This is a genomic window from Bacteroides sp. D55t1_190419_B8 (assembly GCF_015558905.1).
In the GTDB taxonomy this organism is placed as follows: domain Bacteria; phylum Bacteroidota; class Bacteroidia; order Bacteroidales; family Bacteroidaceae; genus Bacteroides; species Bacteroides vicugnae.
The window spans coordinates 346,029-401,125 of sequence record NZ_JADMOU010000002.1 but is presented as its reverse complement, the minus strand read 5'-3'; the positions used below and the strand labels follow the sequence as shown (position 1 = coordinate 401,125).

30 protein-coding genes are annotated in these 55,097 nt (G+C 44.1%); 19 read left to right on the top strand and 11 right to left on the bottom strand.

Going from position 1 to position 55,097, the window contains the following annotated elements; all coding sequences use genetic code 11:
• The first annotated feature begins 99 nt into the window (after nt 1–99).
• Together I2I13_RS03670 and I2I13_RS03665 are read left to right on the top strand one after the other, a co-directional pair.
• Nucleotides 100–753: a hypothetical protein gene (locus I2I13_RS03670; protein WP_195648806.1), complete on the top strand. Its 654-nt coding sequence runs from the start codon at nt 100–102 to the stop codon at nt 751–753.
• A 20-nt stretch (nt 754–773) separates the two neighbouring features.
• The gene (locus I2I13_RS03665) at nt 774–1,238 is read left to right on the top strand and encodes a hypothetical protein (protein ID WP_195648805.1); all 465 of its coding nucleotides are present in this window, start codon (nt 774–776) and stop codon (nt 1,236–1,238) included.
• 18 nt (nt 1,239–1,256) lie between these two features.
• Here the strand turns inward: I2I13_RS03665 and I2I13_RS03660 are convergent, their stop codons facing one another.
• A complete protein-coding gene (locus tag I2I13_RS03660) occupies nt 1,257–3,107 on the bottom strand; it encodes a mechanosensitive ion channel family protein (RefSeq protein WP_195648804.1) in 1,851 nt (616 codons plus the stop codon).
• A gap of 126 nt (nt 3,108–3,233) precedes the next feature.
• Between I2I13_RS03660 and I2I13_RS03655 the strand changes: the two genes are divergently transcribed.
• Entirely contained in the window at nt 3,234–4,214 is a 981-nt protein-coding gene (locus tag I2I13_RS03655) for a calcium/sodium antiporter (protein WP_195648803.1), read from the top strand.
• A 70-nt stretch (nt 4,215–4,284) separates the two neighbouring features.
• Here I2I13_RS03655 and I2I13_RS03650 read toward each other — a convergent pair whose 3' ends face one another.
• Complete coding sequence (locus I2I13_RS03650) at nt 4,285–5,853, bottom strand: DUF4832 domain-containing protein (protein WP_195648802.1); 1,569 nt, start codon at nt 5,851–5,853, stop codon at nt 4,285–4,287.
• 188 nt (nt 5,854–6,041) lie between these two features.
• Between I2I13_RS03650 and I2I13_RS03645 the strand changes: the two genes are divergently transcribed.
• The 16 genes from I2I13_RS03645 to I2I13_RS03570 all read left to right on the top strand — a co-directional run bounded on the left by I2I13_RS03645 (nt 6,042) and on the right by I2I13_RS03570 (nt 32,470).
• On the top strand, nt 6,042–7,289 hold the full coding sequence (locus I2I13_RS03645) for a DUF2264 domain-containing protein (RefSeq protein ID WP_195648801.1): 1,248 nt from the start codon (nt 6,042–6,044) through the stop codon (nt 7,287–7,289).
• A gap of 795 nt (nt 7,290–8,084) precedes the next feature.
• Entirely contained in the window at nt 8,085–9,002 is a 918-nt protein-coding gene (locus I2I13_RS03640; RefSeq protein WP_148366817.1) for an alkaline phosphatase, read from the top strand.
• Nucleotides 9,003–9,532: 530 nt separating this feature from the next.
• The gene (locus I2I13_RS03635; RefSeq protein ID WP_195648800.1) at nt 9,533–12,598 is read left to right on the top strand and encodes a TonB-dependent receptor; all 3,066 of its coding nucleotides are present in this window, start codon (nt 9,533–9,535) and stop codon (nt 12,596–12,598) included.
• A gap of 38 nt (nt 12,599–12,636) precedes the next feature.
• A complete protein-coding gene (locus tag I2I13_RS03630) occupies nt 12,637–14,262 on the top strand; it encodes a RagB/SusD family nutrient uptake outer membrane protein (protein WP_195648799.1) in 1,626 nt (541 codons plus the stop codon).
• 34 nt (nt 14,263–14,296) lie between these two features.
• Entirely contained in the window at nt 14,297–15,859 is a 1,563-nt protein-coding gene (locus I2I13_RS03625; protein ID WP_148366820.1) for a glycoside hydrolase, read from the top strand.
• Nucleotides 15,860–15,884: 25 nt separating this feature from the next.
• The gene (locus tag I2I13_RS03620) at nt 15,885–17,063 is read left to right on the top strand and encodes a hypothetical protein (RefSeq protein WP_229128557.1); all 1,179 of its coding nucleotides are present in this window, start codon (nt 15,885–15,887) and stop codon (nt 17,061–17,063) included.
• A 144-nt stretch (nt 17,064–17,207) separates the two neighbouring features.
• Nucleotides 17,208–18,395 (top strand): glycosidase, encoded by a 1,188-nt coding sequence (locus I2I13_RS03615; protein ID WP_148366822.1) that lies wholly within the window; start codon nt 17,208–17,210, stop codon nt 18,393–18,395.
• A gap of 251 nt (nt 18,396–18,646) precedes the next feature.
• Nucleotides 18,647–20,524, top strand: coding sequence for a sodium:solute symporter family protein (locus I2I13_RS03610; protein ID WP_195648797.1), 1,878 nt, complete (start codon nt 18,647–18,649; stop codon nt 20,522–20,524).
• Nucleotides 20,525–20,571: 47 nt separating this feature from the next.
• On the top strand, nt 20,572–23,064 hold the full coding sequence (locus I2I13_RS03605) for a PQQ-binding-like beta-propeller repeat protein (RefSeq protein ID WP_195648796.1): 2,493 nt from the start codon (nt 20,572–20,574) through the stop codon (nt 23,062–23,064).
• Between the two features lie 49 nt (nt 23,065–23,113).
• The gene (locus I2I13_RS03600) at nt 23,114–24,250 is read left to right on the top strand and encodes a GNAT family N-acetyltransferase (protein WP_148366825.1); all 1,137 of its coding nucleotides are present in this window, start codon (nt 23,114–23,116) and stop codon (nt 24,248–24,250) included.
• An 8-nt stretch (nt 24,251–24,258) separates the two neighbouring features.
• Nucleotides 24,259–26,136, top strand: coding sequence for a DNA topoisomerase IV subunit B (locus I2I13_RS03595; RefSeq protein ID WP_148366826.1), 1,878 nt, complete (start codon nt 24,259–24,261; stop codon nt 26,134–26,136).
• A complete protein-coding gene (gene coaD / locus I2I13_RS03590; protein ID WP_148366827.1) occupies nt 26,133–26,591 on the top strand; it encodes a pantetheine-phosphate adenylyltransferase in 459 nt (152 codons plus the stop codon). The genes I2I13_RS03595 and coaD overlap by 4 nt, the downstream gene beginning before the upstream one ends.
• Before the next feature lie 37 nt (nt 26,592–26,628).
• Entirely contained in the window at nt 26,629–28,206 is a 1,578-nt protein-coding gene (locus I2I13_RS03585) for a S41 family peptidase (RefSeq protein ID WP_148366897.1), read from the top strand.
• Nucleotides 28,207–28,288: 82 nt separating this feature from the next.
• Nucleotides 28,289–30,868 carry an outer membrane beta-barrel family protein gene (locus tag I2I13_RS03580; RefSeq protein WP_195648795.1) on the top strand — a complete coding sequence of 860 codons (2,580 nt, stop codon included), beginning with the start codon at nt 28,289–28,291 and terminating at the stop codon, nt 30,866–30,868.
• 55 nt (nt 30,869–30,923) lie between these two features.
• Nucleotides 30,924–31,466 (top strand): RNA polymerase sigma-70 factor, encoded by a 543-nt coding sequence (locus I2I13_RS03575; protein ID WP_195648794.1) that lies wholly within the window; start codon nt 30,924–30,926, stop codon nt 31,464–31,466.
• Entirely contained in the window at nt 31,466–32,470 is a 1,005-nt protein-coding gene (locus tag I2I13_RS03570) for a FecR family protein (protein ID WP_195648793.1), read from the top strand. Before I2I13_RS03575 ends, I2I13_RS03570 begins: the two co-directional genes overlap by 1 nt.
• Nucleotides 32,471–32,766: 296 nt before the next feature.
• Here the strand turns inward: I2I13_RS03570 and I2I13_RS03565 are convergent, their stop codons facing one another.
• The 9 genes from I2I13_RS03565 to I2I13_RS03525 all read right to left on the bottom strand — a co-directional run bounded on the left by I2I13_RS03565 (nt 32,767) and on the right by I2I13_RS03525 (nt 54,983).
• Nucleotides 32,767–34,998 (bottom strand): glycoside hydrolase family 3 C-terminal domain-containing protein, encoded by a 2,232-nt coding sequence (locus tag I2I13_RS03565; RefSeq protein ID WP_195648814.1) that lies wholly within the window; start codon nt 34,996–34,998, stop codon nt 32,767–32,769.
• A 15-nt stretch (nt 34,999–35,013) separates the two neighbouring features.
• On the bottom strand, nt 35,014–37,539 hold the full coding sequence (locus I2I13_RS03560; RefSeq protein WP_195648792.1) for a glycoside hydrolase family 2 TIM barrel-domain containing protein: 2,526 nt from the start codon (nt 37,537–37,539) through the stop codon (nt 35,014–35,016).
• A gap of 18 nt (nt 37,540–37,557) precedes the next feature.
• Nucleotides 37,558–40,422, bottom strand: a complete 2,865-nt coding sequence (locus tag I2I13_RS03555; protein WP_195648791.1) for an alpha-xylosidase BoGH31A — start codon at nt 40,420–40,422, stop codon at nt 37,558–37,560.
• A 143-nt stretch (nt 40,423–40,565) separates the two neighbouring features.
• Nucleotides 40,566–44,606 carry a hybrid sensor histidine kinase/response regulator transcription factor gene (locus tag I2I13_RS03550; RefSeq protein WP_195648790.1) on the bottom strand — a complete coding sequence of 1,347 codons (4,041 nt, stop codon included), beginning with the start codon at nt 44,604–44,606 and terminating at the stop codon, nt 40,566–40,568.
• 184 nt (nt 44,607–44,790) lie between these two features.
• Entirely contained in the window at nt 44,791–46,500 is a 1,710-nt protein-coding gene (locus I2I13_RS03545; protein ID WP_195648789.1) for a cellulase family glycosylhydrolase, read from the bottom strand.
• A 10-nt stretch (nt 46,501–46,510) separates the two neighbouring features.
• Complete coding sequence (locus tag I2I13_RS03540; protein ID WP_229128556.1) at nt 46,511–48,310, bottom strand: hypothetical protein; 1,800 nt, start codon at nt 48,308–48,310, stop codon at nt 46,511–46,513.
• A gap of 12 nt (nt 48,311–48,322) precedes the next feature.
• Nucleotides 48,323–50,056 carry a RagB/SusD family nutrient uptake outer membrane protein gene (locus I2I13_RS03535; protein WP_195648788.1) on the bottom strand — a complete coding sequence of 578 codons (1,734 nt, stop codon included), beginning with the start codon at nt 50,054–50,056 and terminating at the stop codon, nt 48,323–48,325.
• 27 nt (nt 50,057–50,083) lie between these two features.
• The gene (locus I2I13_RS03530; protein ID WP_370540797.1) at nt 50,084–53,176 is read right to left on the bottom strand and encodes a SusC/RagA family TonB-linked outer membrane protein; all 3,093 of its coding nucleotides are present in this window, start codon (nt 53,174–53,176) and stop codon (nt 50,084–50,086) included.
• Nucleotides 53,177–53,417: 241 nt separating this feature from the next.
• The gene (locus tag I2I13_RS03525; protein ID WP_195648786.1) at nt 53,418–54,983 is read right to left on the bottom strand and encodes a glycoside hydrolase family 43 protein; all 1,566 of its coding nucleotides are present in this window, start codon (nt 54,981–54,983) and stop codon (nt 53,418–53,420) included.
• Nucleotides 54,984–55,097 lie beyond the last annotated feature (114 nt).

The following is a 55,097-nucleotide window of genomic DNA, read 5'->3' as shown; positions in this document are numbered from 1 at the left end:
GGAGCTGTATGCGGTGAAAGTCGCACGTACAGTTCTTAATGGGGAAAGCGGCAGCAATGCCGCCGACCTACATAACAAACACAATCTAAACTAATCCAGATGAATCAAACACCCGTAAAAGCGATTCTATTACTAATCGCACTCACCCTGTCCTGCCACACTCCACTTTTCTCACAGAGAGATTTTGAGCGACACGAGTTCTCTTTTCACGCGGGCTATGGCGTTATGTTCCATCACCCTCCCACACTCACGTTGAGTACCCACAGTTACCAACGTACACTCGCACAAGGCGTAAGCTGGGATGGACAATATAATTTCCGCCCTCTCAAACGTTTTGTCTTTGGAGGAATCTACTCCGGATTTTCTTCCAAAGGAAGTCATCCGGAAGGGAAGGATCATTTATGGGTTCATTTCATCGGCACTCAAATCGGAATGTGTAATGCCAACACCAAGCATTGGCAAATCCGGGTAACAACCGGTCCCGGTGGAGTCATTCTACGAAACAACAGTGAGGTATTCGGCAAAGCACGAAAAGTGAGAGCCTTTACTATTGGTCTCCTGACCAATGCCAATCTTACCTATAAGCTGAATCCCAATCTGGGAGTCAGTTTAGGAGTACAATATATGTATAGCGAACTACTCAGAATGAGAACCCACTATCATGGAGAAAAGGTCATTGTAAAACTCGATGGCAATGCTGATGCTAACCTCACACGAATAAATATCACTTCGGGATTATCCTATTATTTCTAACATTCACTAAAAAAAGCACTATGAAGAAATATATACTTATTCTTTTCTCCATCATCAGCTTTTGGAGCTGTACGGAAGACGAATCGATCGACATCACAGTTTTACCTCCTGCCACCACTACAGGTGCCAACACCTTTGGCTGTCTGATGGACGGATGGATTTATGTGGGAGGACGATACCTGAATTGGGGACACTCGTATGTATGGACGTATGATTCATTCCACTACTATCCGGAGGAGGACAAACTATCCGTCAATGTTTCCGTCAAGCCTGACATCAACATACACTTCACCATTTTATCCCCCAAAGAAGGCAAAGAAGCAACTCTCACCGATATACGGTTCAGAGGAGAAGAACTGGAAGACGGAACAGCTTTTATAAGCCATTTCGACCCAGAATTGAATATTATCAGTGCAACCTTCGGCAACGGCAAACGTCTGACTAACGGACGTTTTGATATTCATTATACAACACAACAGCAATAACGGCGGCGACAGTAATAACTATTCAGGTTTATTTTCTTCCCCCGCTTTATTGGAAGGATTGTTACTTTTCTGATACTCTTTGGGAGTGGTTGTTTCATTTCCATCCCGTACAGCCATATAGTGCGGCGACATAATTTCAATGCCGGCTTCATTAAATTTATCCTGAATATTCTGATGCAAATCCGAATAAATCTGTGCCATTTTATCTGCCTCCCTGATATATGCATTGATCTGATAGACCGGATACCAGTCGCTTAAAGAGGTTTCCAACACAAACGGACGCGGATCATCTACCACTCCGGGAGTGTTCAATGCAGCATCAATCAGAATCTGATTAACCTGTCGCCAAGGAATATCATAACCGATAGATACTTCCGAGTGAATAATCAGTCCATATTCACGTGCCGAGGTACTATAATTTACCGTATGAGACGACATGATAAATGAGTTAGGTACGGTCACCACCTCATTCTTGGGTGTCCGGATACGGGTAACAAGAGGAGTCTTTTCAATAATATCTCCCGTGGTATCATTCAACTTGATCCGGTCGCCCATCTTGAACGGACGCATATAAGTAATCACCAGTCCGGCGATAATATTACCGATCACCGTACTTGATCCCAATGAAACGATCAATCCGACGAATACCGAAATGCCTTGGAACACACCGGAATCGGAGCCCGGCAGATAAGGATAAATCATCGCAATCATAAATGCATAGAGCAGGAAACGGGCGATATGGAAAGTCGGCATCGCCCAGTCCGGGTAGAATCCGTTGATTTTGAGCCGTCCTGCTTCCACTTCACGCGCCAGATACAGAACGAGACGCACCAGATACTTCACGGCATACCAGATAACGATAATGGTGAACAACTTGGGAACATAGTCGATAATCCCCACAAAAATACCGCGAATCGGATTCCATATATACCCTAACAGTTGATATGCCAGTCCTTCTGTCTGCGGGAAGATGATGAAAATTAACGGTACGCTAAACAGTAGCTGCAATCCCATCAGTATATACCGCCCGATACTGGACAGGAATACTAACAGATTCGCCTGTTTCTGCGCATCCAGCAATTCATATCCCTGAATAGATACCGGTTTTATCTTCGTATCTTTCAGACGTAGGATACGCGCTTTCAGTTTACGGAATAACCAGTTGGTCAGGCGGAACAGGAAATACTGTCCCACAATCACCAACACAAAATAGAGCACACGCTTTGCCATTCGCCAAAGTCCGTGCTCCGCTTTCATCTCATGCAGTTTGGTAATGACATTCTGCTGTCTTTCTTTAGCCAGCGAATCACGTGAGATGCCTTCCCACAAAGCATCCTGATCGGTAAGAGAAAGCAGCACTTTGCTGCCGTACATCAAATCGGAAACAATGTCCGAATGATCGATAGAAACAGAATCGGGGCGTAGATTAAAGCGTCTTCCTATTTCTTCAATCGCCGCACCGGTCATTTGAGCACGTTGTTGGGGAGTATATCCTCCGCGTTTGGTAAAAAGGTAAAATAAGGTATCGCCGTCCGCCACTACCGGCACTCCTTTAGTGAACTGGCGTAAAGAGTCGATACGCTGTCTCTGCTGGGCATATTTTACGGAGTCGGCGGAAGCCATCTGTAGCTTCATCTGTTCCATTTCCATCCGCATATTCGCCTCGTTGAGCCGGGCTTCTTCCAATGATTTCCGCATATTCGCCAGATGGATAGAATCCGAATCCCGTCTCAAAGGAACATGTCCGTTCGTTATTGTATCTCCGGCAAATATCTTCTTGACAGCCTGTTCCAGCTGTGCTTGCGCCCCGATTGCCAGGAAAGAAAGGAACAACACCAGTAACGACCGCTTTATTTTATTTTTTTCCATACCTTATATTCCTTGATTATAATTAAGGTTAATCAAACTTTTCATTAAAAACAGAGCAAACATACGGATTGTTTTTGACATTACCATTTCCAAATTGATTATCTTTGCCACTAAAAGAGAAAAACCATGAATATATTGCTACTCATCGGGGGATTAATCCTCATTCTTCTAGGAGCTAACGGATTAACAGACGGTGCCGCCTCGGTAGCCAAACGTTTCCGCATTCCTCCCATCGTGATCGGTCTTACCATTGTCGCATTCGGCACTTCCGCCCCTGAACTGACGGTCAGTGTATCTTCTGCTCTCAAAGGCAGTGCGGATATTGCCATAGGCAACGTAGTGGGAAGCAACATTTTCAATACATTGATGATTGTGGGCTGCACGGCATTATTTGCCCCGATTGTCATCACCCGCAATACACTTAGAAAAGAGATACCACTCTGCGTACTTTCTTCTATTGTCCTGCTGATCTGTGCCAATGACGTCTTTCTGGATAAAGCCTCAGAAAATATCCTGAACAGGGTAGACGGTTTGCTGTTGCTTTGCTTCTTTATCATTTTCATGGGCTACACCTTTGCCATCGCTTCCAAGCCTGCCACAACGGGAGATGCCGGACATCCGGCCATAGAAGAGGAGACAGAAATCAAATCACTCCCTTGGTGGAAATCCATTCTTTATATCATCGGAGGTCTGGCTGCACTTATTTTTGGAGGTCAGTTGTTTGTCGACGGTGCCACGGGCATCGCCCGCAACCTGGGTGTCAGCGAATCGATTATCGGACTGACTTTGGTGGCGGGAGGTACTTCTCTTCCGGAACTGGCTACGTCTATCGTTGCCGCATTAAAGAAAAATCCGGAGATTGCCATCGGAAATGTAATCGGTAGTAACCTCTTCAATATTTTCTTTGTACTAGGGTGTAGCGCGAGCATCACGCCTCTCCGTCTTAGCGGAATCACCAATTTCGACCTGTTTACGTTAGTAGGTTCCGGTATTCTGCTTTGGTTATTCGGGCTGTTCTTTGCAAAAAGGACCATTACGAGAATTGAAGGAGGAATTATGATACTTTGTTATGTGGCATATACGGTGGTATTGATTTATAATACCTGAAAATAATAAAAGGCTTCCGGCAGTAACACCGGAAGCCTTTTATTCCCACTAGCCAATTAAACTCTGATATTTATTTCACCTCGACAGTCGTCAGTATATTTACACCATATTTTCCATCGGCAGATGTCCACCAAGTAGTATTCCCATTTGCACAACGGATAGCATAACGGGGATTATACTTCAACCGATCTGAACCATCAGGTATCCACAGACCTAGTTTATACTCTCCGGCAGCCATTGAACCGGGTAACTGAACAGCTTGTTCTACAGAATGTGTCAATGGTCTACATAATATATCACCCGGTTGGAAAGGTTGCCAATCCAACGGACTGGCTTCAGTCAGGAGCTCTGTCACTTTTCCTTTATCATCAATCAATACAAAATAAACCGGATGTTCTCCGAAGACGGTGGCGAAACCTCTGTTCACCAGGTTCAGAGTCAGTTGGTTCTCTTTTCCTGCTTGCAGATGATCCGGTAATTGAAGGGATTGCAATTCTATACGATAGCCTAGATGGTCGCGTATATAATCGAACATATTGCGTTTCACTTTCGTTCCGTCCTGTTTCCGGAAATAGCTGTCGGACACAGGCATGAGATGCTGGCGAAGAGAATCTTCCGTTATCATTGTCTTCTTCCAGACAATCATGGAATATTCGGGAGGATTATTCTCATCAAATCTGTTATTAGGATGCTGTTCCTTATAATTATGGATAACGCTCAAGGAAGTATAATGCTGGAGGAACAGACGTCTCGCTGCTTGCAGTCCGTCAATAATCCATCCGGCAGACGGGCTGTCGGGATCGGCTCCTACGCTCCAGAATCCCCAGGGGAGTTCTCCGTCTACTACCAGATAAGGAGATTCTGCTACGATTTGATCGAATTTGGCAGTCCCTTCGTGCATGTCGGCATCCCATCTATCAGGTCGTATGACGATAAAATCATCGTGGAATGAAAGCCTTTTATACAGTTCCGGTTTATCTTTCAACAAGTTTTTAAATTCCGGAAGTCTCACCTGCACATTTCTGCCTTCAGGCACTACTGACAGTAATTTTTCCAATACCGCAGCCTTTGTCTCTTCCGAGTTCTCAAGCCCCTGAATAGAGCTATGCCATTCGCCCCATGCTCCAATCATTCCGGCTTGCACCACCAGAATCAAATCTTTATTCTTCTCCAAGAAAGGTTTCAGCTGGTCCAGATGTTCCAGAATCTGTTTGCCGGTGGGGCCAACGGCAGCTCTTCCCATGAAATCTCTTTCATAAGCAAAACGCAATACGGCTTTCTTTCCCTGCTTCTGCAATTCATCAAAATACGCCTGCATGGTCAGGAAGTTTTCCTCCGATAGTTTTTCACCGATTAAATAGGTAAGATAGAAATAGCTTTGAGCCAGCGAAACACTATCCGCCACATATTTTTCCGACAATTCTACCAGCTCTTTTGTAGGGCTATCCTTTTCATGCAGCACATCTACCGCTGTCTCCAGCCGGAATCCTCTTCCGGGATTATAGAGCCCATTCTCACCGTGTAAATCATCGACACAGATTCCGCGAAACTCAACAGTCTGCCGGGAATCACCGCATCCACTTGCCAACAAGGCAAATAAAGCAGCTATTACACTGCCATACATCCAGTTCTTCTTCATAGTAATATGTTGTTTGCCGGCAAATATATAACAAATCGAAACACGACCATCCGTTATCACTCATTTCGCACAGTAAAGTATCAGTTTGGGATAAATAATGCAAAAGTATTGGATAATGCTAAGATTGTATTTGTCCCACGACAGGAATTGCCCTACCTTTGCCTGCATCTCAAAAATTAAGGTAATACATGAAAAAACAAAATTGGCTACTCTTACTTTTCATTCTGCTGCTTCCGGCAGAAAATATAATTGCTAAAAAGAAAACAGAAAAAAGCGATAGAGAAATCTGGTGTGAAATTATGTACCGGATGGCGACCCCTGTATTAAAGAATATGAGTGATGGTCTGTTGAAACAGAATATGCTTGTAGAACTAAGTCCGACATGGGATGGTCGCAATAAAGAGGTCACTTACATGGAATGTTTCGGGCGACTAATGGCAGGGGTGGCCCCCTGGCTATCATTACCGGATGATGATACGGCAGAAGGCATACAGCGCAAGCAGCTACGGGAATGGGCTTTGAATAGCTATAAGCAGGCTGTTGACCCTGCAGCACCGGATTATCTGCTGTGGCGTCAGGAAGGACAGACTTTAGTTGATGCAGCGTATATTGCAGAGAGTTTTTTAAGAGGGTACGATGCTTTATGGATGCCTTTAGACAGTGTTACCAAACAACGATATATCAATGAGTTTACCCAGCTCCGACGAGTGGACCCTTCATACAGCAACTGGTTACTGTTCAGCGCAACTGTCGAATCGTTTCTTCGAAAAGCAGGCGCACCCAGCGACACCTATCGTATCAGTTCTTCTTTACGAAAGATAGAAGAATGGTACGTAGGTGACGGCTGGTATTCGGATGGCCCCAACTTCGCATTCGATTATTATAATAGTTTCGTGATACACCCCATGTATATCGAAGCATTGGAAATTATCACCGAAGCCGGCAAACATAAAAAGATATGGAACATGCCCGGCTGCGATTACCACAAAGCGATCACGCGTGCACAGCGATTCGGAGTGATCCTCGAACGACTCATCTCTCCGGAAGGAACACTGCCCGTTGTCGGACGTTCCATTACTTACCGCACCGGTTCACTGCAAACACTGGCATTACTCGCCTGGCGCAAATGGCTTCCTGAAGAATTGACAAACGGACAAGTACGTGCCGGCATGACGGCCGTCATCAACCGCATGTTTGGAAATAACCGCAATTTCAATGAGAAAGATTTTCTCACGCTAGGTTTCAATGGTTCCCAACCCGGCATTTCAGACTATTACACCAACAATGGCAGTTTATATATGGCTTCCCTTGCTTTTCTACCGTTAGGCCTTCCTGCCGACGATCCCTTTTGGACAGATGCTTCACAGCCCTGGACTTCGAAAAAGGCATGGGATGGAGAAGATTTTCCAAGAGATCATTCTTATCATGAGGAATAATTGATAATCAGCATTATATAATAGTTTCCAGTCGCACTGGAAACTATTATCCATTACGAATGGAAACTGTCATGTAACACAGCTCCTTGTTTTATCTCTTATAAGTAAGAAAATCAATAAATATCACTTTTTTGTGTTGTGAATGAAACAAGTAAAGAAGAGAATAGTTTAATAGCAGCCAAACTCTTGACTTTCCCTGTTTTATTTCGTATCTTTGAGAAAACAAAAAGAAGAAAAGCAAAATGAAATATACAAATATCAAGACATAGCAGCATATTATCAAGCATATATTTCCATATATATAAGAATAGGAATGGGAGAAGATCAGCACTGATTTTCTCCCATTTTGTTTATATAATTCACAAACATTTCTGATATTCATCAAAAATAGTTTCTAATAAACTCAAATACCGTTCTTAATAAACTCTTCAACTATTTATTAAAAACGATACTCTGATTTATTATAGAACTGTAAATATATTATCTCTATAAAAACAACAGGCTTATTCATATTCAAAGAAGAGAGATCACTATATAGTCAATATTACAGACAAATTCCTCATGGTATTTTCTTTACATATATTAATAGTACATCCTTTTTCTCCAGAAAATCAGCTAGCAAATAAGAAAATCAAAAAACAAATCATGTAGTTTCAAAGGAAATAGAAAAAAAGTATTAGTATCTGCTAATATTATATTTGTCTCCCTTTCAAAATAGTCCTACCTTTGCTTATCGTCAGTTACAACATCTCATTAAACAACGAATAAAACATTAACCCTTTAAATAAAAGTATCATGAATAGACAAAACCTTTTCACTTTATTTGCTACATTCGCATTACTCTTCTGTTTCACATATTCTTGTAATGCCAAAGGAAAAGACAAAGCCAAACACGTTGTCTTCATCGGTTTGGACGGCTGGGGTGCATACAGTCTCCCCAAAGCGGATATGCCTAATGTTAAAAAATTAATGGAGGACGGAGCCTATACATTAAAGAAACGCTCCGCACTTCCTTCGTCCAGTGCCATCAACTGGGCTTCCATGTTCATGGGAGCCGGACCGGAACTGCACGGATATACCGAGTGGGGCTCTAAAACTCCGGAACTTCCCTCACGAGTATTAAACCAGCATGGCATTTTCCCAACAGTTTTCCAATTGCTGCGTGATGCTCGTCCTGAAGCAGAAATCGGCTGCTTGTACGAATGGGAGGGGATTAAATATTTGGTAGATACTCTTTCCATGAGCTATCATTATCACGTTGCTGATTGCAACAAAACTCCTAAAGAATTAGGAAATATGGCATCTGCTTATATTAAAGAAAAACAGCCGGCACTGGTTGCTATCTGTTACGATGGTCCCGACCATACCGGTCACACTGAAGGGCATGACACTCCTGCATATTATGAAAAGCTCAAAGAACTGGATACTTATGTCGGCCAAATCGTTCAGGCAGTAAAAGACGCAGGAATCCTGGATGACACCATTTTTATCTTAACTGCTGACCATGGAGGTATTGACAAAGGACACGGAGGAAAAACAATGCAGGAAATGGAAACTCCGTTTATCATTTCCGGAAAGAATATCAAAAAAGGACTTAGATTCGATGACATAAGTATGATGCAATACGATGTAGCTTCTACAATAGCATCTATTTTCAATCTTGAACAACCACAAGTTTGGATTGGCAGACCGATGAAGGCGGTTTTCAAATAATTTTTTGAGATTATAAAAGAGAAGCTAGACACTATTTAGCTTCTCTTTTTACTTTATACAAAATCCAGCAATAGTCGTATATCTCTGATATTATTATATCTGTTTACTACATTCGTTAATAAATCATATTATGCGGCTTTTTCATAAGTCAAAACCTAGTTCTTTTTTACAAGAATAATAAAATAAGATTCTCACTGTTGTTAATTACAAAATAATATTTGTATCAGAATCCATATCCTTTAACCTTCGCCTCTTAATAACATAATAAAAAAGCAATCAAAAGCCACGACATAAGATCCATTAATCGATATACGCTTTCCCATTCTAATAATAACCTATTTATATTCCTCCATTAAAAAAAGGACAAAAGCATATTTTAATACCACATTACAGAAAAGTATTAGAATAGGATAAAATAATACTTGTCTATCACTATATTATCCCATACTTTTGCATCATCCAATTATTGTTTGAGGTTTCCATGGATCAATCAATAATTGAACAGAGTTTATAATCTAATACAATAAATTATGAGAAGAAAAATTCATTTTCTACTATTCCTTTTTCTTTGCATAACTAGCATTCCACTAGCTGCTCAGAATATTGAAATAAAAGGTATAGTTACAGAAGCTGCAACAAATGAACCTCTACCTGGAGTTACAGTCAGTATTAAAGGAAAGGACACCGGCACAGTAACAGACATGGATGGAAAATATTCCATCAAAACAAACCAAGGAGATATTTTACGATTCTCAGCAATAGGTATGAAACAAATAGAGAGAGCAGTTACATCCGGTGCTCCGATCAACGTCTCAATGGAAGAAGATAATATTGCTCTTGAACAAGTAGTAGTTATCGGTTACGGTACAGTGAAAAAAAGCCATCTTTCGGGAGCTGTAAGTTCGGTTAGTGCCAAAGAGCTTAACGGACAGGTTGCTTCCAATGCTGCGACAGCATTACAAGGAAAGATACCCGGAGTATCAGTGGCAAGTTCCAGCGGTGATCCAAATGGAACGATGACAATCAACGTACGCGGTATCAGTTCATTATCCAACAACAATCCACTGTATGTAATTGATGGCGCATTCGGCGACATCAGCATGGTCGATCCGAATGATATCTCTTCTATCGAGGTATTAAAAGACGCTGCTGCAGCAGCCATCTACGGTTCACGTGCAGCAGGTGGCGTGGTATTGATCACTACAAAAAGCGGCCGTAAAGATATGCCAACCAAATTGGATATCAACTTCTTCACAGGCATCAGCCACACCCCTAAAACCCTAAAAGTATTTAATGGAGAAGAATACAGTCGTTTCGCACGTTATTATCGTCTGGCGGGCGACGGTTACGGATCAGAAAACGGGGCAACCCCTTTTATCGGTGAGGGTACAGACTGGCAGGATATAATGTTACGCACCGCCATGACCTACAAAGCCAATGCTACAATCAGCGGCGGTTCGAAAAATGGTTCTTACAGTTCATCCGTAAGTTATCTCAACAAAGAGGGTATATTGCGCAATACAGATCATGAGTCTTATAATATCCGCCTGAAGAGCGATTATTCTTTCCTGAACAATCGATTAACCATAGGTGAATCGATGATTGTAAACATGACAAAAGGAAGCGGCTACATTCATCAGGATACAATGTTCGACATCTTCCAGTTTCCCTCCGTTGTACCCGTATATGACCCGACGAATTCAGGGGGCTGGGGTACTTCCAACGATATCAACTTACCCAACCCATTGGCAGAAATGACAGTCAATGATGAGCGAACTGAAACAACCAGAATTTTCCTCAATGCCTATTTGCAAGCGGAAATCATCAAAGGATTAAAATACAAGCTCAACGTAGGTATCAGAAAAGAACATACTAAATGGCGCAAATATACAGATGCATACGATTTAGGTACATTTGGAAAGAATGACAAACCCGACCTGGAAGAAAAATCATCCACCTGGGAATCGTGGGTTTTAGAGAATACTTTGAACTACGACCGTACATTCGGCAAACACAACCTGTCACTTCTCGCCGGTTACTCTGCGCAGAAAGACAAAAGCCACAGCTTATATGGAAAGAATAGCGATATGGCCCAATTCATAGAAACAATGCCGGGCAATGTGGATCCGTCCAACCTGAAAGCATCCAGCAGCCTGAATGAACTGGCATTAGTATCTCTATTCGGACGTGTCATGTATTCATTCGACGACCGCTATCTGTTTTCTGCCTCCATCCGTCGCGACGGTTCGTCACGTTTCAAGAAAGGGCATCAATATGGTGCATTCCCATCCGCTTCCATCGGATGGAACATTAACCGCGAAAAGTTCTTCAAACCGTTGGAAAATGTATTCGACCAATTGAAGTTACGTTTCAGCTACGGTAAACTCGGTAATCAGGAAATGACCAGCTACTATCCTACGCAAAGTGTAGTATCGGATGGAATGAACTATGTATCGAACAATTCACCATGGTTTGGCTCCATGCCTTATGTACAGGCTATTTCACCAGCCAATCTGACATGGGAAAATACAGAAACATATAACATCGGTCTGGATGTCAGCCTGCTGAACGGAAAATTAACTTTCACTGCCGATGCTTATGTGAAAAACACCAATGACGTACTGCTGCCTATTCCCTCGACCGCATCTACCGGTATCAGCGGAAACTCGATCCAAAATGCAGGACAGGTACGAAATAAGGGATTTGAATTTGCCGTGAATTATCGGGGTTCTATCAAAGATAAGTTCACTTATTATATAGGTGCCAATATCGCTGCCGACAAGAATGAAGTAACGAAAATCACATTGGGCGGCCAGAATCTGATGATTTCCGGTTATAGCGCACACGGTGCCGGTGGTCGTGGTATCAATATGTTTGCCGAAGGACATTCCATGTCCTATTTCAACCTGATTGAAACAGACGGTTTGTTCCGTTCGGCAGAAGAGATTGCCAATTACAAGAACAAAGACGGCGAACTCATTCAACCCGGAGCCCAGGTCGGCGATATCCGCTACAAGGACTGGAACGGTGATGGCAAGATTAATACAGACGACCAGCATGATGTAGGAAGCCCTTTCCCCGATTTCACTTTCGGCGTCAGACTGGGTGGTGAGTGGAACAACTTCGACTTCAACCTTTTCTTTGACGGTATGGTAGGTAACAAAATCTATAATTATCCGCGTTATCGCCTGGAATCAGGAAACTTCAACGGAAATATAAGCACTGTATTGGCAAACTCGTGGAGACCGGACAATCAGAACACCGATATTCCACGCTTCTCTAAAACAGATGGTGCAGACAACAAATGGGCATACTCCGACAGATGGCTTGAGAATGGTTCATATATGCGTCTGAAAACATTGGATATCGGCTATACATTGCCCAAAAACCTGACCAAAAAAGTCAAACTTGAGAATGTAAGAATATACACTTCAATGGAAAATCTATTCACACTGACCAAATATTCGGGTTATACTCCGGATTTGGGTGAAAGTACTGTTGCCGGTGTTGACTACAACGTATTCTCAAGAGGTATCGACCAGGGACGTTATCCATTGCCCCGCACCATCTCATTCGGAATACAAGTTAACCTGTAATGCCTTAAATTAATATTAAACATTAAAAGTCTATAAACATGAAAAGAAATTGGTTATCATATATGTGCATGGCAGCTCTTCTTTCCGGAGCACTGACATCGTGCAACGAATCCAGCTTTTTGAATCTGTCGGACCCTAACCATTTCACTGAAAGCAACTTCTGGAAAGATAAAGCAGATGCGGAAAGTGCTTTGGCAGCCGCCTATTCCCCTATAAAAGGAGCCATGTACGGATACTTCGGCGCATTCGACGGTTGGCTGAACCTCAACGGTCGCGGCGACGATATCTTCACCATCAAAGGAGAAGAAGTTCCCATGTGGAATATTGCAAACTTCCTGAATTCACCGTCCACCGGCAACGATCCTTATGGAGCGCTTTATTCGGGTATCCAACGTGCCAATATCGTATTACGCTATATCGACCAGGTACCGGCTTCGGGCATTACGGAAGAAGATCGTTCGATGATTAAGGGCGAAGCGCTCTTTCTGCGCGGCTATCAATATTTTCTGTTAGTCAACAACTACAAAGAAGTCCCTTTGCGACTGATACCGTCTAACGAAGATGAAACCAACAAAGGGCCTGCCACTGAAGCAGCATTATGGACACAAGTGGAAGAAGATCTGGGTAACGCTATCAAATGCAATCTGCCCGTAGAACGCACCACTGCCAAAGAGCGGGTTACCAAAGGCGCTGCTATCGCAATGTTGGGTAAAGTATATGCCACCCAACATAAATATCCGGAAGCCAAGCAATTATTAGGAACATTATTAAAAGCTCCTTATTCTTATGAGTTAGTTGACAACTTCGGTAAGAACTTCACAAATGAAGATGAGTTCAATAAAGAATCCGTGTATGAAATAGCATACAGTCCCGACGGAGAATACTCATGGAGCAACGAAAGTGGAATCTGTCTGGGTTGCTATATACCACAGTTTATCGGTCCGGTAAAATCCGGCGGATGGGCCAAACTGATGCCGAGCTCTTTCATCGTAGGAGAATTCACCAAAGAAACTCGCCCGAGCGATGCAGATACCAAGTTTGACAAACGTATGTATGCCAGTCTTTTCTTTGATGCAGCCAACTACGGCGACAAAGTACCCAACGAAAAATGGTATGGAAACAATTACTCGATGGACGAGCTTTGGGAAGGTAATGAGGGTAAAATGGCAGGAGGAGCTCCCAGCTTCAATGTCAACGGAACGGCAGGTAAATTCTTAATCAAGAAAAATACCGCATACTATGTGGATGATAAAGCACCGGATAATATGGGTAATAAGGAAGGAAGGTCCAGCAACTTACGTGTGATGCGTTTTGCGGAAGTCTTGCTGCTTTATGCCGAGGCATGTGCCAAAACCAATGATCCGGACGGTGCCAACTATGCTTTAAAACTAATCCGCAACAGAGCAGGACTTCAGGAAAAGACTTTCGCACAAGAGGAACTTATGACTGAAATCGAACATCAATGTTTATTGGAATTCTTCGGAGAAGGTCACCGTTTTTATGATCTCAAGCGTTGGTATTCTGTCAGCGAAATTCAATTGATTTTCAAGGCCAACGGGAAGCAGGGTGCAGAAAATTTTCAGGAAAAGCACCTTTACTATCCTATACCGACAAGTGAATTGAACAATAATACTGCCATGGTGCAAACCAGTCTATGGAAATAATGTCCAGACAAGATTAACTTAATAAAGAAACAATATGAAAAAGATATATTCATTATTATTCGTATCCCTCTTCCTATTTCTAGGATACTCTTGTGACGACGGAAGTCTGAGTCACAGTGATGTCTACATTCCTGATCCGGTAGAAGAAACCGATGAAGATGACGGATTCTCTGCCGAACCAACCACCGAGGCTGTCATCAAAATGCAGTTCGGGGATGGACATGAGCATCAGATTATTGATGGTTTCGGATGTGCTTTTGCCGAATGGTCACACCGCATCTGGAATAATATGATGCGTGAAGACGTAGTGGACGATCTGTTTGGCGAAAATGGTTTAAAACTGAACATATTCCGGGGAGAAGTATTTCCACACTATCAGAATCCTGTCACCAACGTTATCGACTTCGGCATTAACCGCACATTCAATCTGGCAGCCAATGATCCGTCTATGATTAATGATTACTGGAGAGACTTTAATGGTTCAGGATGCGGCGAACAGGTACAGTTGGGGCAAATGTGGTTAGTGGACATTCTCCAGAGGAAATACAAAAATGTAAAGTTCATGTTTTCCACATGGAGTCCTCCCGGAACGATGAAATCTAATGGTAAGCCTTCCGGCGGTAGTTTGAAATCCGGTTCGGAAGATGCATTCGCTGATTATCTGATAGACTTCATCAAAGCATATACAGAGAAATTCGGAATCAAGATTTATGCCATTTCACCATCCAATGAGCCGAACAGTAGCGGAACGGGTTGGAATGGATGTAGCTGGAGTTACACCAATCTTGCAAATTTCTGCCAAGATAATCTTCGCCCGGCTTTAGACAAGGCAGGTTATCAGGATATGAAAATTATCTTTGGAGAACACTCATGGTGGAAAGCGGGAGTCACCTTCCTTGAAAACGGTTTGAAGGCTCGCCCCGAATTAGCAAATTCTAATATCATTGCAGCTGCTCATGGATATACTTTAATCGGTAACACTGAATTCGTACAATCACCTCTCTGTGCAGAAAATAACATTCATATATGGAATACAGAGACCAGCTCTACAGACACATACGATCCATCCTGGAAAAATGCAATGCAATGGGCCACTACTTTCCACAATTATCTGGCTGTTTCCAATCTGAATGCATTTGTATGGTGGGCAGGCGCACGTCCTTGTACCAATAATGAAGCACTTATCAGACTGGAAGAGGCACTACCCGGAACAAATTATGAAAGAGCCGCCCGCTATTATAGTTATGGACAGTTCACCAAGTTCATTCCGGAGGGAAGCCGTCGCGTAGACGTAAAAACGATTGCTCCTGAAAATGGTGAAGAAGTTTTCCCTAAAGAACTGTTAATGACAGCTTATGTTAAAGACGACACTTATACGATCGTATTAGTGAATAACTCTACAAGCAAAGCTTTCGAAACTAAACTGGAGATTGAGGGAAAAGAATTCCAGACAATGATTTCATATACGTCAGACGAGGGTGTAAAATGGCAGCGTAAGAAAGTAAACCCGTCTCTTAGCGGATTGCGCGCCATCACTGTTCCCAAATTTAGCGTTGTAACCATCACCGGTAAAATGAAAGACATTGGAGCTGAATAATCATCCTAAATAAACAATGAATATCATGAAAAGAAATCTATTATATTTAGCAGGATTCCTGCTTGCAGCCGCTACTATTTTCTCTGGCTGTAACGATGAAGATCCCTCCTATCACAATCTCGTGACAGATACACAGGAGCTGATAATTAATTTTGATGAAGCACCACAAGGAATGATTCAGATGCTTCAGGGAAATGGCAACTACAAGATAGTCAGTTCTAATGAAGAAGTGGCCACTGCCGTTGCCGAAGGAAATATGATTAAAGTGACAGCCTTGAAAGCGGGCATCACTAATCTGACAATCACCGACTGGGCACAAATGAGTACCAATGTAAAAGTTATAGTAGATCAGTTAAGTGAGCTAGTTCTGGCTGTTTCATCCACTAAAATGTATCTGGGTGAAAATAAAGTGATTAACATACATACAGGAAATAGAGGATACAAAGTGACAGTCGATAAAGAATCCATAGCCAAAGCTACGGTGGATGAAGAGGGACATATCCAAGTGGAATCCCTGGCACCGGGCATTGCGACCGTAACAGTTACCGACAGACTGAATAAGACTGCTGAACTTTCTGTGAAAGTAGTCAAACAACTAGTGCTCGACAACAGTGAAGAAATTGCTTATCTGACTATTGGTGAACCTCTGATTCTCAAGATTCTGGACGGTAACGGAGAATATACCTGTGTCAATAATGGCTCTGCCACTTATCTGAAATGTACAATGGCGGAGAATGGAACGGATGTCGTAGTCGAAGGTCTTAAAAGATACCGTTTCAACAAGACGATAACTATCAGTGACCAGGAAGGGGAATCAATCAGCATCAATGTGGTATATATCGACGACCCTTATCTGACAAACCCGTCTTATCGCTACTTTATAGCCGGTTCTGCTTCTTACCAAAGCCTATCTACCTCAGCAGTAGGCACAGTAACTCACGCAGCAGAGTTCAACATGTCCGAACTGGTTATAAAAGGAACAGGAACGTATGCCAGCGGTTTTGCCATCCAATTTACAGGAGACTTGACAGTGGGCGATAAGAGCAACGCTGTACTGTATAAGGTGACAAGAAATGCAATAGATAAAAGTGTGAAATATCCGGCAGAAAATTGCCGTATCGATAAAGTTGAAAACGACTGGTATTGGGTTAGTTTTACGGAACCGAACTGTACAGCTCGTTCGTATTTTATAACTAAACAATAATTTGTAAACTTGACGCATGTATTTTAAAAGTACCCCCATACTTTTGAAGTGACAAACATAAAAAGAGACTGTTCTTGCAACACAGTATATCCCTTGTATCTGTCTGTATTGTGGTCAGTCTCTTTTTATTAATTTTGAATAGATATGAATAGATATGATAACAGATTACGTGTTCTTATGGAAGAATACGAAACGCTCATCTCACGTGAAAATGAAAAGATACTGCCAGGCAATGGAATATTCGAACGCTATAAATATCCCATATTAACGGCTGCCCATACTCCACTGGAATGGAGATACGACTTCAACCCCGAGACAAATCCATATTTTATGGAACGCTTCGGCATTAATGCCGTATTTAATGCAGGAGCAATCAAGTTCAATGAGAAATATCTTGTAATGGGACGGGTAGAGGGGTATGATCGCAAATCATTCTTTGCCATTGCCGAAAGCCCTAACGGTATTGATCGTTTCCACTTCTGGGAGTATCCGGTTCAACTCCCGGATTTATATCCCGAAGAAACGAATGTATATGATATGCGCTTGACAGCCCATGAGGACGGCTGGATTTATGGAATTTTCTGCAGCGAAAGTCTTGATCCCAACGCTGCGCCGGGTGATCTGTCTTCTGCCGTAGCCAAAGCGGGTATCATACGTACCAAAGATTTAAAGAACTGGGAACGTCTCCCTAATTTGATTTCCCAAAGTCAGCAGCGCAATGTCGTACTGCATCCGGAATTTGTAAATGGCAAATATGCTTTATATACCCGTCCGCAGGATAACTTTATCAACGCCGGTAACGGCGGAGGTATCGGCTGGGCACTGATAGACGACATCACCCATGCAGAAATAAAAGAAGAAACCATTATAAACCACCGTCATTATCACACCATCAAAGAGGTGAAAAACGGTGAAGGGCCTCATCCCATCAAAACTTCCCAAGGATGGTTGCACCTGGCTCACGGAGTCCGTGCATGCGCCGCCGGTCTGCGCTATGTGCTCTATCTGTACATGACTTCTTTGGAAGATCCGACAAAGATCATTGCCGAACCGGGTGGTTTCTTACTGGCACCCATGGGAGAAGAAAGGATAGGAGATGTATCCAATGTACTTTTCTCTAATGGATGGATTGCTGATGAAAATGGAACAGTGTATATCTATTATGCCTCTTCCGATACTCGTATGCATGTGGCAACTTCTACAATCGACAGACTGATAGACTATTGCTTCCACACACCTGCGGACGGTTTCCGTTCCGCTGCTTCTGTGAAGAACATTTGTAAGTCCGTAGAAGCCAACAAACTGATCTTGGCAGAACAGTTTCATTTTTAAGGTATTCAGGCACAAAGCGCAAAACTGCCGGTTTTTCGGTGAAAAACCGGCAGTTTTGCATTCTCCTCTTTATATAGAACTACTTCCACCCGCATCTCCGCATCTATCACTGAATATGTCAATACAAAAAGAAAACTCAGGTGATATCAACATAGTATCAGAATGAGTTAAAATAATATTTGTTTCGTTATCGCTTTCCACCTACCTTTGTCACAAAGATCATAACATATAAATCGATTCAAACCTATAGTATGAAATTACACACTACCGACCTTCTCATCATTTGCGTTTATCTGATCGCTATGATTGCCATCGGACTTATTCTAAAAAAACGGGCTGCCCAAAATATGAACTCCTATTTTCTAGGAGGGAAATCACTGCCTTTCTATATGCTCGGACTGTCCAATGCTTCCGGAATGTTCGACATCACAGGCACGATGCTAATGGTATATTGGGCATTCGCTTACGGATTCAAGAGCCTTTGGATTCCCTGGTTATGGCCGGTATTCAATCAGATATTTCTAATGATATATCTATCGGTGTGGCTCCGCCGTTCCAATGTACTTACCGGAGCGGAATGGATCAAGACACGTTTCGGAAAAGGTAAAGGGTCTACTCTTTCACATACGATTGTTATCATCTTCGCACTATTGAGTGTCTTAGGTTTTCTAAGTTACGGTTTCATAGGTATTGGCAAGTTTATGGAGATATTCATCCCCTGGGAAGTAGTATCTCCTTACATTCCTTTCAATGTTCCGGCAGAATACGTCCCCCACGTATATGGTATCTTCTTTACCGCTATTGCCACATTCTACGTAATGCTCGGAGGTATGTTGAGTATTGTATGGACAGATGTGGTGCAATTCCTGATTATGACAGTAGCAGGTATCGTGATCGTTATTATCGGAATGCAAATGGTAGCACCGGATATGATTCACTCCTTCGTTCCCGCCGGATGGGATTCCCCTTTCTTCGGATGGACACTGGACATTGACTGGAGCAGCCGAATGAACCTCCTGACGGAACGCATGGCAAATGAACCATATAGCCTGATTAGTATCTTCGTCATGATGGCTTTACTCAAAGGAATATTTATGAGTATGGCAGGACCTGCACCCAACTATGATATGCAGAAAATTCTATCCTGCAAATCCCCTAAAGAAGCGGCTATGATGAGCGGCTCCGTATCGGTCGTACTGTTAATTCCCCGCTACCTGATGATTATGGGATTTGCCTTGTTGGCTATCTACTTCTTTAAGGAAGATGGCGGCCTGACACAAATGGAAGTGACACGGACCGATTTTGAGACCATTCTCCCCCACCTAATCACACGTTACGTACCGGCAGGACTGGCAGGTTTGCTATTAGCCGGACTACTGGCGGCTTTCATGTCAACCTTTGCATCCACAGTCAATGCCGCACCGGCCTATATCGTGAATGATATTTATTTGAAATATATCAATCCGAAAGCAAGTGTGAAAACACAGATACGCAGCAGCTATATCATTTCTGTTGCAGTGGTAGTTGTCAGCACTATCATCGGATTCTTCCTGAAAGACATCAATGAAATATTCCAATGGATTGTAGGCGCACTCTTCGGAGGATACATCGCAGCCAATGTATTGAAATGGCATTGGTGGCGCTTCAATGGCGAAGGTTACTTCTGGGGAATGACTGCCGGAGTCATAGCAGCCATTGTCATGAAGTTTACAGTTCCCGACGCATGGGTGCTCTACTTCTTCCCGGTACTGTTCGGTGTCTCTCTGATAGGATGTATTGCCGGAACGTACAGTGCACCTCCGACAGACGAAGAAACATTAATCAGTTTCTACACCCGTGTACGTCCATGGGGATGGTGGAAACCGATTGAAGAAAAAGCATTAGCCCGATCCCCCCATATACAGCCCAACAAGAACTTCAAAAGAGATGCATTCAACGTGGTTATCGGTATTATCTGGCAATGCAGCCTCACGATCATTCCGATGTATCTCGTTGTCCGCGAACAACTGGGGTTATGGAGTTCTATCGCGTTACTTCTGGTTACGACACTGATACTAAGAAAAACCTGGTATAAACCCTTGTGTAAAGAAGAAGTAAGGTATAATGAAGAAATGAAACAACTAAAATAAGGAAAAAAGATTATTAGCTTAACACACTAAAAGACAGAGAACCGATCATGAAAAAACTATCCGTCATACTATTGTCATTGATACTATGCCTCCCACTATGCGCTCAATTTAAAGGGACAGTCTATATCGACAGCAACCAATCGGGCATATTGGATAAAAGCGATAAGCCGCTGATGGGAGTCATGGTAACAGATGGATTGAATGTGGTAAAAACAGATAAAAAAGGTCGGTTCTCTTTACCCGGATTCGCAAAAACAAGATTTATCACTATTACCACCCCTGCCGGATTCAAAACGCAACAATTCTATTTGCCTACCCAGGAAAACAGAAAAACCTATGACTTCCTGCTGACAGAAAGTGAACGGACTCAATCCAAAGAGCACTCTTTCATCCAAATCACTGATACTGAAGCTACCGGAGGACTGGGAAGATGGGTGACAGATTTGAAAAATTACATCAACAGCGAAAAGCCCGCCTTTCTGATTCACACCGGAGATATTTGTTACGAACCGGGCTTGCAAATGCACAACCGGATAGTAAATTCACAAACCATGAACTGCCCTGTTTACTACTGCATAGGGAATCATGACCTTGTAAAAGGCAACTACGGCGAGGAACTTTATGAATCAATCTACGGCCCGACCTGGTATTCATTTGATATCGGCAATATCCATTACGTGGTCACCCCCATCGACCACGGCGACAACCCGACCGATTACACTCTGAAAGATGTATATAACTGGCTGAAAAATGACCTCTCCTCCATGAAGAAAGGCCAAGCCCTGATTATTTTCAATCACGACCTATTTACTCCCAATGATACTTTCGTATTCAAAGCAGACAATCAGCACGTGCTCGACTTCCGTCCATTCAATGCCAAAGCCCAAATATACGGGCACATGCACTACAACTATGTGCGCAATCAAAACGGAATCTATACCATTTGTACCAGCACACTGGACAAAGGTGGTATTGACCACTCCCCCTCCTCTTTCCGCGACATTAAAGTAGACGCAAACGACAACATCACCACACAGCTACGATATGCTTTCGTCGCCCCGCAAACCACCATTGTTTTTCCAATGAAACAACAAAAAGTGGGAACCAACACTGACGGACAACTTTCCATTTCTGTAAATGCATACAATTCGCAAGCAAAGACCCAACAAATCTCATATATATTGACCACTCCGGAAAGTAACGAAGAAGTAGTACGAGGCACTCTCACACCGCTCACCGACTGGAATTGGACTGCTAATATTTCAATCCCCTCCGATAAAAACGGGAAAGAACTGAAACTGACAATCACCTCCTCTTTCAATGACGGAAAGAAAGCGACAGACTCCTGTTCTTTCATTTATGAGAATGGTTTCAAACCGTCCATCATTCCCGGTGAGAACTGGAATACCTTACTCCAAAATGCCGCCCATACCGGAGGAATCAATCATTCCAACCTCCATCTCCCTCTGCAACTGGCTTGGACCGCCAATGCCGGAAGCAACATTTTTATGACTTCCCCCCTCATTGCGGACGGCCAAGTATTTACAGCTACCACAGACGATAATGTTTCACTAAACACCTATATATGCGCATTCGACCTCAACTCCGGGAATCCCGTATGGAAATACCGGACAGAAAACTCAATAAAAAATACCATTGCTTACGAAGATGGAATTATTGTAGCACAGGATGCCGCCTGCCATCTATATGCCATTGATGCAAAAACAGGTCAGCTGCTATGGAAACAACGAATCAACTTGGACAGCTATCCATATCTCACCGAGGGACTGACAACAGATAACGGAGTAGTCTATGCCGGAATCGGTGTAGGTCTATCTGCCTATGACCTGAAAACCGGACGTACTCTATGGACCAACAAAGACTGGCGGCAACGTGAAGGCTCCACCACCACATTAACCATTGCCGATGGCGTACTTATCAGTGGAACTCAATGGGGAGGACTATACGGCAACGACATCCACACAGGAAAACAACTTTGGAAACTCTCGGACAACGGACTCGGCAATCGTGGCGCGTCTCCGGTTTACAAAGATGGCAAATTATGGATTATCTCCTCCAAAAGCCTGTTTACCATCGATCCTAAAACCGGAGCAGTACTTCAACAAAAAGATTTATCAATCAATCTGGATGCCACCTCTACCCCTCTGGTCACTGAAAATGAGATCATTTTCGGAACCGTAGAACGCGGAGTGATGGCACTGGACAAATCAACCCTTTTCAACAAATGGAAAGCTGAAACATTACCGTCTCTGGTGTACACTGCACCTTACTCCACCACACCGCAAGCCGGAGTAGAAACCAGTCCCGTCGCTTCGCAAGGAACCGTGTTTATCGGAGCTTCCGATGGCTACCTTTACGCCATCGACCAGTCAACCGGTATCATAAAAGAAAAACTAAATCTTGGAGCACCCATATTCTCAACAGTTGCCGTATCCGGAAATTGTATGATTGTTTGCGATTATTCCGGCAATGTGCATTGTTTTACCCTCGCGCAGTTTTTGCCACCCTACGCGTTGTAATTTAAAGATTATCACGTATCTTTGCCTCCTCAAATCATAAATACGAGATATGGCTATTACAATCAAGAAAGTCTCCACAAAGAGAGAGCTTAAGAAATTTATCCGTTTCAATTACAGAATGTACAAGGATAATCCTTACTCTGTGCCTGATCTTTATGACGATATGCTCAACACCTTCAACAAGAAGAAGAACGCAGCATTCGAATTCTGTGAAGCAGATTATTTCCTCGCATATCGGGACGATAAAATAGTAGGACGTGTAGCTGCAATCATCAACAATCAGGCGAACGCAAAGTGGGAATGTAAGAACGTTCGTTTCGGATGGATAGACTTTATCGACGACCCCGAAGTGTCATCCGCACTTATCAAAGCAGTAGAAGACTGGGGAAAAGAACGAGGCATGACTCACATTGCCGGTCCTCTCGGATTTACCGATTTCGATGCTGAAGGAATGCTGATTGAAGGATTCGACCAGCTTAGCACCATGGCCACTATCTACAACTACCCCTACTATCCTGTACACATGGAAAAGCTAGGTTTCGAGAAAGACGCCGACTGGGTGGAATACAAAATCTACATACCGGACGCCATTCCCGACAAGCACAAACGTATCTCCGAACTGATCCAACGAAAATACAACCTCAAAATAAAGAAATACACCTCCGGAAGAAAAATAGCCAAAGACTACGGACAGAAGATTTTCGAACTGATGAACGAAGCATACAGCCCACTTTACGGCTATTCTCCATTGACACAGCGACAAATCGACCAGTACGTAAAAATGTACCTCCCAATCCTTGATTTACGGATGGTTACCCTGATCACCGATGCCAATGACGAGCTGGTTTGTGTAGGTATCTCCATGCCATCCCTTGCCGAGGCACTACAAAAATCACACGGGCGTCTGTTACCGCTCGGATGGTTCTATCTGCTAAAAGCACTATTTATGAAACGCCGTGCCAAAATGCTTGATCTGCTACTTGTTGCAGTGAAACCGGAATACCAAAATAAAGGTGTTAATGCTTTGTTATTTTCCGATTTAATTCCAGTTTATCAAAAATTAGGTTTTATCTTTGCGGAAAGCAACCCCGAACTGGAGCTGAACGGAAAAGTTCAGGCACAATGGGATTACTTTGAGACTCAACAACATAAGCGCCGCCGTGCGTTCATCAAAGAGATAAAATAAAAACAGCTATGGAAGAGAACGAATTGATACCTGTAGACAACAACAATGCAGTAGAGTACACTGACGACAACATCCGCCACCTGAGCGACATGGAACATGTGCGCACACGCCCCGGTATGTATATCGGAAGGCTGGGCGACGGTGCACATGCCGAAGACGGAATCTATGTCCTCCTGAAAGAAGTAATTGACAACAGTATTGACGAGTTCAAAATGCAAGCCGGTAAGAAAATCGAGATTACCGTTGAAGAAAACCTTCGTGTCAGCGTACGCGACTACGGACGGGGCATCCCGCAAGGAAAACTCATCGAAGCAGTCAGCATGCTGAATACCGGTGGTAAATACGACAGTAAAGCATTTAAGAAAAGTGTCGGACTGAATGGTGTCGGTGTGAAAGCCGTCAATGCTCTAAGCTCCCATTTCGAGGTACGCAGTTACCGCGATGGCAAAGTACGTATCGCCACTTTCTCAAAAGGTAACCTGCTGACCGATGAGACGCAGAACACCGAAGAAGAAAACGGAACTTATATCTTCTTCGAACCGGATAATACACTATTCCTGAATTACAGCTTCAAGCCCGAATTTATTGAAACAATGCTACGTAATTACACGTACCTTAATACAGGGCTTGCCATTATTTATAACGGACACCGCATCTTGTCACGCAATGGTCTGGTAGACCTTTTGAACGACAACATGACGGCAACCGGACTTTACCCGATCATCCATCTGAAAGGGGAAGACATCGAAATCGCTTTCACACATACAGGGCAGTACGGAGAAGAATATTATTCTTTTGTCAACGGTCAGCATACTACCCAGGGTGGTACGCATCAAAGTGCCTTCAAAGAACACATTGCCCGCACCATCAAAGAGTTCTTCAACAAGAACATGGATTATACCGATATCCGTAACGGACTGGTTGCCGCCATTGCCGTCAATGTGGAAGAACCGATTTTTGAAAGCCAGACCAAGACTAAACTAGGGTCTACCAATATGGTTCCCGGTGGCGTGACGGTCAACAAATATGTAGGCGACTTTATCAAACTTGAAGTAGATAATTTCCTGCACAAGAATGCGGATATAGCGGAAGCCATCCAACAGAAGATACAGGAATCCGAAAAAGAACGTAAAGCCATTGCAGGTGTAACGAAACTTGCTCGTGAGCGCGCAAAGAAGGCGAACCTGCATAACCGTAAATTACGCGACTGCCGCATCCACCTCAACGACCCGAAAGGAAAAGGACTGGAAGAAGACTCCTGCATCTTTATCACCGAGGGAGACTCTGCAAGCGGTTCCATCACCAAGAGTCGTGACGTAAATACTCAAGCAGTATTCAGCCTGCGTGGTAAACCGTTGAATTCTTTCGGACTGACGAAAAAGGTGGTTTACGAGAACGAGGAATTCAACCTGCTTCAAGCAGCCCTGAATATAGAAGATGGTATTGAAGGACTACGCTACAACAAAGTGATCGTAGCAACCGATGCCGATGTGGACGGTATGCACATCCGCTTGCTGCTGATTACGTTCTTCCTGCAATTCTTCCCCGACCTCATCAAGAAAGGACATGTATATATCCTGCAAACCCCTTTATTCCGTGTACGTAACAAGAAAAAGACAAGTTACTGCTATAGCGAAGAAGAACGTATCAATGCCATCAACGAATTAGGACCGAATCCGGAGATCACCCGATTTAAAGGTTTGGGAGAAATCTCACCGGACGAGTTCAAACATTTCATCGGCAAGGATATGCGTCTGGAACAGGTGACACTGCGCAAAACGGATGCAGTAAAAGAACTACTCGAATTCTACATGGGTAAAAATACTATGGAACGGCAGAACTTTATTATAGATAATCTGGTTATAGAAGAAGACTTGGCATCATGAGAAAAGCAATATTCCCGGGTACTTTCGACCCTTTCACCATCGGACATTATTCGGTAGTGGAGCGTGCACTTACCTTTATGGACGAAATCGTGATAGGAATCGGTATCAATGAGAACAAGAATACCTACTTCCCCATTGAGAAAAGGGAGGAAATGATTCGGGAACTTTATAAAGACGAACCTCGCATCACAGTGATGTCCTACGACTGTCTGACAATTGATTTTGCGCAGGAAGTAGGGGCCAGGTTCATTGTCCGCGGTATCCGTACGGTAAAGGATTTCGAATATGAAGAGACCATTGCGGACATTAACCGTAAACTGGCGGGGATTGAAACCATCCTGCTCTTCACAGAACCGGAACTGACTTGCGTCAGCTCTACGATTGTACGCGAGTTATTAACCTATAATAAAGATATCAGCCAGTTTATTCCCAAAGGAATGAAAATGAGTGAATGACACTCGTTAGGGAATAGGAGGTGAGTCAGAAAAGATGATGAAGAAACTAACGATTATACTATCCGTTTGCTTGTGGGCAGTTGCCGCACAAGCCCAGAACTTCGGTTCCGAAGCCATGCGAAAGCTACAAATGGCAGAGTTTGCAATCTCCAATTTCTATGTGGACAAAGTAGATGAAGACAAGTTGGTAGAAGAAGCCATCATCAAGATGCTGGCACAACTTGATCCGCACTCTACTTATTCGGATGCAGAGGAAGTGAAGAAGATGAACGAACCACTTCAAGGTAACTTCGAGGGTATCGGAGTGCAATTCCAGATGATAGAAGACACCCTGTTGGTGGTGCAGCCTGTCAGCAACGGCCCTTCCGAGAAAGTCGGTATCCTTGCCGGTGACCGTATCATTGCCGTGAATGACAGCGCTATTGCCGGAGTGAAAATGAGTACGGAAGATATTATGAAGCGTCTTCGTGGCCCGAAAGGTTCGAAAGTCAATCTGACAATCGTTCGTCGTGGCGTGCAAGACCCTTTATTGTTTACAGTGAAAAGAGATAAGATACCTATCCTTAGCCTCGACGCCTCTTATATGATTCAACCTAAAACGGGTTATATCCGCATCAACCGCTTCGGAGCGACAACTGCTGAAGAGTTCAAGAAAGCAATGAAGGACCTCCAGAAGCAAGGTATGAAGGATATGATTCTTGACCTGCAAGGAAACGGAGGCGGTTATCTCAATGCAGCCATTGACCTTGCTAACGAATTCCTGGGACAAAAGGAACTGATTGTATATACCGAAGGCCGGACTGCCAAGCGTAGTGATTTCTATGCAAAAGGTAACGGGGACTTCCGTAATGGTCGCCTCATCATATTGGTAGACGAGTATACAGCTTCCGCCAGCGAAATTGTCAGCGGTGCGGTACAGGATTGGGACAGAGGAATTATTGTAGGCCGCCGTTCTTTCGGTAAAGGCTTGGTGCAACGTCCTATCGACTTACCGGACGGTTCCATGATTCGTTTAACCATCGCCCGTTACTATACTCCATCGGGACGCTCGATCCAAAAACCATACGACAGCACTGTCGATTACAATAAAGACCTGATAGAGCGCTTCAACCACGGTGAGCTTATGAATGCCGACAGCATCCATTTCCCAGATTCACTGAAAGCGCAGACAAAGAAACTAGGACGTACTGTGTATGGCGGAGGTGGCATTATGCCTGATTATTTCGTGCCCATCGACACTACATTGTATACGGATTATCACCGGAACCTGGTAGCTAAAGGAGTGGTTATCAAATTTACCATGAAATTTATCGAGGGACACCGGAAAGAATTAGCTAACAAGTATAAGAAGTTCGAATCATTCAACGAGAAGTTTGTCATTGATGACGATATGCTGGCTACTTTACGGGAAATGGGTGAGAAAGAGGGTGTGAAGTTCAATGAAGAACAATATCAGAAATCGCTCCCACTTATCAAAACGCAACTCAAAGCACTGATCGCCCGCGACCTTTGGGATATGAACGAATATTTCCGGGTAATGAATACAACGAATGAAAGTATACAAAAGGCTTTGGAAATACTGAATTCGGACGAGTATCAGAAGAAACTGAAATAAACTGCAAAAATAATTCGGATAAACCGTACCTGATCACTCCCCTTTGTTGTAGTATAAGTAAAATTACAAAAACAGAAGTAGTATGCGACAGTTTAATTTTACTTGGACAACAATCGGCTGGTTACTGATTGGATACGGTTTATCTTTTATTCCCTCCCACGCACAAGCACAGGCAGTCATCAAGAAGTTCTCATTGGAACTGAAGAATGAAAGCTTGCCCGAAGCACTGAAACAGATAGAAAAGAAAGGGGGAAAAAGTATTCTCTTCACTTACAACGGCACCGAAAGTTATCGCGTGACAGCCAGTATTCACGAAAAGACAGAATGCGAAGCCATAGACATCGTGTTGAAAGGCAAACCTTTCGTTTCCGTCGAACGGGAAGAGTATTTCGTCGTACAACGAAAGAAATCAAACAAAGCTATAACCGTACAAGGCAAAGTCTATGACGAGAAAGGAACTCCCCTAGCATTCGTCAATATACTTGCGCTTGCTGCCGATTCCAGTTTCCTGGCCGGGAGCGTGACAGAAGAGGACGGTTCTTTCCGTCTGCCTGCCATAGCCGGGGAAGATTGCCTGTTGAAAGCAACCTATATAGGTTACTGTCCGCAAATTATTCCCTGCCGGCAACAAAACATCCTCCGGTTACAACCCGATACGAAACTGCTGAAAGAGATAGTGGTAACCGCCGGACGCCCATTGATAGAAAGGAAAGACGGAACATTAACCGCCAATATAGCCGGAACTCCCCTTTCACTCATGGGATCGGCAAGCGAAATGATTTCACATCTCCCTTTTGTCACAGGTACGGACGGAGAATACACCGTATTGGGTAGGGGCACTCCCGAAATCTATATCAACGGACGCAAAGTCAGGGATAACACAGAACTGAACCGCCTGCAAGCCAACGAAATACTTTCTGCAGAAATCATCACCACTCCGGGGGTGCAATATGGCTCTTCCGTAGGTGCCGTTATCCGTCTCCACACCATTCGCAAACGGGGACAAGGCATGAGCGGCAGTTTCTATACCGATTACTCGCAAGGACATGTACCGATCGGCAACGAAGGCATATCCTTGAACTACCGTACCGGCGGACTGGATATTTTCGTAAAAGGGGACTTTGCCGAAATCAACAATCACCTAACAAGCATCCACAGTCAGGACATTTACGCTTCGTCCGACTGGAACCAATCAACGGAGAACAAAAGCAAACAAACCTATCGCACCTTCAACGGCGAACTGGGATTCAACTACGAAATCGACGAGGATCAGTCATTCGGTATGCGCTATATGCCCGGTACGAACATAGGTAATGCGCATACTACCAATGAAGGGACAACCCTCATTCTGCAAGACGGCAAAGAAGTAGACCACCTGTATGCTCGCCAGCAGACAGATGCGCATACCGGCTGGTGGCAGGCAGCCAACGGATACTACAACGCCACGTTCGGCAAATGCAACATCGACTTCAACGCCGACTATCTGTATGGCCGGGACCGCATCCGTCAATACGCCGAAAACAACGGAACCGAAGACGCCACTTCGAGCAATCGCGTACGCAACCACCTCTATGCCGCCAAACTCCTGATCACCACCCCACTCCGGAAAGGCAAACTCAGTTTCGGAACAGAAGAGACATTCACCAACCGCCACGACATATTTCTCCAAAGCGGCTTCTCCGCCGATGCCGACGACCGCATCAAACAAACTATGTTTTCCGGCTTCATCGACTACAACCTGCCATTGGGAAAGTTCAATATCTTAGCCGGACTGCGCTATGAATTTCAACAAACAGATTACTACGAGAAAGGGATTCACCAGGACGGCCAAAGCCCCACCTATCGCGACTGGATACCGGTAGTCAGCATCAAATACACTTCCGGCAACTGGTTTTTCGCCCTTTCCCACCGCACTCTGAAATACAGTCCCAGCTACGATATGCTCACCAGTGCCGTCACGTATCAAAACAAGTACTCTTACCGGAGCGGAGACCCGTTTCTCGTCCCCCAGATACATCGTGCAACTTTCTTCGACGCCGGATGGAAATGGATTAATTTCAGTATTTACTACGACCATTCCTGGAATATGTACACCAGCTACACCCGCCCGTATGACGACATCAATCATCCCGGTGTATTGCTGTTCGGCATGGCAAGCATTCCGCATTCCAACCGCTATGGAAGCAGCATCGTCCTTTCACCAAAATTCGGCATCTGGCAACCTCAACTGACCACCGGCATCAATTGGTTTGACTCCCACGGTACTTCCATAGGCATCACCCAGCACTGGAATGAGCCACGGTTCTATTTCAGTCTCGACAACAGTTTCAACTTCCCTAAAGGCTGGTTCTTCAATATCAAAGGAGTACTGTCGCCCGGAGCCAAACAAAGTTACGCCATTTGGAAAACCGAAGGAAGAGTAGATGCCCAACTGACCAAATCGTTCCTGAAAGACCAGTCGCTAAAAGTATCGGTAACCGCCAAAGACATCTTTCACACCGGCTACAGATACTTCACCATCTATGGCGACCGGACATTCAGCTCCAACCGCGATTATTCAGACCAGCAGCGTTTCGGCATCCGGCTGAGTTATCAGTTCAACGCGGCGAAAAGCAAATATAAAGGAACCGGAGCCGGAGAGAGTGAAAAATCACGTCTGTAGACTCTCTTTTTAAAGAGAAGTGTGTACTTTTGCAGTATCAACCCCCTAAAAGAGCATGTTCCTGTTTCATAAAGACCATACAAAGAAAGAAGTTTTCGAGCAGATGTTTGTGGAAATGTATCCGCGAATGGTACGTTATGCCTCACAATTGACGGGAGATAAAGAAGAAGCACGGGATATAGTGAGCGAAGTGATGGAACAGGCCTGGACACATTTTGAGCAGTTGGATAAGAACGACCGGGGCGGATGGATTTATACCGCAGTCCGCAACGCCTGTCTCAACCGCCTGAAACACCTTCAAGTGGAGCATGATAATGCGAGAGCAATCTACGAAGCGACACTAGCTGATGTGGAGAGCAACTATCAGGAGCACGAAGCGTTATTGCAAAAGGCGGAAGTGATAGCCCGAAGTTTGCCTGATCCTACCTGCACTATCTTACGGCTGTGTTACTACGAGCATCTCACCTATCGGGAAGTTGCCGAACAACTTGGCATCAGTCCCGATACAGTGAAAAAGCATATATCCAAAGCACTGCGTACATTACGCGAAGTCATGAACGATGAAAATCATGAACGATCAAGGAAGGAGAACAGATAATGGAAGAAAAGAAAAAGTATACTCCCAAAGAGGAATCCCCCGATTACGGACTAACGGGAGATGACTGCCGCCCTTTTTCAGAGGATGCCGGGATACGTCGTTTGCAAAATGCCTTTGGCGAAGCGTTAGGCGATTTGCCCCTACCGGAAGAGACACGGGAAGCATGGACAGCTTTCTCGCAACGACAGGAGCAGAAGAAACGACAAGCATATCGCCGCATATGGCTTTCCGGTGGCATGGCAGCAGCTATTGCCCTGCTCTTAATATTGTGGTCACCCTGGAATAAATCAGACAGTACAGCATCGGATATCAAAATATTTGCCGCCCTCAATGTTCCCGAGCAGGTCACAACACAAGAAAAAAACGGCAGAATAATCGTTTCCACCCCGCCAACGACTATCATTAATCTGACATTAGAAGACGGAACCCACGTGCTGTTAAGTGCAAACAGTCGTTTGGAATACCCCAAAGAGTTTACTCCGCAAAACAAGCGGATAGTAAACCTCACCGGAGAAGCACGCTTTGAAGTGGCAAAAGACAGTCTTCGTCCTTTCATCGTTTCCACCGGAGATATACAGACACAGGTATTGGGGACAGTATTTGATGTAAATGCCTATCCTTGTAATACGCCCACTGTCACATTATATAGAGGACGGGTGCAAGTAGCAAAAACCGACTCTTCGCACCGGAAGGAAATATCACCAGGTCAATCCGCCACATTAGAAACAAATGGTGATATCGTTGTATCAAAGGCTACGCAGACCGAAAAAGAAGGATGGACGGATAATGAGTTTTATTTCGACAACACGAAGATGATGCAAGTATTACAGAGTTTAGGGACTTGGTATAATATCAGCGTCATCTGCCACTCACCCAACCTCTTACAGAAACGGATTCATTTTCGTTTTAGCCGGAATGTTTCGGTAGAAAGTCTGTTGGACGCACTGAACGATTTAGGAATTGCACATTTTCAGTACAAGAATGAGGAGATAATGGTCTATTAAAACCCTAACTTAATTCCCTTAAAAGCAATACGCCTTTAAAGCATTATAAACGTACACTCACTTTTACTAAGGAGTAAAAGTAGTACGACATATCAATGTGAACAAACCACACGAACAATTTAAACTAGTAGTAATACTTTGCTTTCTACCTTTTATAGTTTACCAAGACATCATCTTTCAAATTGGTGGACATATATACTTATCGTAGTGGACATATAGATACACGATGGTGAGTATATATATCCACCACGCTGTATCTATATGTCCACTAAACACTGTGTATTAACCTGTTAACTTTATCGTTGGGTATACTCGAATGTCACCGTACCGCGAATATCAGAAGAAGAGGCGGCAATGTATGCCTTAAACTTACCAGGTTCTGCCACCCAAGTATGCTGTTTATCATCAAAGAATTGCAATGCTTCCGGTTTGATCGTAAACTTCACTTCTTTTTCTTCATTTGGAAGAAGCCGTACTTTCCGGAAGTCTTTCAACTCCTTCACCGGGCGAAGAACACTACACTCTTCGTCGCCAACATATAACTGAACGATCTCTTTCCCTGCTATTTTCCCTGTATTCCTAATTCTTACAGTAAGATCAATACTGCCATCAGCATTCATTGTTTTAGCCGATACCACAGGCTTACTATATTCGAAAGTGGTATAACTCATGCCATAGCCAAAAGGAAAGAGCGACCGAATCTTCTTCGTATCATACCAACGATAACCAACCAAAATATCTTCTTTATATTCCTGACGGATACTATCACCCGGGTAACTAATCTCACCGAAGAAGTGTGCCGGACAATCTTCCAGTTTCACCGGATAAGAAAAAGGTAACTTACCGCTGGGATTCACATCTCCGCTCAACACATCAGCCAGTGCCTCTCCGCCGACAGAGCCTAAATACCACGACTGAATAATAGAGGGTATCTCCTTCACCCAAGGCATTTCCACCGCATTTCCACTAATAATTACTGCTACCAGATTCTTATTTACTTTCAACAGAGCTTCTATCAAATCATTCTGTCCAAAAGGAAGTCCATACGACAAACGGTCACCACCCTCACAATCCTGAAAATGATTCTTATTCAGTCCTCCGACAAAGATCACCAAGTCCGCATTCATCGCTTTTTCTACCGCGTCATTACGTAAAGAATCTACTGTTGTCTGTGGAATAACATCTGCCCGGCCATACATCGGGCGACCGCTTGTATAGCCTTGTGCATAAACCACATCCTCACCAAACTTCGCTTTTATACCATCTAATGGTGAAACCACCCTCTGAACTTTCAACTCCGAAGAGCCGCCGCCTAACATCAAATTACGGGTAGCATTATCTCCCACAACCAAAATACGTTTATATTTTCCCTGGGGGACGGGTAATAATGCAGGTTGTTTCTTACCTGTCCCATTTTTCAACAAGACAATGCCCTCTGTTGCAACCTCATAAGCTGTACGATAGTGCTCTTCGCTGGTCAGTGCACCGAACGGTTTCCGACGATTCATCGCTGTACGGAAAATCAGACGTAACACACGTGCGGCCTTATCGTTCACTACCTCCATCGAAATCTTACCTTCGCGAACCATTTTCAGATAAGACTTACCCAAATAATAATCATCAAAACCGAATTCCGATTCCGAAGTCAAACCATTGGTATAAGATCCCATTTCAATGTCCAATCCGTACATGGCAGCTTCATAAGTATCATGTGCAGCTCCCCAGTCCGTGATAACGCATCCGTCGAAATTCCATTCCCCCTTCAATATATCATTATTCAGCAATTTGTGATGGGCAGCATGAGTTCCACGCACTTTATTATAAGCTCCCATAACAGACCACGTTTTACCTCTTTCTACAGCAGCCTTGAAAGCAGGCAGATATATTTCATACAATGCACGGTCGCTTAGTTGCACATCGATATGTCCCCGCCATAATTCCTGATTGTTCAGTGCGTAATGTTTTACGCAGGCGGCTACTCCATTCTTCTGCACTCCCTGAATATAATGCACGCAAAGCTCCGAGGCTAAATAAGGGTCTTCCCCCATATATTCAAAGTTACGCCCGTTGAGCGGGGTACGATAGATATTCACCCCCGGTCCCAACAAAACATCCTTTTCACGATAACGGGCTTCTTCACCGATGGCCTGTCCATATTTCTCTGCCAATAGCGGATTCCAGCTAGCTGCCAGACAGGTCAGTGCAGGAAAAGCAGTGCAACTATCGTTCGTCCATCCGGCATATCCCCAATCATTCCAGTTAATTTCGGCACGCACGCCATGAGGACCGTCACTCATCCAGAGTTCAGGAATACCCAAACGGGGACAACCAGGGGAGCTAAACTTCCCTTGTGCATAACTAAGACGAGTTTTCTCCTCCACAGTCATACGGTTCAGCGCATCCTGTACCCTGACCTCTATCGGTTGTGTATCATCCAGATACACCGGTTTTTGTTTCTTGTCTTGAGCAATCACCACCATACCTGTCTGAACAGACAGGAAACATATAGTCAATAAAAATATCTTCATTATTCCCATAATCATTTACAGTTTACAATCTTTTGCCGAGATCTTCACCACGGCTTGCCGAAGCCCTTCCGAAGTAGCTGTCAACTCCGTTTTTCCCGGTTTCCCGTCATTCTGAATGACAACAAGGCATTTTCCATAAAATGCTTTCCTCTTTTTATCCTTAAAGCGTTCCAACGATATCGGGTTTCCATTATCCACTCCTGCGATGAAACCATTACCTTTCACAGTGAAATTCACCAAATTATCTGCATTCGGACAAAGATTCCCTTCTTCATCCAGCACCTCTACAGTGACGAAACACAAATCTTTTCCATCAGCAGCCAGAACTGAACGATCAGGAGTCAGGCGAATTTCTGCAGGCTTTCCGGCTGTACGAATTTCCTTTTCCGCTACCACTTCATCCTTTCTGCGTGCAACAACCTTCACCGTTCCCGGTTCAAACTTTACACGCCAAACAACATGCAGGTTATCAGCATCTTTACATTTCACTCCCTGCGACTTTCCATTCATAAACAATTCCACTTCATCCGCCTGATTATAGTAGCACCACATATCGATCTCCTGCCCCGGAGTCCAGTTCCAATGCGGGAAAAGATGCAACACTTGCTTATCTGTCCATTCCGACTGATATAGATAGTAGACATCTTTTGGGAAACCTGCCAGATCGACAATACCAAAGAATGAACTACGTGCAGGCCATCCGTAAGGAGTCGGTTCTCCGATGTAATCGAATCCTGTCCATACATATTGCCCGCTGATAAAGTCGTTGTCTCTGACTAACTTCAGACTTTCTTCATGAGTGTTTCCCCAAGGCACATGACAGTTCTCATAAGATGAACAGGCAAAAGTAGAATCAGCAAAGGGTTTATCCCAACGCTCAGGCCAGATAAACATCCGGTCACTGGGCATACGGTAGTATCCACGTGTCATTAATGCCGAATTACTTTCAGTAATGATAAAGGGCTTGTCCGGAAAATTAGCCGGAACATGAGGAATATCTTTATTATGATAATTATAGCCAATCACATCCAGTGCACCGGAACGGAATAAATGATTGCCGGAATTCGGTTCATTGCATCCGGCAGTGACAGGACGGGTAGAATCAAGCCCTTTCACAAAGCTTACCAATTTCTTCGTCAGCAAAGAGTTGACACTCTCCTCTCCTTCTTTTGCCAACATTTCAGAAGAATGTCCAAAATTCAGGATCAAATTGGCCTCTTCCAGACTCAATGTATCCGCTTTAGCATCACTCCATTGTTCGAGGACTTCATTACCGATACTCCACATAAAGACAGAAGGATGATTGCGGTCACGCAAAATAAAGTCATTCAAATCGCGCTCGTGCCATTCATTGAAGTAACGGGCATAATCATGTGCTGTTTTTTTCTTCCGCCACATATCAAAAGCCTCATCCATCACGATAAATCCCATACGATCACAGAGATCAAGCAGTTCGGGTGCGGGAGGATTATGGGAACAACGTATGCCATTGCATCCCATTTCTTTCAGAATCTGCAATTGCCGTTCAATGGCACGTGTGTTGACAGCTGCCCCCAGACAGCCCAGATCATGGTGCATACATACCCCGTTAATCTTGGTTTGCCTACCGTTCAATGTAAATCCTTTCCGGGCATCAAAACTAAATGTACGGATACCGACAGGAGTCGTATACCTATCCATACATTCCTCGTTTCGCATCACTTTGGTAACCAATGTATACAAATAAGGAGTATCAATATCCCACAACTCCGGTTGTTTTACAGTCAATTGCTGGGCGAAAACAGCTTCTCTGCCAGTTTCCGTTTTTCCGGCCGACCGCGTTCCAGCAACTTCTCTGCCTTCAGCATCCTGCAAGGATGAGCAGACCGTGATATTTTCATTTGTATCACTTTCATTCACAATAGTAGTAACAAGATTCAGTACAGCCTCTCCCTTGTCAACCGATGATGTCGTGACATACGTTCCCCAATCGGCTACGTGTATCGGACCAGTCTTGCTTAGCCATACATTCCGGTAAATGCCACAACCTGAATACCAGCGTGAATTAGGTTGCTCCGCATTGTCCACCCGAACAGCCAGCACATTGGGTTCATCCCATTTCAGATAAGGGGTCAGATCATAACTGAAACTGATATATCCATAAGGACGTACTCCTAACGAAACACCGTTAATGAATACTTCCGAATTCATATATATTCCGTCAAACTCAATGCGGAAGATCTTTCCTATATCTGCTTTGTCTACACTAAAAGTTTTGCGATACCATCCAACTCCACCCGGAAGCGCCCCTCCCCCTGTGCCGGAAGGATTTTCACAGCTAAAGTCTCCCTCAATCGCCCAATCATGAGGCAGATTCAATACCCGCCAGTCATTGTCGGCAAAACCGGGTTGTGCAGCTTGTAATCCGTCTCCCAAGTGGAAACGCCAATCCGCATTAAAGTCAGACCGCTCGCGTGGAGAAATGGGGGAAGAACTGTTACATGCTCCCAACAGCATCAGACAGCTCCCCAATATCAAATATTTCAATTTACCAATCATCATCGGATTATATCATCCAGCCTACAGTTTCAATGTCTGCTTGCTGCCATTATATTTCACAGTCACCCCTTTCGCATTCAAATCAAACGGTTGGGCTTTCTCCTTATTGACCGTAACCACAGTGAAGGTGCGTTCCTTCAGCATACCCGGAAATTCTCCCTGACGTTCACCAATCACTAAGGTCTTGGTAGCCTCATCATACTTCATCGGTATCATGGCATACATCCCTTGTTCATAGTTATAATTCACGCCCTCATCTTCGTACAAAGTAAATGCTCCATCCGCTCCCTGATAAATATACAAACGAATATGATCCGCCGGTCTTTCATCCGTATACTGAATATCATCACCTAACGGTACGATAGCTCCCGCACGCACATACAACGGAATCCGTTCATAAGGCGCATCTATCATTTTCTTTTCTCCACCGGACTGAAACTTGCCGGAATAAAAATCATACCAACCTTCTGCTTGGGGGAAATAGATTTCACGGCTCCGATCACCATAGCGATAAACCGGCGATACCATAAACGAAGGGCCGAACATATACTGGTCACCAATATCATTTACTTGGGTATCCGCTGTAAAATCCATGACTAATGGACGCATGATTGTATAATCATTAAACCAGGTCATGCCTGCCAACGAATAAATATACGGCATCATATTGTAGCGCAGTTTGGTATAATAAACAACCGATTGGTAGGCCGGATGTCCTTCCGGTGCAATCTCCCATATTTCACGGAACGGGTATTGTCCATGTGCACGATACAGAGGAACGAATGCACCGAATTGATACCAACGGGCATTTAATTCACGCCATTCTTTATAATCGGCATTTTCCGTCTTTGTCGCATTCCATTGCTTCTGTCCCGCCACATAACGGTTCTCTACACAAAAGCCGCCAATATCCATTGTCCAGTAAGGTATTCCACTCATGGCGAAATTAAGTCCGGCAGAAATCTGTGCCTTCATATCCTCCCAACGTGTACCGATATCTCCGCTCCATGTAGCTGTAGAATAACGCTGTAACCCGGCAAATCCCGAACGGGTCAATAAGAACACACGTTTATTATTATCCACTCCGCGCTGACCGTCATAAATGGCTTCTGCATTCATCAGTGCATAAGCATTGAAAAATTCCGTAGAGGAACCCAACGCCGTAGGTCCGCACAAAGCCTTCCGATATTCCAAGTCGGTACAGTCACGTACATTCGGTTCGCTGGCATCCATCCACCAGGCATCGATACCCAACGGATAATAGTGCTCATACATCTGCTTCCAAAACAGTTTACGTGCATCCGGATCATAAGCGTCATAAAAACCATAATGGTAACCGGGGCCTACCCAATCTTTCAAGCTATCCCTGACAGACTGCTGATACATCCACCCATTCTTGTCGAACTCCTTGAAATGTTCGGTAGTAACATAGAACTTAGGCCACACCGAAATCATCATACGCCCATGCATAGCATGAATGGAATCGACCATTGCTTTGGGATCCGGAAAGCGTACCTTATCAAACTCATGACTTCCCCAGGCATTTTCCGGCCAGTGATTCCAATCCAGTACGATATTATCCACCGGGATTTTACGATCACGGAAACCTTTCAGTGCGCCTAACATTTCATCTTGTGTATTATACTTCTCCCGGCTTTGCCAGAAACCCATTGCCCATTTCGGCATAACAGGCGACTTTCCGGTCAGAGTCCGATAGCCACTGATTACTTCATCCATATCCTCACCAACCACAAAATAATAATCAAGCTGCTTTGCCATCTCACTCCACCATGACTGTTTTCCCTGTTCTGCCGGATCTACAGGAGTCAATGCCCGCAGCCCACAATAAGACTGCCCGCCATCAGGCTGCCATTCAATTTTCAACGGCACACGCTTCCCTGCTTCCAGATGAACAGCAAACTTATAGCTATTAGGATTCCATGCAGTCCGCCAACGTTCCGGCACCACCGGTTCATTATTCAAATAGACCTTGACATATCCGGCGTAATAAAGAATAAACTTAAATTCTCCTGTTTGAGCAGGTTCTATTTCGCCTTCATAAGTGACCTTAGCCCCCATTAACGGCAATTTCTCCGGAAGATTCTGAATCGTTTTCAGATTCTCAAAATAAATAGAGTCTTCCCGGCGAACCAACGTCTCTCCTTTTTTCGGCACATAAGTACCGGTAAGCGCACCTTCCCGACCTGTCTTATCATAAAGCTTAAAGACCCGGTTCAATTGGGAGTAGTCATTCGGATTACCGAAACGGCACAATGAATAGCTATCCAGCAGTACACCATAATTCTTATTTGAAACAACGAATGGAACAGAGACTTTCGTATTGTATTGGAACAGTTCTTCGTTCTTACCCTTATAATTAAATTCATCCGCCTGATGCTGCCCCAATCCGTAGAACGCTTCATCTTCAGGAGATTCAAAAACCTGACAGATCGTATATCCCTTTGTTCCTTCTACTTCGATTGGAGTAAACTTCTTTCCTCCTCCCTTGTTTTCCTGCAGGATTAACTTTCCGTCTTTATCCACAAACCACACCTCTCCGGTACTGGCCAGTACGGATGCTTTCACTTCTTTTGTAGACACTGTAATCGTATCGCCATTCTGCATGACGGCAAATGAGATTTGTTTCTCCTGCGGAACAACAATCAAACTTTGCGGATCGGCAAACTTGCTGTCGGCAGTAGCAGAAACACGGATTAACTTATCTCCCATCACTTGCAGACGAACCAGTCGGGGACCTCCTGTTACTTCCTGTTGTACTTTAACTATCACGCTATCGCCTGTCTCCTCATAGACCTTATTGGCACATGCTCCGAAAAGAAGTCCCGGCAACAGACAACAGAAAATGTTTTTCATATTCATAATCATACCTACCTTTAGGGTTCAACAATATATTTTCTCATATCGCAAAAGTAAGTACTATAAATGAAAAGCTCCCCTTCTAATGTTTTATAGAAGGGGAACTTTTAAACAGTGACCGGACGATATGTTTTTTTCAGAGGTATCATTTGTTATTTCCCTTCTTTTTCCTGGTAAACAGAGGGCAAAACACCAAATTCATCCTTGAAATAACGACTGAAATATTTAGGGTTATTAAAGCCTACTTCGAAGGCTACCTCAGATACATGAAGCTGGCTTTCACGCAATAATTGCGCTGCCCGTTTCAAGCGGATCACGCGGATAAACTCAATCGGTGTCTTTCCTGTGATCTGGAGTAATTTCTTATACAGATGCACACGGCTCATACCCAGTTCCCGGCTAAGCTCCTCTACCGAGAGTTCGGTACGCGACATATTATCTTCCACATACTTGATTGCTTTCTCTATCAATTTCTCATCCAATGAAGTAATGACAATCTCACTGGGGGCAGGGTCAATCATTCCCTGGGTGACACGATGATAGCGGCTTAATTCTATCAGTTTACGGATACGCAACACAAGAATAGTCATATTGAACGGCTTCGTTACATAATCGTCCGCTCCTGTCTGCAATCCTTCCAGCTTCGCTTCGGTATTCTGCCGTGCTGTCAGCAAAATCACAGGGATATGCGCTGTGCGCTTATCCTGCTTTATCAGACGGCACAACTCATTACCATCCATTTGAGGCATCATCACATCACTGATAACCAGATCGGGCAATTCTTCCTGCATCATCTCCCATGCTTCCTTACCACTCACAGCCAGTTTGACACGATACTGCAATTCCAGACTATAACGCATAAAGATACGGAAGTCTTCATTATCATCTACTATCAGCAACAATGGGAAATCCTTACGTTCCGTTTCCTCTCTGGTTTCCTCTTTTATCTCCTTATCTTCTTCCTCCCCGGCCGGTATACCTGTCTCTGACGGCAATTGCACCTGTGTCTCTACATGCTTTACCGGAAACTGAATAACGAAAACGGAGCCTGTTCCTATATTATCAAAGACCTTCACTTCTCCTTCATGCAGAGTTACAAAGTCACGTACCAAACTCAAGCCGATACCATTTCCGGTAGTTTCCTCTACCCCTTTATGACCCGCCTGATAGAAACGTTCGAAGATATGTTTCTTATCCACCTCACTAATTCCTATTCCAGTATCAGCAATCTTGATCTCCAGCATATCAGGAGTTCCTGCCACATGCTCTATCATCACCGTCACCCGTCCTCCTTCGGGAGTAAACTTAAAGGCATTGGAAAGCAGATTCATGACAATCTTTCCCACCTTGTCAGCATCAAAAGCCATCGAGAATGTATCTATCCCCGAGAAGAAAGAGAACTGAATATGTTTCTTATCCGCCATCAACAGGAAAGAGTTGCAAACACTATGCACATACGAGATAATATCTCCTTCCGACAGAGACAACTGATGAGTGCTCATCTCCCCTTTACGGAAATCGAGCAGTTGATTGACCAAGTGCAACAACCGCTGCGCATTGCGATGCATCAACTGCAAACGTGTACTTTGCAATTCATCGGTTGTTTCTTTCAGCATACCCTCCAAAGGAGAAATAATCAATGTAAGCGGTGTACGCAATTCATGGCTGACGTTCGTGAAGAAACGGAATTTCATATTATTGATTTCTTCGTTCTTCGCCACCTCGCTTTCTATCTGCTGAAGATGAAACTTCTCACGTTCACGTTTCAGCATCCGGTAGCGTGCCAGAAAAAGCACGACCACCAAACCGATGGCATACAACAAATAGGCCCACCATGACATCCAGAAAGGAGGATTGACTACAATACCCAGCGTCGCTTCCTTCACGCCGACATAACCGTCACTATTTACCGCTTTCACTCTCAAAACATACTTTCCCGGTGCAAGATTTGTAAAAGTCACATTGTGTACTCCTAACGGTAAGGTTAGCCAGTCATTATTAAACCCCTCCAACTTATACATGTATTGAGTTTTCTCCGGTAAATTATAGTTATCCGAAGCAAAAGATACACTGAAAATGTTCTGCTTATAATCAAACTCGACATTTTCTACATCGTTCAATTCCTTTTCTATCAACACTCTTCCACCATACGACTGTCCCACCTTTATCGGCTCATCAAACAGCGAAAGACCTGTAAACATCACAGTAGGCAGCATTTTATTATAGCGTATATGATCCGGAGCAAAAACATTTACCCCATATAAACCTCCAATGGCAATGATTCCATTGTGCAAGGTTTTGATAGAACGCTGGTTAAAATCACAATTCTGCAATCCATCCTCACTATTATAAGCCCTGGAATCAAAAAGGTAACTCCCTTTTCCGTCCGAAGCTACTGTCACCCGGATTACCTTCCTACTGGTCGAGACCCACATATTACGCTCCTGATCTTCCGTAATCGCAGCAATAAAGCTTCCTTTGGCCTCTGCAACAGGAGATAAATCAAGAAACAGATGGCGTCTTATATCATATACATTCAATCCCTCACGTGTAGCAATCCATATCAGTCCCCGGCTATCCTTGTACACATGATTAACCGCATCGTTCGACATTTTCATGCTACCGCTCTGACCTTGAACTTTTTTTATTTCACGAGTACGCATATCCATCATACCTACTCCCTGATTAGCAGTTCCGAAAAATAATGTATTATCATCTCCCCAACACAAAGAGGTAACATTATTTTCCAGCAGAGCCGAGTTATTACTCGTATAAGTTTCAAAAGTACCGGACAACGGTTCCAAACATTGTAAACCACCTCCTAAGGAAGCAATCCAGATCCTCCCCTTATCATCTTCCACCAATGCCCAAACATTATTACTTGCCAGAGCATTTCCGGCACCCTCCTTATAAGAACGTACCTGGGAACCATCCATACAATACAGCCCTCCATTAAATGTTCCGACCCATAGTTTGCCGTCTTTTGACTTTAGCATAGACACGACCGGATTCGGCAACTGTCCTTCGGCATCTCTCCAGAAAGGTTCCGCCTTTCCTGTTGAACGGTTCCACAAAAGAATCCCATGGTCATTCGTTCCCAGCCACAATTTATTTTCATCTGCCTGCTCTATGCAGGTAATATCTCCCCATTCATACATATTGAACTTAAAGATACTTTCACTATAATAAGATACTCCTTTCTTATAAGTTCCCACCCACATGATACCATCTCTATCAGCATATAAGTCATAAATTGTATTATGAGGCAAACTCCGTCCATTGTCATCATGGGCAACAAGAGAAGTCACTTTTCCAGTTTCTTTCTCAAGCACATCTATACCGTCATAATCCTTTCCAACCCAGATTCTGCCTTCTATATCCTGTGCCACCGTATGAATGATTACGTCCGGACGTGACGACCAAATACCAGTCAAGTCTGTCCGCCAACTTTTTGTTCCGCAGTCATACACCCAGATTCCCATAAGACTATATGCCCAGATACAATTGTCTCTGTCTACAAAGAGCGAAAGCTCTATCTTCTTCCCTTCCGGAATATATTTTTTGATTTCATCAGACTGCCATTTTACTGCTAATGTGGAACGATCCAGGCAAACAAGTAGTCCTGTATTATAAATCAACAAGATCCCGTCACTACATTCTGCCATTTGTGTTACTCCATATTCCGGTAACGAATGTTCCATATACGAGAAGAAAAGTCTTTTTCCGCCTTCCTTGTAACAGTAACATCCCTCACCTGCCACACTAAGCCAGGTATTCCCTTCCCGGTCTACAAAAACCTGTTCCGGAACTCCCCATGATTCGAGAGTCTTCATAAATCCGGTAACATCAGTGATGAAGCAATCCCGTTCCTTGTCAAACAAGACATATCCCCGGGCAGTATTTATCCAAAACCGTCCATCAGGCATTTCTACAATATCAGTGATATAATTATCCGGCAAAGATCCCGGCTCGTCCTCGGCATGCTGGTAAACCTTAAAAGTATATCCATCATAGCGGTTCAATCCGGCAGTCGTGCCAAACCACATGAACCCGTCACGATCCTTATAAATAGTATTTACAGAATTATTAGACAATCCGTCCGATACTTCCAGATGCTTGAACAGATAGGATTGTGCAGACACAATCCATGAAGTGAAAAGTAAAGCTAACAATAAAAGGCTCTTTCTTATCATGTTTTTCAGATTTGTACAAAGGAAATAAAATATTATCAAACAGCCAAGAAAAAGAGTCTGCGGATTATTTGGCGAAATCAACCAACCCGCCAAGAAAAAGACAGTCTGAACGGAGATTCCCGTACAGACCGTCTTTATGGTTTATTGATACTCAATAGAAACAACAGAACAACTCTTATCCGGACTATTCTGTCGCGAGTCCCTCTATCAGAGCGTTATACTCCAATTTGTCATAAATGTCCAACGTATTGCGATTCAAAACACCGTCCCCACGATCCCAATAGAATGGAACCAGTCCATGAGCACGCGCCTGACGCACTACACATCTGTCGAACGCCGCACGCGACAGGTCATGTCCTCTTTGGGCTTCTTCATCCTGCAATTGACGACGGATAGCCGCAAACTCACCGATGAGTACCGGAATATTCTGTTCTACAAACCGGGTCTTCAGCTTCTGAAATTGAGCTTTCATGTATTCCTCTCCGCCAATATTGTCCCAACGACCTTCGTAATTGCCAACAGCATACCCGCGATTCTCTTCTCCCCAGAAATAGAAAGCCTTTCCCCAACTCTCGTCTTTCTCCATTCCGCAGAATTGCCACGAACTGTAATAATGCACTTCAACAATCATACGCCCGTCCGTCGGGTCTTCGGGCAACTGCCCCATCCATTGGATAGTTTTGTCAATATCCGTAGCAGGTCCCTGTACTATGAGATTACGATACACATTTTTCCCTCCCGTAGCGCGAACGGCATCTACAAATGTCTGTTCATACTGTAGCAGTACTGTCATATCATCGGCATCCTCAACATTCGGTTCGTTGCAGCCAGCAAAAATCAGATGCTCGTCATAATTTCTAAAGAAAGTAGCAATCTGACGCCACAAAGCCCGTTGCTTTTGGTCTACAGCTTTATTATAGCCGTTTGGTATATCATTCTCCAACCACCCACCATCCCAATGGATATTAAGAATAACATACAGTTCGTTATCCACACAATAGTCTACTACTTCTTTCACACGGTTGAGCCACGACGCCTGTATCTCATAGCTTCCATCACTTGCCAGATAATCATTCCAAGCACAAGGAATGCGTACCGCACTAAATCCAAGTTCCTTTATTTTGGTAATCATGGCTTTGGTAGTAGCCGGATTTCCCCAAGCAGTTTCTCCACCGGTAGCTTCCAGCGAATTACCCAGATTCCATCCAATCGCGATTTCCTTCATCAATTCCATCGCATTCTTCTCCATGCCTGTCATATCTGCTTCCGGTATCGAAGAAACCTGTTGAATCACGGTAACCGATTCTATAAGGTCATTCAGCATGAATGTGATGACGGCTGTACGAACTTCATTACCAACGTTGGGATCGGCGGTAAATGTCTCCACCTTTTCAGTCAGAGCACGTGAGGAGTTATGATGAAGCCATCCGGCATCGATCGTTATCTCATAATCTCCGGATGCCTGCATCTTAATAGAAAAGTTTTCTCCTTCACCGGCAACTGTCACTTCGTGTGTTTCCCCCACTAAAAGATCACTGGCAAGCTGACTCACCTGTACCACCTCATTCATTTCACTTCCTGTCACCTTAATCGTAGTCGAACGGGATTCTGTATCAGGATTAGCAGTTACACTAACCAAATACTTGCCAGTCTTTTTTGAGTCCGATTCCTGCCGGGTGATGCTGCACCACTCCGGCGAATCCGACACTACTTCATAAGACACATTTGATTGTATATAGAGTAAAGTCTCGCTTCCACTCTTACCGAAAGTCAGTTCTTGCTTTGAGACTGTGATGAAAGGAGTTTCCGCTACTTCATCTTCCGTACAGGAAATAAGCAAAACACCTGCCAAACAGAAAATATAATAAGTCCAAAGGCTACAAATCTTATTCATACTCATTCAATTACAAGATTCTTAAAGTATCTATAGTAACGTTCACTTTATCCGGTTCTGCAATGTCACTGAACATATCAATGATATCAATCACAAATACGATTACACCGTTATATGCCGCTTCTGGTTTAATGTTGATAGTATAAGTACCGTTGCCTTTCACTTTTACATCACTCGTACCCGAATAACTAGGCCACCAACCACTTGCCGTACACATCAGACCTGCATTATATTCCTTGGTGGCCGCATCGCCACTCAGTCCGCTAATAGTGAAAGTCAGTTCCATTGAATAGTCGAACACAATGCTTGCCGGATCAACCGGAGATGCAGACGCTGTCTGACCATATTGATTGTACAGTTCGATACGGAAATTATTCTTATCGTTCTCCAGATGTCCCCACACCAATTTATTGTTGTCAACAGTAATAGTGGTTGCCTCCGGTTCTGTGCTTCCCCCGGCATTGGGCACAAAATGATAAGCCTGGTATTCATCCTTTTCAGAGCTGCGTGCACCAAGCCACATACCCATCACCGATCCTCCTACACTCTCAATACTTAAGATACGGAGTTGGTTGTTAGCATCTGCTCCAAACATAATATCACCACCTCCGATGTGATAGGCAGGCAAAGGTAAGCTGAAGGTGTAAACACCTTTTTTATCCAAACTGTAGGTTCCATCCGAAGAAGTACCATCGGGCAAAATAAGGGAATATGTCATCGTACTTGAATTCAAAGTCAAAGCAAGTTTCTCCAATCCGCTGACCGGAGCTGCCCAATCAGGATAGTTACCGGCCGTAAAGTTATTCATCAGGCTACCATCCAGATTTGCCCAGTCGAACGGAACATCAGGCGACATCGTCCATTTGATTTCTGTGGTCACGACTTCTGATACCATGTCTTCCCATCCGTCAGGCAATACCGGTTCCGGATCGGGTTTATCTTCAGGCACATAATTGTCGGCATATTCTTTTGAAACAAAGTTCCATATCAACCACCAGGGTCCTTCACTATTGTCACGCATCACCCCGATTCGCAGATGATTTTCATCCAGTTCGAGCAACTTCAGATTCCGGTTCCAGTTCGTACTTCTGTCCGACCATGAAGGCGTGTGCAACAGTTCACAGTCAGTAAACGTGATGGTATGATCGTCCACATTGAGCATAAATGTACCTACGGTTGTGCTCTGTGAAGAAGAATTATAAACTGTCACGTTCGCTCCGCCAGTCAGACCGAAAGTCATCGTACTCTCCCAAATGGCATCATCTCCCGAATGACCGACGCCCGGATCCCAATTGGCACTCCAGTTGTTCCACTCTACGGTCGTGCTCGGATCAGCATAAGTCACTTCACCCGCAGCAAAGCCATACGAGCCGTTATCGAAAACCCAAACCTTCTCATTGTTGACCCCTCCCGACAAATAAGTCCACAAAGCATCATTCACAAATTCGGCACAGAAACTGTCGATGGAAAACTTTGCAGCGGGACCATACACTATTCCGGCTCGTGTCTGTACACCGAACTTCACGCTATACTCCCCCTCAAACGGCATCTGCAACTTAACTTCCGCACTCTGACTCCGCCCTTGCGGATGTTCCCAACATACCTGATAACTTGAAGGCATCAGACTTTTCAGATAAACAATATTCGGATTCACCGCATCATGCGTGATCGAAAAAGCAATTCCTTCAGCCAGATCATCCGAAACGATATCCTGACTTCCCAATTCATAAGTTTCGGGAGTACATGCCGACAACAATGTGACGAGCGTTGCCAGCAATGCTATATATAACTTTGATACAATCTTATTCATAACTTCCATTTTTTAATACCAACCTACATTCTGTTTCAAAACGCCATTCGAAAGTGTAATCTGATTATTCGGAATCTGAGAAAAACCTCGCTTGCCGGTAATATTCGAAACTGTAATGCTTACATCCTCGGGATTTCCCCCGCTGACAACCGACGTAGTGCCTGCAATCTGCGAAGCGGCATAATCCACACCCTGACGCAGCAGGTCCCAGTAACGCTGTCCTTCAAAAGCAAACTCCAGCATACGCTCCTTTATTATATTTTCTTTTGTGACCGCAACTTCCCGATAATCACCTGAAACCGACAAGTTTCCCTTACCATCATTCACCGTATAAGCACGCTGACGTACTTGATTGAGATATGCCTGTGCGCTCGGACTTCCTAATTCAGCAGCCATCAACAACACATCAGCATAGCGCATCACAATGAAATCCTGATATTGTGAAATCTGGAAATCGCCTTTGCCTAAACTGGAAACTTCATCAACAATCGACCATGCACCGGACTTTTCATCTTTGACCCATTTCGACATCGGAGTATACTTCTTTACCGTATATCCGGTGTATTCACGCTGGTCGGCATATGATTTTGCATATTCCGAATCATCGGCGATACCTTCACTATCCAGATTGATGATAGAAGCTTCACGACGTGCATCACCTGCACCATAGACAGTCCACATTTTGGGATTGACCGTACATCCTCCCCATCCTTTTCCGTAAGGTGCATGATTCAAATAACTACGTATTCCCATATAAACCAGCCAGCGGTTTCCATCATTATTTCCGTCATAGTCTTGCGTATAATTAAATTTCTGTGCCAATACCACCTCCTTATTACCTTTTCCGGCATAGGTTGTAGTCTGTGTATAATCACCTGTCGCCGCATTTCGGCTCCATGAAGTGGAAGCAGCCGGCCACAAGTTTTTGAATTCTTCAACCAGCCCGTAGCCTTCGGTCTCCGCAACAGAGATAAAATCTTCCAATCCCTGCAATACCGAAGCTTTGGTGACACCTTCTACCTGAGGTTCTTTACCGTAATAGCCTGTATAAAACAAGTAAACGCGAGCTAACAGCGCTTCAGCAGCAAACTTGGTTATATGACCGTCATTCGAAGCAGCTGCACTTTTAGGGTATGCACCTGCCGGAATATTATCCGCAGCAAACTTAAGATCGCTAAAGATAAGATTGTACACCTCTTCCGGGTTGGCCTGTGCACGGTTCTCATTCACAGGTTCAGTGAATAAGGGAATATTTTCCCAAAGGCGGACCATATCGAAATAACACAAGGCGCGTAAGGCACGACATTCACCCATATAAGTATTTCTCGTCTGGTCACTTGTCCAGGATATCTGACCTTCATGAGCCAGAAGTTCATTACATCGATACACTGCTGCATAATAGTTGGTCCATTCCGTTTCCAGCAAGTTCATATCGGAAGGAGATTGCGTAGCATCGAAGCGATCTATCACCTGATAGTTGCGGGCGTCAGTATTTCCCATACCGGCAAAGCACTCGTCCGCCATGATTTGCGAAGCAAAATAAAAAGCACATGCCTGACTGGACGTAGTACACTGCCAGCCATCATAACACCCTATCAATGCTCGCCACGCATCACTCTCAGTCCGGTAGAAGTTACCGGTAGTAGATTCTTTCTTCGATTCCACATCCAGAAAGCCTGCCGTACATCCCGTAAGTGACATCACGGCTAGTCCCATTCCCACTATATATAATTTCATATTATTCATATTCTCTGATTTTTTTAAGGTTATAAATTAGAACTTCAGATTGACACCAACGAGGAATGTACGCGGACGAGGATAATACCCCAAGTCGATACCCGATACCCAGTCGGAGGTTCCGTAACCAATTTCGGGATCCATGCCATCATATTTGGTGAAAGTAAACGCATTCTGTACCTGAATATACAAACGGGCCTGACTGATAGCTTTGAGTTTAATCAGCTTGGCAAAGTCGTAGCCTAAGGTGATGTTACTAATACGCAGGTAATCACCATCTTGCAGATAAAGATCAGAGAACTGCCAGTTGATATTAGTATCCGTCACACGAGGCATCCGGTTGGAGGTTCCTTCTCCGGTCCAGCGGTTCAGGATGGCAGTCGTATAGTTAGCCTTGCTATTGGCATGATTACGGTACGATTGCACAATCTGATTGCCAGCGGCTCCATAGGCTACCAATGAGAAATCAAAATTCTTGTAGTTAAATCCGACATTGAATCCGTAGGTAAAATCGGGAGTGCCATTGCCCAAATCCACCTTATCGTTATCGTCGATAATTCCATCCTGATTCTGGTCTACGTAGATAACGTCACCCGCTTGTGCGTCGGCCTGCAGGATGCCATGCTTTCCGTCGGCATTCCAGTTGGCAATCTGTTCTTTGTTCTGAAAGATACCGGCAGTTTCGTATCCCCAGAAGTAACCGATAGCATGACCATTCTGTGCACGGTAGAACTCCGGTGTATTATCATACAACATATTGATTTTGCCGTGAATGATACCATCTTCAGTAGGAATATTCCCTACCTTATTCTTGTTATATGCACCGTTCACACCAATATTATAATTGAAATCTTTACCTGCTTGGTCATTCCAGGTTAAAGCCAGTTCAAAACCTGTATTCTTCACATCGCCGCCGTTGATAAAAGGTGCACCCGTTCCTGCCGTAGCCAGAATAGGAGCTTCCACCAGCCAATCTTTAGTTGTCTTGATATAGAAATCGGCGGTCAAACTCAAACGGCTTTTTAAGAAACGTGCATCAATACCTATATTGGTCTGTTCCGAGGTTTCCCAAGTTACGTTCTCATTGGCCAGACGGCTAGGATACGCCCCCCAGTAACCGGACTGTGCCGGAGCACCATCAGTTGTTCCGAAGATGTAATGGGTATTAGAAGAGGTGATAGGAGCCGTATACTGGTAATTATCGATGTTCTGATTGCCGACCTGCCCCCAACTTGCACGCAACTTCAGATAATCAAGCCAATTCTGAGTATTCTCCATGAACTTTTCATTTGAGAGAGTCCATCCTGCAGATATAGATGGAAATACACCGTAACGGTTGCCACGTGCAAACTTCGATGAGCCATCAGCACGCAAGGTGGCATTCAGCATATAAGTTTCTTTCCAGTTCCATCCGAAACGTCCAAAATAAGAAACGGAGCGACTTTCATCATGCGGATATCCATCGACAGACATTCCGTCGTCGGCGCTCGAAGCTGTACCATTACCTACATAGGCATGATCCCAGTCGTCAAAGCCTTCTCTCAATGCACCGGTTTTGGCCTGCAGGTAAGTACCGGAATAGCGATATACTTCCATTCCGACTAAAGCATTGAATGCATGTTTGCCGCATGTCCAGTCATAAGCAGCCGTATTGGTCCAAGTCATTCCTAAAGAATGATTCATATTTTGGGTGGCTGATGTACGAGTCGTATTATAAGTATAAATTGAGAATTGATAAAGCGGATTGAAACTACGATATTCCGAAGAACCGTACACCGCCCCGAATACGCTTCTCAACTTCAAGTTCCTGACCGGTTGCAGTTCGGCATATACATTGCCGGAGAATGTTGCCGTCTTGTTCTTGTTGTTGCTGTTGGTCATCATCAAGCCGTAAGGATTGCCGTCACCGTTATACCAATCGGAGTTCGATGTATCGTTATAAGAAGAATCATAAACATTGTTATCGCTATAGATTGGAGCAAGCGGCGAAGTGGCAAATGCGCCGCGCAAAGTATTGTTATATTGGTCGGATACTGAAATACCATTGTTCATTTTGTATACGAAGCTGACCTGCTCGCCCACTTTCAGCAAATCCGAATCCTTGAATATCTTATGCTCGGAATTGACGCGGAAGTTGTAACGTTCATAGTTCGAAACGTCCTTACCGCCCACTACTCCTTCCTGACTCATATATCCCAACGATAAGGCATAAGTGGAAGTCTTCGAACCTCCGGTGATACCCAATGTATAACTCTGCGTCCTGGTATTGTCTTTAAACATCGAGTCTACCCAATCAGTGTCGTGTACATTTCCATTGGCATCATAAATACTCCGGAACGAACTCCAGTTGTAAGGCGCATTTCCGGAATTAACAGCCTGCTCGTCCATAATGGTCATGTATTCCTTCGCATTCAGCATATTTATCTTACGTGCCACAGTCTGCACACCATAATAGGCATCAAAAGAAATTTGCGCCTTTCCTTCCTTGCCCGATTTTGTGGTAATCAACACTACACCATTGGCAGCCTGTGCACCATAAATAGCTGCCGAAGCTGCATCCTTTAATATATCGATACTTTCTATATCAGCAGGATTCAAAGTGGAAATATCGCCGCCCACACCATCAATAAGATACAGCGGACTGGAATTTCCGACAGTACCCAGACCACGAATACTGACTTTCATATCCGAGCCCGGCTGACCGGAAGTGGAAGAAATGTTCACCCCAGGTGTCTGTCCTTGCATACCTTGCAAAGGGCTATTGGTGTTCATCTTGGCAAGACTCTCACCCTTCACCTGCACCGTTGCACCGGTCACCAGTTTCTTTTTCTGCACACCATAACCCACCACCACTACTTCATCAAGGATTTCGGTGTCTTCCTTTAATATTACATTGAGCGATTTCTGACCCGTCACAACGATTTCCTGCGTAACGTATCCTATATAAGAGAAGACTAAAGTCTGGCCGGATACCACATTCAGCTTGAAATTTCCGTCCATATCGGTTATCGTTCCATTGGCTGTCTCCTTCACCAAGACACTGACCCCCACCAGAGGCAACTCATCAGTAGCCGAGATAACTACACCACTGACAGTTGAAGTTTGTGAAGGAGCAGCCTTCACAGCCATTATCGGCAAACATAATAGAATGATTACCGAAAAGCTAAAGAGATGCACAAATGTGCATTTTCTAAAAAAGTGTTTACTCATGGTATATTGTTTAATAGTTAATTTAAAACATATTGTTTTCTACACTGCAAAATTATATATTCGGTATGTAACTTCGCTTCTGTAATGTTATTCATATAGGGAGCGTTTTGGAAACGATGGGGTGAATTTGTTTTATAAAGGGGATTCATTTGTTTTCTTCCTATTTTCCTTTATACTTAAAGCACCCAAAATCAGCGCACATCTCTGATTCTTTAGAGGCTGATACAGCATAAAGTCCCAAGACGACTCCGGTAAATCCACCTGCTGTTTCAGTGCTTAGATAACGAGTATTCATCTTACCCAAATCATGATATATTCCATTCACTTTATAACCGAAATAATAGTAATTGATATCCGACTTCACCACCAGCTCCACTTCACCACTGGTTGGCAAGGAAACCTCTTTGGCATAATGAGTAATCTCTCCCAGTTTATACCGCAAACCAACAGAACGTTTCTGATCCTTATCCTGACGGACAAATAAATCATAGTGAGAATGAAACTCCATAAAAACGGAAAGTCCCGCTTCATCATTTGCTTCCGCTTTATGCAAGACTACCGGAGCGGATGCTTCCATATCAAAGTGTTCCTGTCGCAAGGCGGCAAAGGTAGGACTTTTCCAGTCACTTAGCGTAACAGGAGTCGCTATCAAACGAAGTTTGCCATCTTTGGTAAAAATATAATTCTTCGCTTCCGGATTTTGCAGATGAATCCATTCGGGAGAAAGTTTTCCTTCTTTAAAGCCTATCCGTTCCGGTCTGCCTTTCATTTCCTGTTGAGGCAGAGTGGTTACATCCATCTCCAAAGAAATAGTTCCGTTGGCATTGACCACAGGCCAGGCATTCTTATCCCAACGCACCGGAGCCAGATACGTTTCACGTCCCAATGTATGATGAGTTCCCGGCATAATTCTGTATGCCAGGCACACCATCCACCAAGAACCATCGGTGCCTTCCACCAGGTCAGCATGCCCTGTTCCCTGAATCGGACTGGATTGTCCCGACTCATTGGCATGGGTCAGAATAGGATTTGCCGGATTTCCCTGATAAGGACCGTCTATGTAACGACTGCGGGCAATGGTTACTTTATGTCCCAATTCCGTACCGCCCTCTGAAATCAGCAGATAGTACCAGCCGTCTTTCTTATAAATGTGCGGACCTTCGGCATATCTGCCCCCGGTACCGTTCCATATTCGTTTGGAAGAAGAAAGCTGTCTGCCTGTCAGGGGATCAATCTCACACAGGTTGATGTACCCATCCGGATTGCTGACCATAAAACATTTGCCGTCTTCAAAATAAAGCGAAGGATCAATGCCTCCTTGTTCGAGCCAGACAGGTTCCGACCATTCACTACGGGGATCAGTAGTATGCACCAGGAAATTCCCTTTACCGGAAACATTAGTCGTAATCATGTAAAACACTCCATCATTGTAACGAATGGTAGGAGCAAAAATACCGCTTCCCGAATTGGCATTAGTCAGATCAAGCTGGGACAGACGAGTCAGACAGTTTCCTATCTGCTCCCAATGCACAAGGTCTTTGCTATGAAACAAAGGCACTCCGGGGAAATATTGAAAGCTGCTGTTGACTAAATAATAATCATCCCCTGCCTTGCAAACACTCGGATCGGGATGGAAACCGGGAATTACAGGATTACTGTAACCTTGAGCCGATGATTTGCATACAGAACAAAGCGAGATGAAAATAAGGAATAAAGCGTTTCGCATATAATATAATTTAAGAGTTAAACATCTTTTGCCGGCCGACGATACAAAAGTAGATGTTTTCCCTCAAGGAGACATGGTATTTCGTTTACACCCGGTCTGCCAAATGTTTTCCCC

Coding starts and splice junctions, on each gene's coding strand:
- I2I13_RS03555 (WP_195648791.1), bottom strand. CDS start 40,422: ATGATTATGAATATGAAAAACATTTTCTGTTGTCTGTTGCCGGGACTT.
- coaD (WP_148366827.1), top strand. CDS start 26,133: ATGAGAAAAGCAATATTCCCGGGTACTTTCGACCCTTTCACCATCGGA.
- I2I13_RS03640 (WP_148366817.1), top strand. CDS start 8,085: ATGAATAGACAAAACCTTTTCACTTTATTTGCTACATTCGCATTACTC.
- I2I13_RS03660 (WP_195648804.1), bottom strand. CDS start 3,107: ATGGAAAAAAATAAAATAAAGCGGTCGTTACTGGTGTTGTTCCTTTCT.
- I2I13_RS03600 (WP_148366825.1), top strand. CDS start 23,114: ATGGCTATTACAATCAAGAAAGTCTCCACAAAGAGAGAGCTTAAGAAA.
- I2I13_RS03565 (WP_195648814.1), bottom strand. CDS start 34,998: ATGAAGATATTTTTATTGACTATATGTTTCCTGTCTGTTCAGACAGGT.
- I2I13_RS03655 (WP_195648803.1), top strand. CDS start 3,234: ATGAATATATTGCTACTCATCGGGGGATTAATCCTCATTCTTCTAGGA.
- I2I13_RS03625 (WP_148366820.1), top strand. CDS start 14,297: ATGAAAAAGATATATTCATTATTATTCGTATCCCTCTTCCTATTTCTA.
- I2I13_RS03550 (WP_195648790.1), bottom strand. CDS start 44,606: ATGATAAGAAAGAGCCTTTTATTGTTAGCTTTACTTTTCACTTCATGG.
- I2I13_RS03605 (WP_195648796.1), top strand. CDS start 20,572: ATGAAAAAACTATCCGTCATACTATTGTCATTGATACTATGCCTCCCA.
- I2I13_RS03535 (WP_195648788.1), bottom strand. CDS start 50,056: ATGAATAATATGAAATTATATATAGTGGGAATGGGACTAGCCGTGATG.
- I2I13_RS03530 (WP_370540797.1), bottom strand. CDS start 53,176: ATGGCTGTGAAGGCTGCTCCTTCACAAACTTCAACTGTCAGTGGTGTA.
- I2I13_RS03635 (WP_195648800.1), top strand. CDS start 9,533: ATGAGAAGAAAAATTCATTTTCTACTATTCCTTTTTCTTTGCATAACT.
- I2I13_RS03650 (WP_195648802.1), bottom strand. CDS start 5,853: ATGAAGAAGAACTGGATGTATGGCAGTGTAATAGCTGCTTTATTTGCC.
- I2I13_RS03540 (WP_229128556.1), bottom strand. CDS start 48,310: ATGAATAAGATTGTATCAAAGTTATATATAGCATTGCTGGCAACGCTC.
- I2I13_RS03615 (WP_148366822.1), top strand. CDS start 17,208: ATGAATAGATATGATAACAGATTACGTGTTCTTATGGAAGAATACGAA.
- I2I13_RS03585 (WP_148366897.1), top strand. CDS start 26,629: ATGAAGAAACTAACGATTATACTATCCGTTTGCTTGTGGGCAGTTGCC.
- I2I13_RS03620 (WP_229128557.1), top strand. CDS start 15,885: ATGAAAAGAAATCTATTATATTTAGCAGGATTCCTGCTTGCAGCCGCT.
- I2I13_RS03630 (WP_195648799.1), top strand. CDS start 12,637: ATGAAAAGAAATTGGTTATCATATATGTGCATGGCAGCTCTTCTTTCC.
- I2I13_RS03545 (WP_195648789.1), bottom strand. CDS start 46,500: ATGAATAAGATTTGTAGCCTTTGGACTTATTATATTTTCTGTTTGGCA.
- I2I13_RS03610 (WP_195648797.1), top strand. CDS start 18,647: ATGAAATTACACACTACCGACCTTCTCATCATTTGCGTTTATCTGATC.
- I2I13_RS03560 (WP_195648792.1), bottom strand. CDS start 37,539: ATGATGATTGGTAAATTGAAATATTTGATATTGGGGAGCTGTCTGATG.
- I2I13_RS03580 (WP_195648795.1), top strand. CDS start 28,289: ATGCGACAGTTTAATTTTACTTGGACAACAATCGGCTGGTTACTGATT.
- I2I13_RS03665 (WP_195648805.1), top strand. CDS start 774: ATGAAGAAATATATACTTATTCTTTTCTCCATCATCAGCTTTTGGAGC.
- I2I13_RS03575 (WP_195648794.1), top strand. CDS start 30,924: ATGTTCCTGTTTCATAAAGACCATACAAAGAAAGAAGTTTTCGAGCAG.
- I2I13_RS03645 (WP_195648801.1), top strand. CDS start 6,042: ATGAAAAAACAAAATTGGCTACTCTTACTTTTCATTCTGCTGCTTCCG.
- I2I13_RS03595 (WP_148366826.1), top strand. CDS start 24,259: ATGGAAGAGAACGAATTGATACCTGTAGACAACAACAATGCAGTAGAG.
- I2I13_RS03670 (WP_195648806.1), top strand. CDS start 100: ATGAATCAAACACCCGTAAAAGCGATTCTATTACTAATCGCACTCACC.
- I2I13_RS03525 (WP_195648786.1), bottom strand. CDS start 54,983: ATGCGAAACGCTTTATTCCTTATTTTCATCTCGCTTTGTTCTGTATGC.
- I2I13_RS03570 (WP_195648793.1), top strand. CDS start 31,466: ATGGAAGAAAAGAAAAAGTATACTCCCAAAGAGGAATCCCCCGATTAC.